This window comes from Pseudomonas sp. TH39(2020) (assembly GCF_016650715.1).
GTDB classification, from domain to species: domain Bacteria; phylum Pseudomonadota; class Gammaproteobacteria; order Pseudomonadales; family Pseudomonadaceae; genus Aquipseudomonas; species Aquipseudomonas mandelii_C.
This window is the reverse complement of the sequence record NZ_JAEKFF010000003.1, coordinates 458,134-515,804: the sequence shown is the minus strand read 5'-3', so window position 1 is coordinate 515,804 and position 57,671 is coordinate 458,134. Positions and strand designations below refer to the sequence as shown.

At 60.0% G+C, this 57,671-nt stretch carries 41 protein-coding genes, 1 tRNA gene and 1 pseudogene (2 of these 43 only partly in view); 23 read left to right on the top strand and 20 right to left on the bottom strand.

Going from position 1 to position 57,671, the window contains the following annotated elements; translation table 11 throughout:
• The 3 genes and pseudogenes from eprS to JFU47_RS04665 all read left to right on the top strand — a co-directional run.
• Nucleotides 1-2,679: the 3' portion of an autotransporter serine peptidase EprS gene (gene eprS, locus JFU47_RS04675; protein WP_201181385.1), read on the top strand. It extends 279 nt beyond the left edge of the window; the window shows 2,679 of its 2,958 coding nt (coding positions 280-2,958); the start codon falls outside the window, past its left edge; it ends in the stop codon at nt 2,677-2,679.
• A 222-nt stretch (nt 2,680-2,901) separates the two neighbouring features.
• Complete coding sequence (locus JFU47_RS04670) at nt 2,902-5,949, top strand: autotransporter serine protease (RefSeq protein WP_201181377.1); 3,048 nt, start codon at nt 2,902-2,904, stop codon at nt 5,947-5,949.
• 184 nt (nt 5,950-6,133) lie between these two features.
• Nucleotides 6,134-7,986: pseudogene (locus JFU47_RS04665) on the top strand (polyurethane esterase).
• Between the two features lie 131 nt (nt 7,987-8,117).
• Here the strand turns inward: JFU47_RS04665 and JFU47_RS04660 are convergent.
• Nucleotides 8,118-8,342 (bottom strand): YgdI/YgdR family lipoprotein, encoded by a 225-nt coding sequence (locus tag JFU47_RS04660; protein ID WP_201181370.1) that lies wholly within the window; start codon nt 8,340-8,342, stop codon nt 8,118-8,120.
• A gap of 207 nt (nt 8,343-8,549) precedes the next feature.
• Here JFU47_RS04660 and JFU47_RS04655 point away from each other — a divergent pair, with 207 nt between their 5' ends.
• The 3 genes from JFU47_RS04655 to JFU47_RS04645 all read left to right on the top strand — a co-directional run bounded on the left by JFU47_RS04655 (nt 8,550) and on the right by JFU47_RS04645 (nt 14,642).
• A complete protein-coding gene (locus tag JFU47_RS04655; protein WP_201181367.1) occupies nt 8,550-10,217 on the top strand; it encodes a VRR-NUC domain-containing protein in 1,668 nt (555 codons plus the stop codon).
• Nucleotides 10,214-12,493 carry an ATP-dependent DNA helicase gene (locus tag JFU47_RS04650; RefSeq protein WP_201181365.1) on the top strand — a complete coding sequence of 760 codons (2,280 nt, stop codon included), beginning with the start codon at nt 10,214-10,216 and terminating at the stop codon, nt 12,491-12,493. The genes JFU47_RS04655 and JFU47_RS04650 overlap by 4 nt, the downstream gene beginning before the upstream one ends.
• 229 nt (nt 12,494-12,722) lie before the next feature.
• Nucleotides 12,723-14,642, top strand: coding sequence for a hybrid sensor histidine kinase/response regulator (locus JFU47_RS04645; protein ID WP_201181363.1), 1,920 nt, complete (start codon nt 12,723-12,725; stop codon nt 14,640-14,642).
• 10 nt (nt 14,643-14,652) lie between these two features.
• On the opposite strand, the gene JFU47_RS04640 is transcribed toward JFU47_RS04645, so the two are convergent.
• From JFU47_RS04640 to JFU47_RS04615, 6 genes are all read right to left on the bottom strand, one after another.
• The gene (locus tag JFU47_RS04640; RefSeq protein WP_201181361.1) at nt 14,653-14,898 is read right to left on the bottom strand and encodes a hypothetical protein; all 246 of its coding nucleotides are present in this window, start codon (nt 14,896-14,898) and stop codon (nt 14,653-14,655) included.
• Nucleotides 14,899-15,847: 949 nt separating this feature from the next.
• Nucleotides 15,848-16,324 carry a hemerythrin domain-containing protein gene (locus JFU47_RS04635; protein ID WP_140682811.1) on the bottom strand — a complete coding sequence of 159 codons (477 nt, stop codon included), beginning with the start codon at nt 16,322-16,324 and terminating at the stop codon, nt 15,848-15,850.
• Nucleotides 16,325-16,581: 257 nt separating this feature from the next.
• Nucleotides 16,582-16,878, bottom strand: coding sequence for a hypothetical protein (locus tag JFU47_RS04630; RefSeq protein ID WP_123364436.1), 297 nt, complete (start codon nt 16,876-16,878; stop codon nt 16,582-16,584).
• Nucleotides 16,879-17,064: 186 nt separating this feature from the next.
• A complete protein-coding gene (locus JFU47_RS04625) occupies nt 17,065-18,408 on the bottom strand; it encodes a cation:proton antiporter (protein WP_201181359.1) in 1,344 nt (447 codons plus the stop codon).
• 129 nt (nt 18,409-18,537) lie between these two features.
• A complete protein-coding gene (locus tag JFU47_RS04620; protein ID WP_140682817.1) occupies nt 18,538-19,395 on the bottom strand; it encodes an SDR family oxidoreductase in 858 nt (285 codons plus the stop codon).
• A gap of 216 nt (nt 19,396-19,611) precedes the next feature.
• Entirely contained in the window at nt 19,612-20,766 is a 1,155-nt protein-coding gene (locus JFU47_RS04615) for a MalY/PatB family protein (protein ID WP_201181357.1), read from the bottom strand.
• Nucleotides 20,767-21,076: 310 nt separating this feature from the next.
• Between JFU47_RS04615 and fdnG the strand changes: the two genes are divergently transcribed.
• The 7 genes from fdnG to JFU47_RS04580 all read left to right on the top strand — a co-directional run bounded on the left by fdnG (nt 21,077) and on the right by JFU47_RS04580 (nt 30,153).
• Nucleotides 21,077-24,142, top strand: coding sequence for a formate dehydrogenase-N subunit alpha (gene fdnG, locus JFU47_RS04610; RefSeq protein WP_201181349.1), 3,066 nt, complete (start codon nt 21,077-21,079; stop codon nt 24,140-24,142).
• Nucleotides 24,143-25,078 (top strand): formate dehydrogenase subunit beta, encoded by a 936-nt coding sequence (gene fdxH / locus JFU47_RS04605; RefSeq protein ID WP_201181340.1) that lies wholly within the window; start codon nt 24,143-24,145, stop codon nt 25,076-25,078. It abuts the gene before it with no gap.
• Nucleotides 25,075-25,728 carry a formate dehydrogenase subunit gamma gene (locus JFU47_RS04600; protein WP_201181338.1) on the top strand — a complete coding sequence of 218 codons (654 nt, stop codon included), beginning with the start codon at nt 25,075-25,077 and terminating at the stop codon, nt 25,726-25,728. The genes fdxH and JFU47_RS04600 overlap by 4 nt, the downstream gene beginning before the upstream one ends.
• A 4-nt stretch (nt 25,729-25,732) precedes the next feature.
• Nucleotides 25,733-26,659, top strand: coding sequence for a formate dehydrogenase accessory protein FdhE (fdhE, locus tag JFU47_RS04595; protein ID WP_201181336.1), 927 nt, complete (start codon nt 25,733-25,735; stop codon nt 26,657-26,659).
• A gap of 63 nt (nt 26,660-26,722) precedes the next feature.
• Nucleotides 26,723-28,147, top strand: a complete 1,425-nt coding sequence (gene selA / locus JFU47_RS04590; protein ID WP_201181328.1) for an L-seryl-tRNA(Sec) selenium transferase — start codon at nt 26,723-26,725, stop codon at nt 28,145-28,147.
• On the top strand, nt 28,144-30,051 hold the full coding sequence (selB, locus tag JFU47_RS04585) for a selenocysteine-specific translation elongation factor (protein ID WP_201181326.1): 1,908 nt from the start codon (nt 28,144-28,146) through the stop codon (nt 30,049-30,051). The genes selA and selB overlap by 4 nt, the downstream gene beginning before the upstream one ends.
• Before the next feature lie 6 nt (nt 30,052-30,057).
• Nucleotides 30,058-30,153, top strand: a tRNA-Sec gene (locus JFU47_RS04580).
• A 6-nt stretch (nt 30,154-30,159) separates the two neighbouring features.
• Here JFU47_RS04580 and JFU47_RS04575 read toward each other — a convergent pair.
• The 5 genes from JFU47_RS04575 to phbB form a co-directional block, all read right to left on the bottom strand.
• The gene (locus tag JFU47_RS04575; protein ID WP_201181318.1) at nt 30,160-31,500 is read right to left on the bottom strand and encodes an OprD family porin; all 1,341 of its coding nucleotides are present in this window, start codon (nt 31,498-31,500) and stop codon (nt 30,160-30,162) included.
• Nucleotides 31,501-31,563: 63 nt separating this feature from the next.
• Complete coding sequence (locus JFU47_RS04570; protein WP_201181316.1) at nt 31,564-32,217, bottom strand: hydrolase; 654 nt, start codon at nt 32,215-32,217, stop codon at nt 31,564-31,566.
• A gap of 144 nt (nt 32,218-32,361) precedes the next feature.
• Complete coding sequence (gene phaC, locus JFU47_RS04565) at nt 32,362-34,065, bottom strand: class I poly(R)-hydroxyalkanoic acid synthase (protein WP_140893981.1); 1,704 nt, start codon at nt 34,063-34,065, stop codon at nt 32,362-32,364.
• 97 nt (nt 34,066-34,162) lie between these two features.
• Nucleotides 34,163-35,341 carry an acetyl-CoA C-acetyltransferase gene (locus JFU47_RS04560; RefSeq protein ID WP_201181314.1) on the bottom strand — a complete coding sequence of 393 codons (1,179 nt, stop codon included), beginning with the start codon at nt 35,339-35,341 and terminating at the stop codon, nt 34,163-34,165.
• Between the two features lie 57 nt (nt 35,342-35,398).
• Nucleotides 35,399-36,145: an acetoacetyl-CoA reductase gene (gene phbB / locus JFU47_RS04555; protein WP_095132795.1), complete on the bottom strand. Its 747-nt coding sequence runs from the start codon at nt 36,143-36,145 to the stop codon at nt 35,399-35,401.
• Nucleotides 36,146-36,609: 464 nt separating this feature from the next.
• On the opposite strand from phbB, the gene JFU47_RS04550 reads away from it, so the two are divergent.
• On the top strand, nt 36,610-37,647 hold the full coding sequence (locus tag JFU47_RS04550; RefSeq protein ID WP_201181312.1) for an AraC family transcriptional regulator ligand-binding domain-containing protein: 1,038 nt from the start codon (nt 36,610-36,612) through the stop codon (nt 37,645-37,647).
• A 24-nt stretch (nt 37,648-37,671) separates the two neighbouring features.
• Here JFU47_RS04550 and JFU47_RS04545 read toward each other — a convergent pair whose 3' ends face one another.
• Nucleotides 37,672-40,281, bottom strand: coding sequence for a DUF3141 domain-containing protein (locus tag JFU47_RS04545; RefSeq protein ID WP_201181310.1), 2,610 nt, complete (start codon nt 40,279-40,281; stop codon nt 37,672-37,674).
• A 255-nt stretch (nt 40,282-40,536) separates the two neighbouring features.
• On the opposite strand from JFU47_RS04545, the gene phaP reads away from it, so the two are divergent.
• Entirely contained in the window at nt 40,537-41,106 is a 570-nt protein-coding gene (gene phaP / locus JFU47_RS04540; protein ID WP_140682861.1) for a TIGR01841 family phasin, read from the top strand.
• 35 nt (nt 41,107-41,141) lie between these two features.
• On the opposite strand, the gene phaR is transcribed toward phaP, so the two are convergent.
• The 6 genes from phaR to JFU47_RS04510 all read right to left on the bottom strand — a co-directional run bounded on the left by phaR (nt 41,142) and on the right by JFU47_RS04510 (nt 48,872).
• Nucleotides 41,142-41,690, bottom strand: coding sequence for a polyhydroxyalkanoate synthesis repressor PhaR (gene phaR / locus JFU47_RS04535; RefSeq protein WP_123363993.1), 549 nt, complete (start codon nt 41,688-41,690; stop codon nt 41,142-41,144).
• A 203-nt stretch (nt 41,691-41,893) separates the two neighbouring features.
• On the bottom strand, nt 41,894-43,162 hold the full coding sequence (locus tag JFU47_RS04530) for an OprD family porin (RefSeq protein WP_201181309.1): 1,269 nt from the start codon (nt 43,160-43,162) through the stop codon (nt 41,894-41,896).
• A gap of 129 nt (nt 43,163-43,291) precedes the next feature.
• The gene (locus JFU47_RS04525) at nt 43,292-45,064 is read right to left on the bottom strand and encodes an acyl-CoA dehydrogenase C-terminal domain-containing protein (protein ID WP_201181307.1); all 1,773 of its coding nucleotides are present in this window, start codon (nt 45,062-45,064) and stop codon (nt 43,292-43,294) included.
• A 64-nt stretch (nt 45,065-45,128) separates the two neighbouring features.
• Nucleotides 45,129-46,799 carry a cation acetate symporter gene (locus JFU47_RS04520; protein WP_201181305.1) on the bottom strand — a complete coding sequence of 557 codons (1,671 nt, stop codon included), beginning with the start codon at nt 46,797-46,799 and terminating at the stop codon, nt 45,129-45,131.
• Complete coding sequence (locus JFU47_RS04515; RefSeq protein WP_008146418.1) at nt 46,799-47,125, bottom strand: DUF485 domain-containing protein; 327 nt, start codon at nt 47,123-47,125, stop codon at nt 46,799-46,801. The genes JFU47_RS04520 and JFU47_RS04515 overlap by 1 nt, the downstream gene beginning before the upstream one ends.
• A gap of 124 nt (nt 47,126-47,249) precedes the next feature.
• On the bottom strand, nt 47,250-48,872 hold the full coding sequence (locus JFU47_RS04510; protein WP_201181303.1) for an acyl-CoA synthetase: 1,623 nt from the start codon (nt 48,870-48,872) through the stop codon (nt 47,250-47,252).
• Between the two features lie 230 nt (nt 48,873-49,102).
• Here JFU47_RS04510 and JFU47_RS04505 point away from each other — a divergent pair, with 230 nt between their 5' ends.
• The 6 genes from JFU47_RS04505 to JFU47_RS04480 all read left to right on the top strand — a co-directional run bounded on the left by JFU47_RS04505 (nt 49,103) and on the right by JFU47_RS04480 (nt 55,759).
• Nucleotides 49,103-51,379 carry a PAS domain-containing sensor histidine kinase gene (locus JFU47_RS04505; protein WP_201181301.1) on the top strand — a complete coding sequence of 759 codons (2,277 nt, stop codon included), beginning with the start codon at nt 49,103-49,105 and terminating at the stop codon, nt 51,377-51,379.
• A 4-nt stretch (nt 51,380-51,383) separates the two neighbouring features.
• Entirely contained in the window at nt 51,384-52,019 is a 636-nt protein-coding gene (locus tag JFU47_RS04500) for a response regulator transcription factor (protein ID WP_201181299.1), read from the top strand.
• A 78-nt stretch (nt 52,020-52,097) separates the two neighbouring features.
• On the top strand, nt 52,098-53,198 hold the full coding sequence (locus JFU47_RS04495) for an AI-2E family transporter (protein ID WP_201181297.1): 1,101 nt from the start codon (nt 52,098-52,100) through the stop codon (nt 53,196-53,198).
• A 66-nt stretch (nt 53,199-53,264) separates the two neighbouring features.
• Nucleotides 53,265-53,996 carry a hypothetical protein gene (locus JFU47_RS04490; protein WP_201181287.1) on the top strand — a complete coding sequence of 244 codons (732 nt, stop codon included), beginning with the start codon at nt 53,265-53,267 and terminating at the stop codon, nt 53,994-53,996.
• A gap of 13 nt (nt 53,997-54,009) precedes the next feature.
• Nucleotides 54,010-54,474 carry a MaoC family dehydratase gene (locus JFU47_RS04485; RefSeq protein WP_140682882.1) on the top strand — a complete coding sequence of 155 codons (465 nt, stop codon included), beginning with the start codon at nt 54,010-54,012 and terminating at the stop codon, nt 54,472-54,474.
• 100 nt (nt 54,475-54,574) lie between these two features.
• Nucleotides 54,575-55,759 (top strand): patatin-like phospholipase family protein, encoded by a 1,185-nt coding sequence (locus JFU47_RS04480; protein WP_140682885.1) that lies wholly within the window; start codon nt 54,575-54,577, stop codon nt 55,757-55,759.
• Between the two features lie 237 nt (nt 55,760-55,996).
• Here the strand turns inward: JFU47_RS04480 and JFU47_RS04475 are convergent, their stop codons facing one another.
• On the bottom strand, nt 55,997-56,644 hold the full coding sequence (locus JFU47_RS04475; protein WP_123364437.1) for an MliC family protein: 648 nt from the start codon (nt 56,642-56,644) through the stop codon (nt 55,997-55,999).
• A 471-nt stretch (nt 56,645-57,115) separates the two neighbouring features.
• Between JFU47_RS04475 and JFU47_RS04470 the strand changes: the two genes are divergently transcribed.
• Together JFU47_RS04470 and ltnD are read left to right on the top strand one after the other, a co-directional pair.
• A complete protein-coding gene (locus JFU47_RS04470; RefSeq protein WP_170206641.1) occupies nt 57,116-57,283 on the top strand; it encodes a hypothetical protein in 168 nt (55 codons plus the stop codon).
• Nucleotides 57,276-57,671: the 5' end (the start) of an L-threonate dehydrogenase gene (ltnD, locus tag JFU47_RS04465; RefSeq protein ID WP_095132767.1), read on the top strand. 510 nt of this gene lie beyond the right edge of the window; only the first 396 of its 906 coding nucleotides appear in the window; its start codon is at nt 57,276-57,278; the stop codon falls past the right edge of the window. Before JFU47_RS04470 ends, ltnD begins: the two co-directional genes overlap by 8 nt.

Below are 57,671 nucleotides of genomic sequence, written 5' to 3'. Positions count from 1 at the left end.
ACAGCCAGCGGCAGTTACGTTGACGGCTCCCAGTTCAATGTCGACGGCACGCTCAACGCCAACAACGACTCCCATGGCACGCACGTCGCCGGCACCATCGGCGCTTCCCGCGATGGCTCGGGCATGCACGGCGTGGCCTACAACGCGCAGGTCTACGTCGGCAACACCAACAAGAACGACAGCTTCCTGTTCGGCCCCAATCCTGATCCACGCTACTTCAAAGCGGTCTATAACGCGTTGGCGGATGCCGGTGTGCGAGCGATCAACAACAGCTGGGGCAGCCAGCCGCCGGATGTCAGCTATCGGACCCTCGACGATCTGCATGCCGCCTACGCCCAGCACTGGAACAAAGGCACCTGGCTCGATGAGGCAGCAGACGTTTCCCGGCGCGGTGTGATCAACGTGTTCAGTGCCGGTAACAGCGGTTACCCCAACGCCAGCGTGCGCTCAGCCTTGCCGTATTTTGAACCGGACCTGGAAGGCCACTGGCTGGCGGTGTCGGGGCTGGATCAAGGCAATCAACAGAAATACAACCAGTGCGGGATCGCCAAGTATTGGTGCATCACCACCCCCGGCGCGAAGATCGACAGCACCATTCCCGGCGCAGGCTATGCGATCAAGTCCGGCACCTCCATGTCCGCGCCGCATGCCACCGGTGCCTTGGCGTTGGTGATGGAGCGCTACCCGTATATGACCAACCAGCAGGCGCTGGAAACCCTGCTGACCACCGCCACCCAACTCGACGGTTCGATCACCGAGGCGCCCAATACCCGCGTTGGCTGGGGCGTGGCCAACCTCGAACGGGCGATGCGCGGGCCGGGGCAATTACTCGGGCGTTTCGACGCCAATCTGGGGGCAGGGCAGAGCGATGTCTGGAGCAACAACATCACCGACAAGGCGCTGATTCAGCGTCAGAGCGAAGACGCGGCGGAACACAGTGCCTGGCAACAGACACTGAAGACCAAAGGTTGGGAGAACGGTGTGCCGGTCGGTGCCAGCCAGCAGGATCAGACCGACTATGCGGTGGGCATGGCACGCAATCTCGCCGCCTCCACTCGGGTCTACGAAGGCAGCCTGATCAAGTCTGGTGCCGGACGCCTGATGCTGACCGGCGACAATACCTGGCGCGGGGCGACCACGGTGAATGGCGGTCTGCTGTCGGTCAACGGGTCGTTGGCATCAACTGTGACCGTCAATGACAGCGGCACGCTGGGTGGGTCGGGACGCATCGGCGCACTGACCGCCAACCGCGGCGCTACGGTTGCACCCGGCAATTCCATTGGCACCTTGCAGGTCAGCGGCGACGTCACGTTTGCGCCGGGTTCGACCTACGCGGTGGAGCTATCGCCGACCGAGAGTGACCGGATCGTCGCGGGCGGCACGGCCACGGTCAGCGGCGCGACTGTCAGCCTGTCACTGGAAAACAGCCCGACCTTGCTCAGCACTCAACAAGTGCAAAGCCTGCTCGGTCATCAGTACAACATCCTGCAAGCGGCCGGCGGCGTTCAAGGTCAGTTCGGCGCGGTGCTGCCCAACTACCTGTTCATCGGCGGCAGCCTCGATTACGCCGCCACCGGTATTCAATTGAGTGTCGAGCGCAACGACACGACCTTCGCCAGCGTCGGCCAAACGGCGAACCAGCGCGCCGTAGCTTCCGTCGTTGAAGGGCAGGGGGCGGGCAATCCGGTTTACGAAAGCCTGCTGCTGTCACCCTCCGCGACGACCGCCCAACAGGCGTTTCAGCAGTTGTCGGGGGAAATCTATCCGGCGCTGGGTTCGGTACTGATCAACGACAGCCGCTACCTGCGTGATGCGGTTGGCGAGCGACTGATTGACGCCCAAGGCACTCAAAGCAATGGCTGGGTCAAGGCGCTGGGCGCCTGGGGCAAGACCGATGAGCGCCATGACACTGCCGGTTACACCACCTCGATTGGCGGCTTGCTCGCCGGTGTCGACGGGGCGCTCGATGAGCAAACCCGGATCGGCCTGGTCACCGGCTATAGCGACAGCTCGGTGAGCATGGGCTCCGGCACTCACTCATCGGCCAAGGTCGACAGCTATCACCTGGGTGCATATGCCGGCCGCGAGCTGGGTGCCTGGCGTCTGAGTGCCGGCGGTGCCTACAGCTGGCATCGGGCCGACGTCAAACGTGACCTGCAATACGGCGACGTCAGCGCCAAACAGAAAGCCAAGGTCGATGCCGGGACCACCCAAGTGTTCGGTGAAGCGGCATATCGCCTGAACCTGCAACCTGTGGCGCTCGAACCCTTCGCGAACCTGGCCTACGTGCACCTCGACACCGAAGGTTTCACCGAGAAAGGTGACGCCGCCGCACTGAAAAGCAGTGGCGACACGCGTGACGCGGTGCTCAGCACGTTGGGCGTGCGCGCATTGAAAACCGTGAACCTGTCTGGCCAGCAGAAACTGGACCTGAGCGGCAGCCTCGGTTGGCAGCACAACCTGAGCCCTACCGATTCCGAAGAGCACCTGGCGTTTGCCGGCGGCAGCACTGCATTTTCCGTGGAGAGTTCGCCAATGGTGCGTGATGCGGCGCTGGTGGGCGCGCATGCCAGCCTGGCCCTGAGCCGGGACATCCGCTTGAACCTCGATTACACCGGCCAACTGGCCAGCCGCGAGAAAAGCCATGGCGTAGGGCTGAGCCTTAACTGGCAGTTTTAACCCGAACCCTTGTAGCAGCTGGCGCAGCCTGCGTCCGGCTGCGAAGCAGTCGCAAAATCAGACTCTGCGGTCCGTCAGATACACCGTGCATGCAGGGTTTACGACTGCTTCGCAGCCGGACGCAGGCTGCGCCAGCTGCTACAGGGGGCGTGCTTCACAAATAGAAATAGGTGCTTTTCAAGGCACCAGGATTTTGGCAACACAACTAAGGACGGTAGCTGGATGAATAACAAGCACAACAACCTTGCCTTGCTCTGCGCATTGGCCACCCTCGGTACCGCGCAAGCGGCGCCTTACGTGGAAAACGGTAGAGCGGGCGATCCCAACAGTTGGCGCAGCACTGAATTCAATGCCGATTGGGGGCTGGGAGCGGTCAACGCACAAGAGGCCTACGCCGCCGGTTACACCGGCAAAGGCGTGAAACTGGGGATCTTCGACCAACCGGTCTACGCCGCGCATCCGGAGTTTTCCGGACCCGACAAAGTGATCACTCTGGTCACCAGCGGCATCCGCGAATACACCGACCCGTACATCCCGGTCAAAGCGGGAGATGCCTTTCGCTACGACGGTTCGCCCTCGATCGGTTCCAACGGCAAGCTGGGTGCCCACGGCACCCACGTTGGCGGGATCGCTGCCGGCACTCGTGATGGCGGCCCGATGCATGGCGTGGCGTTTGGCGCGCAGATCATCAGTGCGGACAACGGCGATCCGGGCCCGGAGGACGGCATCATTCGCGGCAACGACGGCGCGGTCTACAAGGCCGGTTGGGATGCCTTGATCGCCAGCGGCGCGCGGATCATCAACAACAGTTGGGGCATCGGCATCACCGATCGCTTCGACCTCGGCGGACGCAACCCCGACTACCCGCATTTCACCGTGCAAGACGCGCAATTGCAGTTCAACGAGATCCGTCCGTTGCTCGGGACCAAACCGGGCGGAGCCTACGACGGCGCCATCGCGGCGGCCCGCAGCGGTATCGTGACGATCTTCGCGGCCGGCAACGACTACAACCTCAACAACCCGGACGCCATCGCGGGCCTGGGCTATTTCGTCCCGGACATCGCGCCGAACTGGGTGACCGTGGCGGCGTTGCAGAAAAACCCGGACCTCAACAGCCCGGACCTCTACAACATCAGCACCTTCTCATCACGCTGCGGTTACACCGCTAGCTTTTGCGTGTCCGCACCGGGCAGCAAGATCTACAGCTCGATCATCAGCGGTACCAACGCCGACAACCTGACCACCGGTTACGCCAACTACAATGGCACCTCGATGGCGGCGCCGCATGTCGCCGGTTCCATGGCTGTGTTGATGGAACGCTTCCCGTACATGACCGGCGCCCAGGTCGCCAGCGTGTTGCGCACCACGGCCACCGACCTCGGTGCGCCGGGTGTCGATTCGCTGTACGGCTGGGGCATGATCAACCTGCGCAAAGGCATCGATGGCCCGGCGATGTTGGTCACCGAGCAAGACATTCCCGAGGAGTTCCGCATCCAGGGTGCCTACGGTTCGAGCCAGTTTGTCGCGGACTTGCCGGGGATCGGCGCGATTATCGACGCGGGCAAACCGACCGAACGCGTGTGCAATGACGTGCACTGCGGCCTCGACACGTGGCGCAATGACATTTCCGGCCATGGTGGCCTGACCAAGCAGGGCATCGGCACGCTGGTGCTGACCGGCGCCAACACCTACGCCGGCCCGACGCTGGTTAATCAGGGCCGCTTGGCAATTAACGGCTCGCTGCTCTCGGCGGTCACGGTCAACGACAGCGGGATCCTCGGTGGTAATGGCCGCATCGGCGCATTGACCGCGAAAAGCGGTGGCACCGTAGCGCCAGGCAACTCCATTGGCACCTTGCAAGTGGCGGGCGACGTGATCTTTGAGCCTGGCTCGACCTACGCCGTTGAGTTGTCGCCGACCAGCAGCGACCAGATCGTGGCGGGCGGTAAAGCCGTGATCGACGGCGCTACCGTCAGCCTGTCCCTGGAAAACAGTCCGACTTTGCTGACCACCAGCGAAGTGAAATCCTTGCTCGGCAACCAATACAACATTCTGCAAGCGGCCGGCGGGATCGAAGGGCGTTTCGGCGCCGTGCTACCGGATTACCTGTTCATCGGAGGCACACTCGGCTACTCGGCCAATGGCATCCAACTGGCGGTAGAGCGCAACGCAACGTCCTTCGCCAGCGTCGGCCAAACCCCGAATCAACGCGCCGTCGCCGCGGCCGCCGAGCAACTGGGCGCCGGCAATCCGCTCTATGAAACCTTGCTGCTTTCGCCGACCGCCGCCGTCGCGCAACAAGCCTTCCAGCAACTGTCGGGTGAGATTCACCCGGCGATCGGCACGCTGCTGATCAACGACAGCCGTTACCTGCGCGATGCCGTCGGCGAACGCCTGCGCGAGCGTGATCTGTTCAACGCTGCGGCACCCACCGATGACCGTAGCAACGCCTGGGTCAAAGTCCTTGGCGCCTGGGGCAAGAGCGATGGCGGGCATGACAACGCCAGTTCCAATAGCTCCATCGGCGGCTTGCTGGCCGGTGTCGACGGTCTGATCACTGAAGATACGCGGCTGGGTTTCGTGACCGGTTACAGCGACAGTTCGTTGAGCATGGGCGATGGCACGCATTCGTCAGCCTCCGTCGATAGCTACCACTTGGGCGCCTATGTGGGCCATGAAATTGATGCGCTTCGTCTGAGCGTCGGTGGCGCTTACAGCTGGCATCGCATTGACGTGAAGCGTGACCTGCAATTCGGCGACGTCAGCGGCAAACAGAAATCCAAACGCGATGCGACAACTGCACAACTGTTTACCGAAGCGGCGTATCGCCTGGACCTGCAACCGCTGGCGCTGGAACCGTTCGCCAACCTGGCTTACGTGCACCTCAACAGCGACAGCTTTACCGAGAAAGGTGATGCCGCGGCGCTCAAGGGTGGCGAAGACAACCGCGACGCCGTGCTCTCGACCCTCGGCCTGCGGGCGAGCAAAGCGATTGCCCTGTCGGACAAACAGCAGCTGGAACTGTCCGGCACGCTGGGCTGGCAGCACAACCTGAGCAACACCCGTTCCGAAGACCATCTTGCCTTCGCCAACGGCAATACCGCGTTCAGCGTACAGAGCGTTTCCCTGGATCGTAACGCCGCCGTTGTGGGGGCGCGGGCCGGTTTGGCGGTGGCGCAGGACGTTCGTTTGAGCCTGGATTACAACGGACTGCTCGGCTCGCGCGAGAAAGACCACGGTGTGGGTCTGACGCTTGACTGGCAGTTCTGATTTAACGCAAAGGAAACAAGTCACTGCCGACGCCCGGTTGGGCGCCGGACTGGATAACCTGTCGGCTTCAGGCATTACGTTTGCCTAAAGGCTGCATGCACTAAATGCTCCGGGGCGCCTCGTGATCGGGCGTCCTGGTTGTGAGCTATCTCTGACAATTCCAACAAAGAGAGAGGCAATACCAATGGGTGTGTACGACTACAAAAACTTCGGTACAGCCGATTCCAAAGCGTTATTTACCGACGCGATGGCGATCACGCTGTATTCCTACCACAACCTGGATAACGGCTTTGCCACCGGCTATCAGCACAACGGCTTCGGCCTTGGCTTGCCGGCGACACTGGTGAGCGCACTGATCGGTGGCACCGACTCCCAGGGCGTCATTCCCGGAATCCCATGGAACCCCGATTCGGAAAAAGCCGCACTGGACGCGGTGCAGAAAGCCGGCTGGACGCCGATCACCGCCACGCAACTGGGCTATGACGGCAAGGTCGATGCACGCGGAACGTTCTTCGGCGAGAAAGCCGGGTACACCAGCGCTCAGGTGGAAATCCTCGGCAAGTACGACGCGCAGGGTCATCTCAGCGAAATCGGTATCGCCTTTCGCGGCACCAGCGGCCCACGAGAAAGCCAGATCAGCGACTCCATCGGCGATGTGATCAATGATCTGCTGGCGGCGTTGGGGCCCAAGGATTATGCGAAAAACTACGTCGGCGAAGCTTTCGGTAATCTGCTCAACGACGTTGCGGCCTTTGCCCGGGCCAATGGCCTGTCGGGCAAGGACGTGCTGGTCAGCGGTCATAGCCTCGGCGGGCTGGCGGTCAACAGCCTGGCGGATTTGAGCAACGACAAGTGGGCCGGGTTCTACCAGGATTCCAACTACATCGCCTACGCCTCGCCGACCCAAAGCAGCACCGATAAAGTGCTGAACGTCGGTTACGAGAACGACCCGGTGTTCCGCGCCCTCGACGGCTCGTCGTTCAACCTGTCGTCGGTGGGCGTGCACGATGCCGCCAAGGTGTCGGCGACCGATAACATCGTCAGCTTCAACGACCACTACGCTTCGACAGCGTGGAATGTGCTGCCGTTTTCCATCCTTAACATTCCGACCTGGATCTCGCACTTGCCCACCGCCTATGGCGACGGCATGAACCGGGTGATCGAGTCGACGTTCTACGACCTCACCAGCAAAGACTCAACGATCATCGTCGCCAATCTGTCGGACCCGGCGCGCGCCAACACGTGGGTTCAGGATCTGAATCGCAACGCTGAAACCCATAAGGGCAGCACCTTCATCATTGGCAGTGACGGCAACGATCTGATCCAGGGTGGCCGGGGCAACGACTATCTGGAAGGCCGCGATGGCAACGATACCTTCCGCGACAGTGGGGGTTACAACATCCTGTTGGGCGGCAAGGGCAACAACGTGCTGGACATGCAGCAGTCGGTGAAAAACTTCGACTTCGCCAATGACGGCGCGGGTAACCTGTACATCCGCGACGCCAATGGCGGCATCAGCATGACCCGCGACATCGGCAGCCTTGTGACCAAGGAGTCGGGGTTTCTGTGGGGGCTGTTCAAGGATGACGTGACCCACAACGTCACCGCCGACGGCCTTAAGGCGGGCAACAACCTGACCCAGTACGCGTCAACAATGAAGGGCGGGACCGGTGCCGATACGCTCACGGCTCACGCGGGTGGCGATTGGTTGTTTGGACTGGACGGCAACGATCATTTGATCGGCAGCAACGGTAACGACGTGTTTGTTGGCGGGGCGGGCAATGACGTGTTGGAGTCGGGGGCGGGATCGATACGTTCCTGTTTAGCGGCGCGTTTGGTCAGGACCGGGTGGTTGGCTACCAGGCCAGCGACAAACTGGTGTTTCTCGGGGTTCAGGGTGTGACGCCGAACGACGACTATCGGGCGCATGCCACGACGGTAGGGCACGACACTGTACTGACGTTTGGGGGGGATTCGGTGACGTTGGTCGGGGTTGGGCTGGATAGCCTGTCGGGCTCAGGGATTGTTATTGCCTAGTTGATGCAGCGTTTGTAAGGGCCTCATCGCGAGCAGGCTCGCTCCCACAGGGGATTTGTGAACGCCACAGATCCAATGTGGGAGCGAGCAGGCTCCGGGCGGCGTTCCGACGAAGAACGATAACTCGGTACTCAGTCTTCCCGCCGAATCGTGGTTACTTCATCGGCCCTGACCTTCACTTTCGCCCCGGAAATATCTTCGAACTCGAAGAAGCCGTCCTTGGTCTTGGTTTTCGGCATGTCCTTGGTCAAATACTGGGTGCCGTTCTGCAGCGTCACAACCGTTGGCGTCGAGCAACCGGCCAGGGCCAGGAAGGCCGCTAACGCCAGGGGTAAGCCCAGAGTCTTGATATTCATAACCACCTCTCATCCTTCAAAAAAACAGCGCGACTGCCACGAACGAAATCAATCGTCACTGCACCTCTAACGCGGTTAGGTGCGGTGGATCGGCAGAAAGTTCATAAACGCCCGAAAAATTACCGAATAACGCCGCCGCTTATCCTTTTCCGTTTGCCCGGGCAGGGCGTAGCTGGTATCTGTACGCATAACCAGTACTCGCTTGCCATGGCCTTTTTTCCTGTGACTGCAAATCCGCTCGACGATCCTTTCTACTACTTGAACAACTTCATGCAAGTGCTTGATTGGCTTGAGCTTCGCTATGCCGATGTGCTGAGTGTCGAAGAGCAACACTTCATCCGCGAGTTCAAGCGGTTGCCCCGTGAGCCCAGGGCGTTGCTGGTCAGGATGGTGATGCGCAAGGGAATTCACTTCCGGGCGAGCAAGCTGCATTACCTCGAGATCGGCGACATCGCCATTGCCGCCAGCCCGTTACTGGCGCTGGGCTGGATCAATGAGCAATCGCCGCTGTCGATCGAAACGCTGTTCGAGGTGCTGCTCAAGGCGGAAATTCTCCAGTGTTTTGGCGCCACCATCGATCAACCCAAAGGAAAAAAGACCGATTGGCTGCCCGCGCTGAGCGAACAGTTTCCTCAGGCTCATAGCTTCGGCCAATGGTGCCCGTCGCTGGATGATCGATTGTTCAGCCTGACCATCATGGGCCTGTGCGATCGGCTGCGCTTGATGTTTTTCGGCAATCTTTACCAGGACTGGTCCGAGTTCGTACTGGCTGACCTGGGCATCTTTACCTATGAAAAAGTCGAGTTCTGCGCCGATTCCCGAGGCCTGCGCAGCCGCGACGACGTGGACGCCTGCCTCTTTCTCCATGAGTGTCAGCAGCATTTCGAGGCCGGCGAAGCAGTGGAAGACATTGTCGTGCAGATCAAAGGGCTGGCGCTGAGCAATCCCTGGCTGCAAAGACGTCGCGGCAAACTGTTGTTCCAGATTGGTCAGCACTGCGAGCGCATAGCGGATTTCTCTACCGCACTGACGATCTACCGCGAGTGTGCCTATCCCGGCGCGCGCCTGCGGTTGATTCGCGTGTTGGAGCGCTGCGGTGAATACCAGCTGGCCATGGACCTCGCCGTTGCGGTGGAGCAATCGCCGGAAAATGCCGCCGAGCAGCAACAATTGCTGCGTGTACTGCCCAGGCTGCGGCGCAAGCTGGGCGGTCCGGTGATAAAGCGCTCGTCCCCACGGGAGATGCTGCGCCTGGACCTGCAACTGCCCAGAACCGACCCGGCATTGTCCGTGGAGTCTTACGTTCAGGCGCATTTGGCGGAAGATTCGGCGCCGGTGCATTACGTCGAAAACAGCCTGATCAACTCACTGTTCGGTCTGCTGTGCTGGCCGGCGATTTTCGCGCCGTTGCCGGGGGCGTTTTTCCACCCGTTCCAGCGAGGGCCGGTGGATCTGCTCAATGAGGACTTTCACGCACGCCGCGCGGAGCTGTTCCAGGGTTGCCTGTCTGAACTCGATGACGGGCGTTACCGCCAGACGATTCTTGAACGCTATGCCAGCAAGTGGGGTGTGCAGTCGCCCTTCGTGTTCTGGGGTGTGCTGAGCGAAGAATTGCTGGATCAGGCACTTGATTGCCTGCCGGCCGAACACCTCAAGCACTGGTTCAATCGACTGCTGTTGGACATCAAGGCCAATCGCGCCGGCATGCCGGACCTGATCCAGTTTTGGCCGCAGGACAAAACCTACCGGATGATCGAAGTCAAAGGTCCCGGTGATCGCCTGCAAGACAATCAATTGCGCTGGCTCGAGTTCTGCCATGAGCACCAGATGCCGATTGCCGTCTGCTATGTGCAATGGGCGGAGCAAAGCGCTTGAGTTACAGCATCGCGGTGCGGGCGCTGTGTGAATTCACCGCCAAGGTCGGTGACCTCGACCTGCGCTTTACACCTTCGCCGACGGCGCTGGAAGGGATTGTCGGGCACCGTACGGTGGCGTCCCGGCGCAGCGAGGGCTACCAGAGTGAAGTCGCGCTTGAAGGCTTGTATCAAACGTTGAAGGTAAAGGGCCGGGCCGACGGCTATGACCCCGCGCAAAATTGCCTGGAAGAAGTCAAAACCTATCGCGGCGACTTGAGCAAGCAACCGGCCAACCACCGTCAGTTGCACTGGGCGCAGGCGAAGATTTACGGCTGGTTGATGTGCCAGAAACTGGAGTTGGCGCAGATCAATCTGGCCCTGGTGTACTTCAACATCGTCAATGAAAAGGAAACCTGCCTGGTCGAGGCTTTCAGCGCCGCGCAACTTCGGCTGTTCTTCGAAGAACATTGCGCCTTGTTCCTGCATTGGGCCGAACAGGAAATGGCTCATCGCGAAGGGCGTAATCGGGCGGCGCAACAACTGGCGTTTCCCCATGCTGACTTTCGACCCGGGCAACGCCATCTGGCGGAATCGGTGTTCAAGGCGGTCAGCACCGGTCGTTGCTTGATGGCCCAAGCACCCACGGGGATCGGCAAGACCGTCGGCACGCTGTTCCCGATGCTCAAGGCACTGGCGCCGCAGCAACTGGACAAGGTGTTCTTCCTCACGGCGAAAACCCCGGGGCGCAAACTGGCGCTGGACGCCGCGCAAGTGATCCTCGACAGCGCCGACGCGCCACCCTTGCGGGTGCTCGAAATGATCGCCCGGGACAAGGCTTGCGAGCATCCGGACAAAGCCTGTCACGGTGAATCCTGCCCGCTGGCCCAGGGGTTTTATGATCGTTTGCCCGCCGCTCGCCAGGCAGCCAGCAAATTGTCCCTGCTGAACCAGAACGCTTTGCGCGAGGTTGCCCTGCAACACGACGTCTGTCCCTACTACCTGAGCCAGGAAATGGCCCGCTGGGCAGACGTGGTGGTCGCCGATTACAACTACTATTTCGATTTCAGCGCGCTGCTGTTCGGGCTGGCCCAGGCCAATAACTGGAAAGTCGCGGTGCTGGTGGACGAAGCGCACAACCTGGTGGAGCGTGGCCGGCAGATGTACAGCGCCAGCCTCGACCAATCGACCCTCAACGGTGTACGAAAAACCGCGCCAGAGGCGTTGAAAAAATCCTTGCAACGGGTCAACCGTGAGTGGAATGCCTTGCATAACCTGCAACTCGGCGCCTATCAGGCCTATGACAAGGCGCCGGAAAAACTGCTCCAGGCGTTGTCATCGTGCAGCGCGAGCATCGGCGATTACCTGAACGATCATCCGCAAGGCCTGGACGGGGCGTTACAGAACTTCTATTTCGACATGCTGCAATTTTGCCGGGTGGCCGAGCTCTTTGATGAACAGTTCCTGTTCGACATCAGCAAGCGCGACCTCGACCGCCAACGCAACCTGTCGCAGCTGTGCCTGCGCAATGTGGTGCCCGCCGGCTTCATCCGCCCACGCTTGACGGCTGCACGCAGCACCGTGCTGTTTTCCGCGACCCTGAGCCCTCGCCACTACTATGCCGATCTGTTGGGCACGCCGGCGAACACGGTGTGGATAGACGTTGAATCGCCATTTCACGCCGATCAGCTGCAAGTGCACATCGTCAGCCAGATCTCCACGCGGTTCGTCCATCGCCAGTCATCCCTCGCTCCAATCGTCGAGCTGATCGCCCAGCAGTTCAGCCAACGTCCCGGCAACTACCTGGCGTTTTTCAGCAGCTTTGATTATTTGCAGCAAGTGGCGCAGTTGCTGGCCCAGAGGCATCCCGACATCAATCTGTGGTCGCAGTCCCGGGGCATGGGGGAAGGGCAGCGACAGGACTTTCTCGATCAGTTCACCGCCGAGAGTCAGGGCGTCGGTTTTGCGGTGTTGGGCGGGGCTTTTGGCGAAGGCATCGACTTGCCGGGCGCGCGGCTGATCGGAGCGTTTATCGCCACCCTCGGACTGGCGCAACTCAACCCGGTCAACGAGCAGTTGAAACAGCGCATGGCAGCAATATTCGGCGCCGGTTATGACTACACCTACCTGTTTCCCGGTGTGCAGAAAGTGGTGCAGGCAGCGGGGAGGGTGATCCGCACCCAGCAGGATCAAGGGGTGGTGATGTTGATTGATGACCGGTTTGGCGACAGCAAGGTCAAGCAGTTGCTGCCGCGCTGGTGGTCAATTGCTCCGAGGATTTTGCACGCTATCGAGTAGGATTTGCGGACCTTGATTGCCCAGAGCACCTACTCCAAAGGTGCCACCTGGCACTGCTCAAGACGGCGACTCATGCCTCGCCTGTTCCGAAATTCGTCTACAACGATCTGTACGCCTACATCGTCAAACACGTGAATCGATAACACGTACGACGAGAGTCGTTTATCTGGCTTTCCAATTTTGTGGTTTGCCGCATACTCCAGAAAAACTACAGTGCCGTGAGGAATCAATGAGCGAGGGTCGAGGCAAAGCCAGCGCCATCGACGACAGCCGTTTTCGACTATTGATCGATGCTGTCGTGGATTACGCGATCTACATGATTGATCCCGATGGAATCATCACCAGCTGGAACGCTGGCGCCAGGCGTTTCAAGGGCTATGAAGAAGCGGAAATACTCGGCCAGCACTTTTCGCGTTTCTATACCGAAGCAGATCGCCTTGCCGGGTTGCCCCAGCGAGCGCTGGACACGGCGATTCGGGAAGGGCGTTTCGAGGGCGAAGGCTGGCGGGTTCGCAAGGACGGTACGCATTTCTGGTCCCACGTAGTGATCGATCCTATTCTCGACCCGTCGGGCAAGTTGCTCGGGTTTGCCAAGATTACCCGCGACCTGACCGACCGGAAGATGGCCGAAGAAGTCCTCAAGCAAAGCGAACAACAGTTCCGCTTGCTGGTTCAAAGCGTCACTGACTACGCCATCTACATGCTCGCCTCGGATGGCCGCGTGACCAACTGGAATCCCGGGGCTCAGCGCATCAAGGGCTATTTGCCCGAAGAAGTCATCGGCAAGCACTTTTCGATGTTTTACACCCCGGAAGACCGCGAGGCCGGCGAACCGCAACGGACCCTGGACATTGCGGTACGTGAAGGGCGATTCGAAAACAAAGGCTGGCGCGTGCGCAAGGACGGTACGCGGTTCCTTGCCAATGTCGTGGTCGATCCGATTTGGGGCGAAACCGGCACCTTGCTCGGTTTCGCCAAGATCACCCGTGATATCACCGAAGCCACACGAGCCCAGCAAACGCTGGAGCAAACCCGCGAAGCGCTGTTTCAGGCGCAGAAGATGCAGGCCATCGGCCAACTCAGCGGTGGCATTGCTCACGACTTCAACAATTTGCTGACTGTCATCCTCGGCAATCTGGAAATCGTCCGCAAACGCGTGGGGGACGATCCGAAAATTACCCGATTGGTGGACAACGCCACTCAGGGCGCCTTGCGGGGCGTCTCTCTGACCCAGCGCATGCTGGCTTTTGCCAGACGTCAGGAACTCAAAGCCGAACCCGTCGAGATCCCGACGCTGGTGCAAGGCATCATCGGGCTGTTGCGCAGCTCGCTCGGGCCTTCTGTGGTACTCGAAACCCGCTTTTCACCAGAGCTCGAGCCGGTCATGGCGGATGTCAATCAGCTTGAGCTGGCGGTGTTGAACCTGGTGACCAACGCCCGTGATGCAATGCCCCATGGCGGGAAAATTGTCATCAGTGCCAAGACCGAAGAAACCTGGGATCAACCGCAGTTATCCCTGCTGTCAGGCCGGTATGTCTGCCTGAGTGTCAGCGATACGGGGGAGGGTATGGATGAAACCACGCTCGGTTCGGCAATGGACCCGTTCTTCACCACAAAAGGCGTTGGCAAAGGCACGGGGCTGGGACTTTCGATGGTGCATGGTTACATCGAGCAGTTGGGCGGACGATTCGTCCTCAAGAGCCAGAAGGACATAGGCACCATCGCCGAACTGTGGATACCCATCGCCACGACCGGTTTGGTTACCAAGCCCGTTACCGAGGAGGCCGCACCGCCGGTGCACCGTCTATGCGTGTTGGTGGTGGACGACGACAGCCTGGTATTGACCAGTACCTGCCTGTTACTCGAGGACCTGGGGCATCGGGTGATCAGTGCGACGTCCGGGGCGCAAGCGCTGGAGGTATTCGACACTGAATCAGCGATTGACCTGGTCATCACTGACATGGCCATGCCACAGATGAATGGCGCGCAACTGGCGCAGGCTATCCGAACCATGAAGCCGGACCTGCCTATCATCCTTGCCACCGGTTACGCCGAGCGCCTGGAAGGTTTCGCAACCAGACTTCCGCGCCTGTCCAAACCCTTTACCCAACTCAATCTGGTGGAAATCATCGCCTCGACCATGAAATGAGAAAGCGAGCTCAATGTTCGGCCGCTGCTCCCGCGTTCTTCTTGAAACCACGCACGTTCATGGCGCACAGGCAAAACTGCAACACGATCAGTGCATAGGCCTGGGTGTGGTAACCCCACGTCACCCATAAAACATTGCTGACGATAAAACAGACAAAGCCCGAGACCCTGCGCCTGGGGCTTTGCGAACCGATCAACCACGCCGCCAGCACCGTAACCAGCATCGCTGGCCATTGCACCCAATCGAGATAGTCCATCGCAGACCCTCCCTTGTATTGTCATTCCAGCTTTACGAGTGGCGTGAACCGAACAACCAAAAAGGCCCGGCATATGCCGTAATACTGTTCACTTTAGCTCCGTGTTTCCAGGCACACACATGCGTAGCGAGGGGGCGGTGGATCAAGAGCGTGGCGGCCGACCTGTGTTTTGTTTTTTGTGTACATATCCGTTTCTGCGGTGATGGCTGCTGGCGGTTTCGCTCTTACAGCGAGTCACTTGGAAGAGCCCCAAGTAACCAAGGGCTTTTGCCCCGTTCGTTCGGTGCCTCGCCCAGGCTCGGCATGCCCTCGCTCCGGTCCTGCTCCGTGGGCCCGCCGCCATCGGCCATCCATGGCCGGGGGCGGCTAACCCGGCATCCATGCCGGGTTGCCCACTGCGCAGAACCTCCACTCGGCCTCTCGAGGGGGCGTACACCGCAAAAGCAACAGCGAGGCGGCCTACCGGCCGGCCTGTTTCCTCAACGCCTGCGCGTATTGATCGTTCCCACACGCAGCAAAGGAATGCTTCCCGTGACGCTCCGCGTCACCCCTGCGCAGGGCTTGAGCCTTGTGTCGACAGCGGAACGCGGAGCGTCCCCGGCGGCATTCCTTTGCTGCGTGTGGGAACGATCAGTGGGTACCGGGAGCTGTTGATCTTGCTTTGGCTTTTGATTTTGATCTGCCTGCCCCTTTCCCAGAGGCCGAACGCAGGTATTGCGCAGGGGGCACCGCGGCAAGGATGCCGCGGTAGCCGCCCCCGGCCATGGATGGCCGATGGCGGCGGGCCCCCGGAGCAATGCCGGAGTGAGGGCATGCCGAGCCTGGGCGAGGCACCGAATGGCGGGGTAAGAGCCCTTGGTTACTTGGGGCTTTTCCAAGTGACTCGCTGTAAAAGCGAAACCGCCAGCAGCCATCACCGCAGAAACGGATATGTACCCCCGACCTTACATCAAGCCGCCAGATTGGCTGCACTCATTTCTTTCTTGTACTGGGCTTTCAAGCTTTCCATTTGCGCCCCCAGCTCTTCCAGCGTGGCTTTGCCCAACAGCTTCTTGGCCTGAGGGAACATCTCGGTTTCCTCTTCTTCAATGTGATGTTCCAGCAGTTCCTTGACCACTTTCACCCGACCGGCAAATTCCGGGGTGGACGGGTCGGTGACTTTCAGGTCCGGCAGCACTAGCGAATCAACGGTGCGATGTTCTTCCTTGGCTTCGTAATACATGACGTCCTGCTCCTTGCCCCCGGCTTTCTTGTACGCCGGGTACAAGACTTCCTCTTCGAGACGGGTGTGGATGGCGATCTCCATTTCCAGTTTGGCCAGCAACTCGCCGCGTTTTTTAATCCCACGCTCGGTGGATTCGCTTAGCTGGGTCAGGATACCTTTTACGCGTCCATGGTCGGCTTTCAACAGGTCTATGGCGTTCATGGTTGAGTCTCTCCAACGAGTCAGGGGTGAGCGCGAACGGTCTCAAGGCCGAAAGTCGCTCATTGTCCTTGAGCATTTGTCGTGCCGGATTGCCGGTGCGATAACGTGCTTATAAAACAATAAGTTGAAGAGATTGATGGCGAACTGAGGTCATGCAGCCTGCATGAGTCCGGAAATGGACTCATGCAGTTCGCAGTGGAGCATTGATGTTCCAGAAATAAAAAGCCCGGCGACTGTGCCGGGCTTCAGGTTCAGGTTCAGGCTCTGGGTTCGGTCTGCTGGAGCAAACGATGGGCGTTTTGCGTGGATGTCGAGACAGGTGGGAAATCTTCGTTGAGCAGCCGCAAGTGCTCGATCGCTTCCTCGAACTTCAAATCGGCCTTCCTGCGCATGGCTTGATAGCGATCAAACAGTTCCACATCCATGTCGGTAACCTCGAGTAACGCCCAAGCGCTACGGCTAAGCGCCTGGGCCTCTTCAAACATCTGATGATTACGTTCCAGGGCGAATGCCCGGCAGGCTTTGATTTCATCGGAGGTGGAATAGTGAATCATGACCAGCACCTGATTTTCTCGAGGTTCTTTGATAGGTATCGACGCCGCAGGGGAACCGAACCCGGCATGTCCCACCGTGCAAAAGCCGGGCGGGGTTAGAGTTGTGACTGATCGGATCGCAAAAGAATTTCAAATTTATGAATGTGAAAATTCGATAATTCCGACCCTGAACGCGCAGACCTCAAATCAAATATCCTGTTTTTTATGCTGTTCATATCGCGCCAGGATCGGTTGAGTACTGATCCCGTGGATAAGGATGCTGAGCGCGACCACGGACAGGGTCAAATCCATACAGAGTGTTGTGATCGACTCGCCCAACCCATGGTTCAGGGCATAAAACAGGTAATACAGACTGCCGATGCCGCGTATGCCGAACCAGCCGATCAACATTCGCTGGCGCCCGTTGAGCAAACCACCCCAAGGCATGGCGACGACGCTCAGGGGGCGTATCAGGCAAAACAACACGCCGGCGATCGGCAACGCACGCCAGTCCCAGTGCGCCATCAGCACCACGCCGAGCAGCGTCACCAGAAAGACTTCCATGGCCCGTTCCACCAGACTGCCGAAGGCGAGCATGTCACCCATCATGATGCCTGCGGCGACCTGAGTGTCTTCAAGGCTTGCGGTATCACCGTGAACCGCATGTTCCGGCTCGACGTTCTGATGTCCCACGACAGGCTGAACCAGATGCTCGGCGGGAAGTTCGTCGTCGCCCGTAGATTTGACTTCTTCGTGGCGCAAACCCAGGCCGGCAGCGAACACCGACAGAAAGCCGTAACCGTGAATCGACTCGGCCCCGACGTACGCCAGGGCAATCAAGGCGAGAGCGAGGTAATCATTTGGGGAAAGGGTGCTGTCGTCATTTTTGATGCGCATTAACAAGGTCAGGCGACCAATGCCGCGTCCCATCCAGTAGCCGGTGAGCAAACCGGCCGGGACTGCCCACAACAAGCTGCGCAGCACCCAGTCGCTCAGCCAACCGGGGTTGCCATCGTGTTGCACCAGCAACAGGCCCAGGATGACAAACGGGAAGGCGACCCCGTCATTGAGCCCGGCTTCACCCGACAGCCCGAAGCGCACGCTGTCGTCATCCCGGGCGTCGTTGACTTGCACCAGGGCGGCGAGCACCGGGTCGGTGGGCGCCAGAATCGAGCCGATCAACACGGACGCGCCCCAGGACAATTCGAAGCCGTAATGCAGCAACAGGCTGACACCGGCAATGGTCAACACCATGACCGGACCGGCCAGGCCGAACGCGATCCGCCAGTTTTTATCCTTGAGTGGCAAGCGCAACTTCAAACCACAGACAAACAACGAAAACAGCACCGCGACTTCCGTCAGATGCTCCATCCAGATAGACGCATCTTCGGTGTCCAGTTTCAACAGCCCGAACCCCGCCGGCCCGATGGCTACACCCAGCACCAGGCACACCGCCGACGTGGTCACCGGCATCCAGCGCAGGTACGACGACGTCAGTGCCAGCGTCAGCAGCACGGCACCCAGCACCGCCACCCATAAAATGAAACTCATGCTCGGTACTCGTCGGGTGCGTGCCGCGATGTAGAGCCTTTGGCAATCAACCGACGGTGGCGCGCAGGTATTCAGGTGTCAGTACGTTGAACCATAGCAGGATGCTCTGGAAATGGCGGCGGGTTCAACTTAAAGCATCGGCTTGCCGCCAGTAATTCCATAGCGCTGCCCTGTGATGTAACTGGCCTCATCCGACGCCAGCAACACATAAATCGGCGCCACTTCCACCGGTTGACCCGGCCGGCCGAGGGGCGTCTGCCCACCAAAGTTCTGCACTTCTTCATCGGGCATGGTCGAGACAATCAGCGGCGTCCAGATCGGCCCCGGTGCCACGCAGTTCACCCGAATGTTTTTGGGTCCCAGCATCTGCCCCAGGCCAGCGGTGAAGTTGGCAATCGCGCCTTTGGTCGTGGCGTAAGGCAGGAGGGTAGGTTTGGGCATGTCCGAATTGACCGAGCTGGTGTTGATGATCGAACTGCCGGGTTTCATGTGCTTCAACGCGGCCTGACAGAGCCTGAAAATGGCGGTGATGTTGACGTCGAAGGTCATCACCCATTCTTCGTCCGGGATGTCCTCGAAGTGTTCGTGGGTCATCTGGAACGCCGCGTTGTTGACCAGCACATCGATCCGGCCGAAGCGTTCGACGGTCTTGTCCACCAGGGCCTGGCAGTGTGCTTTCTGTGCGAGGTCACCGGGCAGCAACAGGCACTGCCGGCCGGCCTGTTCGACCCAGCGTGCGGTTTCCTGTGCGTCTTCATCTTCATTGAGGTAGGCGACGGCGACATCCGCGCCTTCACGGGCGAAGGCGATCGCTACGGCGCGACCGATGCCACTGTCGGCGCCGGTGATCAGGGCGATCTTGCCGTCCAGTCGGCCTGAACCCTTGTAGCTTTGTTCGCCACAGTCGGGATACGGGTCCATTTTCTTTTGGGAACCGGGGACGGGCTGGGCCTGTTTCGGGAAGGGTGGTTTGGGATAGGCAGTCATTGGGAAATCTCCGTTCGCAAGGCAGAAGAGTCAAAGGGTTGACCCTGGTGTTTTGCCTTGAGTTCGGTTGGATTTCAGTGATCGTCACCCTGATCGTTCCCACGCTCCGCGTGGGAATGCCTCAATGGACGCTCTGCGTCCGCTCTTGGGACGCGGAGCGTCCCGGGCTGCATTCCCACGCGGAGCGTGGGAACGATCATCATCACAGGGGATATGTCAGGCCTTGCGATTGAGCAAACTGCGCTCCATCCGCGCAATGCCTTCTTCCAGCAACGACCGTGGGCAGCCGAAATTCAGGCGCACGAATTGTTTGCTGTCATCGCCGAAATCCAGGCCAGGGCTCAGCCCGACCTTGGCCTGCTCAAGGAAAAACTGCTGAGGGTTATCCAGTCCCAGCGCCGAGCAATCGAGCCACGCCAGATAGGTGCCTTGCGGGATATTCATGGTCACACCCGGCAGTCGCGTATTGACTGCCTCCACCAGATAATCCCGATTGCTTTGCAGGTAAGCCTTCAACCCGGCCAGCCAAGGGCCGCCTTCACTGTAGGCAATGCGCGTCGCTTCCATGCCCAACGGGTTGACGCTGTCGACCATGCCGCAGCGGGCGTGGTTGACCCGCGCACGCAACGCCGAGTCCTGAATAATCATGAACGATGTTTTCAGCCCGGCAATGTTGTAGGCCTTGCTCGCCGACATCAGCGTAATGGTGCGCTTGGCGATTTCCGGGCTCAGGGAAGCCGTCGGAATGTGCACGCGCCCGTCGAAACACAGCTCGGCATGAATCTCGTCAGAGATGATCCAGGCATCCTGCTCCAGGCAGATGTCGGCGACCGCTTGCAGTTCTTCTCGCGGGAAGACTTTGCCCACCGGGTTATGCGGGTTGCTCAGCAGCAGCGCACCGCCACCGGTCAGCGCCCGATTCAAGGCATCGAGTGGCGTGGCGTATGTGCCGTCCGCCAACGCGTCGAATTCGAGTTCAACCTTGTTCAAACCCCAGTGACCCGGCGCATGACGCAGTGGCGGGTAGTTCGGAACCTGGACCACAACGTTCTGCTGCGGCTGGACCAGCGCATTCAGCGCCATGTTGAACCCCGACTCCACGCCGGGCAGGAAGATCAGTTCCTCAGGCAATACGCGCCAGGCGTACTTGTTCCAGAGGTCGGCGACGATGGCATCGCGCAAGTCATCCTGGGCCACGCTGTAGCCGAGCATCGGGTGTTCCAGACGTTTTTGCAGGGCCTGGAGGATCACCGGCGGTGCGGAGAAGTCCATGTCGGCCACCCACATCGGCAACACGTCGGCCGGGTAACGGCTCCATTTGGTACTGCCAGTGTTGTGGCGGTCGAACACCTGATCAAAATCGAAAGTCATGCTCATCTCATAAAGGCCGGGATTAATTCGGTAGCCATAATAAGCGCCAAGCCCTGTGGGAGCGAGCCTGCTCGCGAAGGCAGCCTTTCAGTCGATATTAATGTCGTCTGATACACCGCATTCGCGAGCCGGCTCGCTCCCACAAATTCTGTGCCTGATTGGCCTCAGGGGATTGCCCGATGGTCGGTTTTCATGCAGTCAGTTCTAACATTGTCTACAGTTTTAAGTGTCGGCAGCCAGACTGCCACAACCGTGATCGTCCAGAAAAACCCGGCAAAAATACCGGGTCTTCACCTGACAGGAGTGCACGATGGACCTCAACCGTCGTCAGTTCTTCAAGGTCGCTGGTATCGGCCTTGCAGGCTCGAGCCTCGGCGCGCTGGGCATGGCCCCCGCGACTGCCTTCGCCGAGCAGGTGCGCCACTTCAAGCTTGCCCACACCCATGAAACCCGCAACACCTGCCCGTACTGCTCGGTCGGCTGCGGCGTGATCATGTACAGCCAGGGCGATGCCGCCAAGAACGTCGCGCAAAACATCATCCACATCGAAGGCGATGCCGACCACCCGGTCAACCGCGGCACCCTGTGCCCCAAAGGTGCCGGCCTGCTGGACTTCATTCACAGCCCCGGTCGCCTGCAATATCCACAGGTGCGCAAACCCGGCACCACCGAGTGGACGCGCATCTCCTGGGATGAAGCGCTCGATCGCGTCGCCGACCTGATGAAGGCCGACCGCGACGCCAACTTCATCGAGAAGAACGCTCAAGGCCAAATGGTGAACCGCTGGCTGACCACCGGTTTCCTCGCGGCCTCGGCGGCTTCCAACGAAGCGGGTTACATCACCCACAAGGTCATTCGCAGTCTCGGCATGCTGGGGTTCGATAACCAGGCGCGTGTCTGACACGGCCCGACGGTGGCAAGTCTTGCCCCGACGTACGGCCGTGGTGCCATGACCAATACCTGGACCGATATCGGTAACGCGAATCTGATCCTGGTAATGGGCGGCAACGCAGCAGAAGCGCACCCGTGCGGCTTCAAATGGGTGACCGAAGCCAAGGCGCACAACAAGGCCCGCTTGATCGTGGTCGATCCGCGTTTTACCCGGACCGCCTCGGTGGCCGACTATTACGCGCCGATTCGCACCGGCACCGACATCGCTTTCATGGGCGGGCTGATCAATTACCTGCTGACTGAGGACAAAATCCAGCACGAGTACGTGCGCGCCTATACCGACGTGTCCTTCATCGTTAAAGCCGGTTATGGCTTCGAGGACGGGATCTTTAGCGGTTATGACGCGGCCAAACGCAGCTACACGGACAAGTCCGGCTGGGGTTATGAACTCGGTGAAGACGGCTTCGTCAAGGTCGACCCGACCCTGCAAGACCCGCACTGCGTCTATCAATTGATGAAAACGCATTACAGCCGCTACAACATCGAACTGGCGAGCCAGATTTGCGGCATGCCGGTGGATGCCATGCAGAAGATCTGGGAAGAAATCGCCACGTGCTCGCAACCGGGCAAGACCATGACGATTCTCTACGCGCTGGGCTGGACGCAGCACTCGATCGGTTCACAGATCATTCGCAGCGCGGCCATGGTGCAATTGCTGCTGGGCAACGTCGGCATGCCGGGCGGGGGCGTCAATGCCTTGCGCGGACACTCCAACATCCAGGGGCTGACCGACCTCGGCCTGCTGTCCAACTCGCTGCCGGGCTACCTGACCCTGCCGGGCGACGCCGAGCAGGATTACACCGCCTACATCACCAAGCGCACGCAAATGCCGTTGCGTCCGGGGCAGCTGTCCTACTGGCAGAACTACGGCAAGTTCCACGTCAGCCTGATGAAAGCCTGGTACGGCGCGAATGCCACGCTCGAAAACCGCTGGGCGTATGACTATTTGCCGAAACTGGACATCCCGAACTACGACATCCTCAAAGTGTTCGACCTGATGGGCCAGGGCAAGGTCAACGGCTACATGTGCCAGGGCTTCAACCCCATCGCCGCGTTGCCTGACAAAAACCGGGTGATGGCGGCGCTGGCCAAGCTCAAGTGGCTGGTGGTGATGGACCCGCTGTCCACCGAGACCTCGGAGTTCTGGCGCAATGTCGGGCCGTACAACGATGTCGAAACTGCCGGCATCCAGACCGAAGTGATTCGCCTGCCCACCACCTGTTTCGCCGAAGAAGACGGCTCGCTGGTCAACAGCAGCCGCTGGCTGCAATGGCATTGGAAAGGCGCCGATGGCCCTGGCGAAGCGCGCACCGATGTGCGGATCATGAGCGAGCTGTTTATCCGTCTGCGTCAGCGTTACCAGGCCAACGGCGGCGCTTATGCCGAGCCGATCCTCAAACTGTCCTGGCCGTACAAAATTGCGGAGGAGCCTTCGCCGGAAGAACTGGCCAAGGAAATCAACGGCTATGCCACCACCGACTTCACCGACGCTACCGGCTCGGCAATCAAGGGCAACGCGCAACTGGCCGGTTTCGGCCAGCTCAAGGACGACGGCAGTACGGCTTCCGGTTGCTGGATTTTCTGTGGCAGCTGGACTGAGGCGGGCAACCAGATGGCCCGGCGCGACAACAGCGATCCGTATGGCATGAAGCAACACCAGGGCTGGGCCTGGGCCTGGCCGGCGAACCGGCGGATTCTCTACAACCGCGCTTCGTGCGACCCACAAGGCAAGCCGTGGGACGAGAAAAAACGTCTGGTGTGGTGGAACGGCAAAGTCTGGGCTGGCACCGATGTGCCGGACTTCAAGGCCGACTCGCCACCGGAAGCCGGGATGAATCCGTTCATCATGAACCCCGAAGGCGTGGCGCGGTTCTTTGCCGTCGACAAGATGAACGAAGGACCTTTCCCCGAGCACTATGAACCGTTCGAAACGCCGATCGGCATCAACCCGCTGCACCCGCAAAACAAGAAAGCCACCAGCAACCCGGCGGCGCGGATCTTCGATTCGGTATGGGATTCCTTAGGCGTGGCCAAGGACTATCCGTATGCCGCGACCAGCTACCGGCTGACCGAGCATTTCCACTTCTGGAGCAAGCATTGCAAGCTCAACGCGATTACCCAACCCGAGCAGTTCGTCGAGATCGGTGAAGTGCTGGCCAAGGAAAAAGGCATCGTGGCCGGCGACCGGGTCCGTGTCAGTTCCAAGCGCGGACATATAGAAGCGGTGGCGGTAGTGACCAAGCGGATTCGTCCGCTGCAGGTCAACAATCAGGTGGTGCACCAGATCGGTATCCCGCTGCACTGGGGCTTTACCGGGCTCACGCGCCACGGTTACCTGACCAACACCCTGGTGCCGTTCCTCGGCGATGGCAACACTCAGACCCCGGAATCCAAGTCATTCCTGGTCAACGTGGAGAAAGTCTAAATGGCCAGCCAAGACATCATTGCCCGTTCGGCCACCACGACCGTCCCGTCCTCGGTACGCAATCAAGAGGAAGTGGCCAAGCTGATCGACACCACCAAGTGCATCGGCTGCAAGGCTTGTCAGGTCGCCTGCTCGGAATGGAACGAGCTGCGCGACGATGTCGGCCACAACCTCGGCACCTACGACAACCCACAGGACCTGACCGCAGAAACCTGGACCTTGATGCGCTTCACCGAGCATGAAACCGACGCCGGCAATCTGGAGTGGCTGATTCGCAAGGACGGCTGCATGCACTGCGCCGAGCCCGGTTGCCTGGCAGCGTGCCCGAGTCCGGGAGCGATCATCAAGCATGCCAATGGCATCGTCGATTTCGACCAGGACCATTGCATCGGCTGCGGGTATTGCATCACCGGATGCCCGTTCAATATCCCGCGAATCTCGCAGAAGGATCACAAGGCCTACAAATGCACACTGTGTTCGGACCGAGTGGCGGTGGGGCTGGAGCCGGCCTGCGTCAAAACCTGCCCGACCGGCGCCATCGTGTTCGGCACCAAGGAAGACATGAAGGAACATGCAGCGGAGCGCATCGTCGACCTCAAGAGTCGTGGCTTCGACAACGCTGGCCTGTATGACCCCGAAGGTGTCGGCGGCACCCACGTGATGTACGTGCTGCACCACGCCGACACGCCGAAGTTGTATGCCGGCCTGCCGAACGCTCCGACCATCAGCCCGCTGGTGGAGTTGTGGAAAGGCGTGAGTAAACCGTTGGGCTTGCTGGCCATGGGCTTGGCCGTGCTGGCCGGGTTCTTCCACTATGTGCGGGTCGGGCCGCAACTGGTCGAGGAGGATGAACTCCCGTCCACTGTCGATCCTGCAGTGCATGAAGTCGATCCGTCGGTACACACCTTTGATCCGCGCGGGGAGGACAGACCATGATCCGCAGACAGATCCTGCGCTACACCTCGAACCAGCGCACCAATCACTGGCTGGTGGCGATCTTTTTCTTCATGGCGGCACTGTCGGGGCTGGCGTTGTTCCACCCGGCACTGTTCTGGCTCAGCAACCTGTTCGGCGGCGGCCCGTGGACGCGCATCCTGCATCCGTTCATGGGCGTGGTGATGTTCGTCCTGTTTCTGGGATTGGTGATTCAGTTCTTCCGGGCGAACTTCTTCATCACCAACGACCGGCTGTGGCTGCGGCGAGTCGGGCGGGTGATCAAGAATGAGGAGGAGGGCGTGCCGCCCATCGGCAAATACAACCCGGGGCAGAAGCTGCTGTTCTGGACATTGCTGCTGTGCATGCTGGTATTGCTGTTCAGCGGGTTGGTGATCTGGCGTGCGTACTTCAGCGATTACTTCGGCATCACCAGCATCCGCTGGGCCATGCTGCTGCATGCGTTGGCCGGTTTTGTGCTGGTGCTGAGCATCATCGTGCACATCTACGCCGGCATCTGGATCAAGGGTTCGGTCAGCGCCATGACGCATGGCTGGGTCAGCCGCGCCTGGGCGAAAAAACACCATGAACTCTGGTACCGCGAAGTGACCCGCGACGAGCACCCCGAACGGCCGATCAGCAAAAAAGGATAACCCCTTGGCGACGATTCTTGAGCCTGGCGAGATCGAAGCGGCGGCGAGTTCTCCGCCGTTTCTGCACCTGCCACCGAAAAACCTGTTCACCTTGCGCGCCTTGCGCCTGGAGCGTCTGGTCGACGGCCATCCACTGGCCGATTACCTGCGGCTGATGACCGGGCTTTGCCACGTGCAGCAGGGTCTGATGGACGATCCCCCCGTGGCCGCCATGCCCGATCCCGAACACCTGCGAGTGTGCCAGCAACACGGCTTGCCGCCGTTCGCCGCTGACAGTCTGGTGCGCGAAGGCCATTGGCTGCCGTACCTCGAAGCCCTGTTGCAGCGTTACCAGCCACCGCCGCAACCTGCCGTGGAAAAAGCCGTGGCGACCTTGCGCAGCGCCAACGTCGGGCAACTCAAAGCCTGGGCGATTGCGCTGGTCAGCGGCCAGTTCACTTTGCTGCCCGCCGCCGTGGTGCCGTTTCTCGGCGCGGCGTTACAGGTGGCCTGGAGTCATTGGTTGCTGAGTACAGCGGACCTTGCGCTGAAACCCGGCGACAGTCTCAGCCAGTGCCCGGCCTGCGGTTCGCCGGCCATGGCCGGTGTGATTCGCCATCGCGGCAAGTACAACGGCTTGCGGTATCTGGTGTGCTCGCTGTGTGCCTGCGAATGGCATGTGGTGCGGGTCAAATGCGTGTATTGCGAACAAAGCAAAGGCCTTGAATACGTCAGCCTCGATGACGACCGCCACGCCGCCAATCAGGCCCCCATACGCGCGGAGGTCTGCCTTGGCTGCCGCAGCTACCTGAAACTGCTTTACCTGGAAAACGACGCCGAGGCCGAAGCACTTTCGACGGACCTGACCAGCCTGCTGCTGGACATGCGTCTGGAGCAGGAAGGCTACCAGCGTCCGGCGCCTAATCTGTTGCTGGCACCGGGAGGTGACTGAGCTCCCCCATTGAGCTCAGCGGCTACACTCAGGCGCGACGGTCAACGTTTGCGGGAGCGCCTGATGTCTTCCAGATCCGCCAGCCCAACCCTGCGGCTGCCCTCCATCGACAGTCTGTTGCGCCATCCCGCCTGCCAACCACTGGCCGAGCGTTATGGGCGTGACGCATTGTTGGCCAATCTGCGCCAATTGCTCGATGACTTGCGTGAACCGGTGCTTTCAGGGCAACTCGACGCCATTGAAATCGCGCCTGAAGCGTTAGCGGGCAGGGCGGGTGAACGCTTGGCCACTCAGCATCGCAGTCACGTGCGCCGGGTGTTCAATCTCACTGGCACGGTGCTGCACACCAATCTGGGGCGAGCGTTGTTGCCGGAGGAAGCGATCGAAGCGGTGCAGAGGGCGGCCCGTTATCCGCTGAATCTGGAATTCGACCTGCACAGCGGCAAGCGCGGCGACCGTGATGACCTGATCGAAGGCCTGATCCGCGAGTTGACCGGCGCCGAGGCGGTGACGGTGGTCAACAACAACGCCGCTGCGGTGTTGCTGACGCTCAACAGTCTGGGCGCGCGCAAGGAAGGCATCATTTCCCGGGGCGAATTGATCGAGATTGGCGGCGCCTTCCGCATTCCCGACATCATGGCCAGAGCCGGGGTCAGGCTCCACGAAGTCGGCACCACCAATCGCACCCATGCCCGCGATTACGAGGCGGCCATCGGCCCCCGTAGCGGCTTGGTGATGCGCGTACATGCGAGCAACTACAACATCGAAGGCTTCACCGCGCGGGTGCCGACCGCCGAGTTGGCGCAACTTGCACATAAACACGGTTTGCCATTGCTTGAAGACCTCGGCAGCGGCAGCCTGCTGGACCTGACGCGCTGGGGCTTGCCCGCCGAACCGACGGTGCGCCAGGCGCTGAGCGATGGCGCGGACATCGTCACCTTCAGTGGCGACAAACTACTGGGTGGCCCCCAGGCCGGGTTGATTGTCGGCCGCAAAGACCTGATCGCGAAGATCAAGAAGAATCCACTCAAACGCGCCTTGCGGGTCGACAAACTGACCCTGGCCGCCCTCGAAGCGGTGTTGGGTCTGTACCGCGATCCTGATCGACTGGCCGAGCGGCTGCCGAGTTTGCGCCTGCTGACCCGACCCCAGGCGGATATCCTCGCCCAGGCTGAGCGCCTGCAACCCTCGCTGGCCAAAGTCCTGGGCGATGGCTGGAGCGTCAGCGCAGTACCGGCGCTGGGCATGATCGGCAGCGGCAGCCAACCGGTGGCGCGCTTGCCGAGTGCGGCTTTGTGCCTGCGACCGCACGCGTCCAAACGTCTTCGCGGACGGCAGCTGCACGATCTGGAAGCGGCCCTGCGTGCATTGCCGATACCGGTGCTCGGGCGCATTGATGACGATGCGTTGTGGCTGGATCTGCGGCAACTGGACGATGAGCCAGCGTGGCTGGCGCAACTCGATCAAATTGCAGGAGCCATAGAGTGATCGTCGGCACCGCAGGGCACATCGACCACGGCAAGACTTCCTTGCTCCAGGCACTGACCGGCCAGGCCGGCGACCGTCGCCGGGAAGAACGTGAACGCGGCATGACCATCGACCTCGGCTACCTTTACGCGGCGCTGGAACCGCAAGCGCCCCTGACCGGTTTTATCGACGTGCCCGGTCATGAGCGCTTCACCCACAACATGCTGGCGGGCGCTCAGGGCATTGATCTGGTGTTGCTGGTGGTCGCGGCCGACGATGGCGTCATGCCCCAGACCCGCGAACACCTGGCCATCGTTGAACTGCTGGGCATCCCTCGGGCGCTGGTGGCGATCACCAAATGCGACCGCGTCGAACCGTCCAGAGTGCAAGTCGTTCGCGAACAGATCCAGACATTGCTGGCCCCGGGGCCTTATGCAACCGCGCCGCAGATCGCGCTGTCGAGTGTGACCGGGGAAGGCATCGAGACGCTGCGACAGGCCTTGCTCACGGCGCAACGTGAAGTCCTTCAACGCAACACCACCGGCGGTTTTCGCCTGGCGATTGATCGTGCCTTCAGCGTGGCCGGCGTCGGCATCGTGGTGACCGGCACTGCGTTGTCCGGTCTGGTGGCGGTGGGCGATACGCTGGCACTCGGCCCGCAGGGCAAACCCGTGCGTGTGCGCGGCCTGCATGCGCAGAATCAGGTTGCCGAGATTGCAATGGCCGGACAGCGAGTCGCATTGAACCTGAGCGCCGAACGCTTGGCCCTGGAGCAGATTCATCGCGGCCATTGGTTGCTGGCCGAGTGGCTGTACGCGCCGACCCAGCGAGTGGATGTCGACCTGCAATTGTTAGCCAGCGAAGCCAAAGCCTTCGAGCACTTTCAACCCGTGCACGTTCACGTGGGTACTCAGGACGTGACCGGGCGGGTGGCATTGCTGGAAGGCTCCAGCCTGGCGCCGGGTGAACGGATGTTCGCGCAACTGTTGTTGAATGCGCCGGTGCAGGCCGTTAAGGGCGATCCGATGATCCTGCGTGATCAGAGCGCCCAACGCACCCTCGGCGGTGCGCGGGTGCTCGACCCGTTTGCACCGACCCGACAACGCCGAAGCCCCCAGCGCCTGGCGCAGCTCCACGCCCTCGCCACATGCAATCAGTTGGAAGACAGCCTGCCGGCATTATTGGCCAGCAGCGACACCGGGCTCGACCCACAGCGTCTGGAACGTCAGTTCAACCGCCCCCGCAACACGTGGGTTTTGCCCGATGACGTGCGTCTGATCGACACCCGCCAAGGCCCATTGCTGTTCAGTGCCGCCCGCTGGGAAGCACTGAAAGTACCGTTGCTGGAACACCTCGCACATTTTCACCAGCTGGAACCGGATCAAATGGGCCCGGACCGGGATCGCCTGCGGCGGTTCACCGGCACAGCGCTGGATCGTGCGACGTTCATCAGTCTGCTCGACGAATTACTCGCCAGCGGTGCCATTGCCGCGAGCGGGCCATGGCTGCATTTGCCCGATCATCAAGTGCGTTTGAGCGAAGACGACGAAGCCCTGTGGCAACACTTGCAACCGTTGTTCGAACAGGCTGGTTTTGATCCGCCGTGGGTGCGCGACCTGGGCCATGACGAGGCGGCCGTGCGCTTGCTGCTGTGCAAAATGGCGAGGTTGGGACTGGTGCATCAAGTCGTCCGTGACCTGTTCTACACCGACACGATGATCCGCCGATTGGCGGCTATGCTTGTGCAACTGGCCGCGCAAAACCCGGTGATTCAGGTCACGGCGTTTCGTGATGCAGTGGGCCTGGGGCGCAAGCGCAGCATCCAGATTCTCGAATACTTCGACCGGATCGGCCTGACGCGACGGTTTGGCGACAAGCGCCATATCCGCCTCGACAATGCCTTGGCCCAACGCACCGATCACTGATTTCAAGGAAGGCAATCGCGCCCGGTGGCGCGGCCGGGCTTCAAACCCGGTTGGGGACGGCATCCGTTCCCGGGCAGGTTCGACTCCGGCTGCCTTCCGCCATTTTTGTCAAAAGTGCCCGAAGGTCAACGGGTACTGGATAACGACGTAAATCCTGTCGATATCATCGCCGGCCTGTGCGCTGTTGGCGCGATGCGACACATGGGACAGTTGCAGGGACAAGCCCTTCGCCGATCCTGATTGCACGATGTAGCGCAGGTCTATGTCCCGCTCCCAATGCCGTCCGCCGTCCCCTTGTTGAGGGACGTACTCACCGAGCGTCTCGTCGAACGGGTTGTAGGCTCCACCCTTGGGCGCATGGGTGCCGTCGATCTGGCTGCCTTTCACATAACGGGTCATGAAGTTCAGCCCGGGAATCCCGTAGGGGCCCAGGTCAAGGTCATAGCGTGCTTGCCAGGAACGTTCATGGGCGCCGTTGAAGTCCGCGTACTTGATCGAGTTGGCGAGGTAGATGGAGTCGCCACCGACGAAATCGAAGGGCGTGTCGCCATTGATTTTTTGATAAGCCAGCGTAAACGCGTGGGCGTCGTGAGTGTATTTGCCCGACAGGCTGAATGCCGTGTTGTCGATGGCGCCGGCCAACGCCTGGCCGGTGTCCTGCGTGTGATAGACATTGGCATCGAGGAACATGCCGGATTGTTTCAGGTGCAGGTTGCCGTAGTACTGATGCCAGGTGTCGGTCAGCTCGGAAGCGTAGAGCGCTCCGCCAACGGGACTCTGGGTGAACAGGTCAGCGCCGAGAAACGAGATACCACCCGCCTCGGTGTTGGCGCCGTAGCCGTAAAAGTCGTCCTTGCCCGAAGAACTGTCCTGGTTCTTGAACGCGGTGAAGTGACCGGCCACCAGATTCATACCGTCGATTTCACGGCTGTTGAGCAAAAAACCTGTGGCGTACTCCGGTTGCAGGCGTTTGTCTGCGGTGTCGAACACCGGGGTTTCCACCATCATTTCACCGAAGGCCACTGTGGTTCGGGAGGCCTTGATCTTCAACGCCGCGCCGCCGCTGGAGTAGTCGTCTTCACTGCGGCCATCAGCATCCACGGGCAGCAGTCCTGTCCCGGAATGGCCCTTGCCGCCATCGAGCTTGAGCCCCAGAAACCCATGGGCATCCAGGCCAAATCCAAATGTACCGGGTGTGAATCCGGATTCAAAAGCACCGATAAAGCCTTGAGCCCACTCCTGTTTATAGTTTTTTCCCGCAGGCGAGGGTGACCGATAGTCACTGTTGAGGTAGAAATTTCGACTGAGCACCGACAACGATGCACCGTCCAGAAAGCCCTGGGGGGGGTGCGTCGATTCGTCAGCCAGAGCTGCCCCGGCCGAGCTCGCGAACAGCACCGACACCCAGAACGGCAGCGCGAGTTTCAGGTCTTGCGCGCAAAGCTTCATGGCTTATTCATCACGTGGACAGCGACTCCAGAATGTCTGGAGTCGCTTGTTTTTAGACGGCGCTTAATGGCCTTCCGAGGCACCGAACATGGTCTTGGCATAGATCAGGCCCAGACCGTAGGCACCGCCATTGGCAATCGAGGTTTTCACGGTTTCTTCGTAAGTCTCGCTGCGAGCCCAGTCACGCTGCAGCTCAAGCAGGTATTGCAGGGATGTCATGGGGCGGGCACCGAGCTGGATCATGCGCTGCATCGCCATTTCATGGGCTTCGGTGGTGACGTCGCCGCAGGCATCGGCAATCACGTAAACCTCGAAACCCTGGTCGATGGCCGACAGTGCCGGACCCACGATGCACACAGAGGTCCACAGACCGGCCAGGACGATTTTCTGTTTGCCGGCAGCGTTGACTTCGACGGCAATGCGCTCGTCTTCCCAGGTGTTCATGCTGGTACGGTCGATGACGTTGTGTTCCGGGAACACTGACTTGATTTCGTCGAAGATCGGCCCGGAAAAGCTCTTCTCGGCGACGGTAGTCAGGATGGTCGAAACCTTGAAGCCCCGCGCGGCCTTGGCCACCAGTGCAGCGTTGTTGCGCAGGGTAACGGCGTCAATTGACTTGGTCGCAAAGGACATCTGCGACTGGTGATCGATCATGATCAGGGTGTGGTCGGACGGGGTCAGCAGGGTTTTGCCGGGAACAGCTTTTGCGAGGGCCATGGCGATGTCCTTACGGGTGAGTGAGGAGGCCATGGTTGCGTAGATTCGGGCGGGAATATTGAGCCGATGTGCTGTGTTTGGGTTTTTCGCGAGGACCCTGAAGGGCGGCCCCGCGCGCTGTCGGTCAAGGCGCGGGGCTGTTTGTCACTGCATCACATAACGGCCAGGCGCCGACTCAATGGCCGGATATTGCGCGTTACCGGTATGCAGCACCGAGGGCTGGCGTTCGCCGGACTGTTCAGCCAGCCAGACGAACCAGTCATTCCACCAGCTACCGGAATGTTGCTGGGCGTTCTTGAACCAGGTTTCCGGGTTCTTGGTGACCCGATTGTTGGTCCAGTAGTGGCGTTTTTCCTTGGCCGGCGGGTTGATCACCCCGGCGATATGCCCCGAAGCGCCCAAGACAAAACGCTTGGTCCCGGAGAGCAACTCGGTGCTGGCGTAAGCGCTTCTCCACGGCACGATGTGATCGTCATGGGTGGCGAGGATGTACGCCGGAGCATCGATGGCGCGCAGGTCAAGCTTGACCCCGCAACAATCCAGCTCACCGGATTTCAGGTCGTTCTGCAGATAGGTGTGGCGCAAATACCAGCAGTACATCGGGCCCGGGAGGTTGGTGCTGTCGTTATTCCAGAACAGCAGGTCAAGGGGGATCGGTTTCTGGCCCTTGAGGTATTTGTCGACGTTGTAGTTCCACCACAAATCGTTGGGGCGCAGCAGCGAGAAGGTATTGCCCATGTCCTCGCCCTTGAACAGGCCGATGGGGCCATCCAGGCCGCCGATGGTGCGCTCGCGGTAGGCCACCAATTGTTCGTCGACGAAGATATCGATGGGGCCGGTATCGAGGTAATCGAGGAAGGTGGTCAACAGGCTCACGCTGCCAATCTCGCGGTCGCCGCGCGCCGCGAGGACGGCCAGCGCCGAACTCAACAAGGTGCCGCCGATGCAGAAGCCGACGCAATTGGGCCGCTGCTCGCCGCTGATCTCGCGGGTCACTTGCAGGCCTTTGATGATGCCGGTTTCGATCAGGTCATCCCAGGTGGTGCCAGCGTGTTCCTGGTCGAAGTTGCGCCACGACATCAGAAACACCGGGTGCCCTTGTTTCAACAGATGGGCAACCATCGAGTTGTCCGGGCGCAGGTCGAGAATGTAGTACTTGTTGATGGACGGCGGCACGACAAACACCGGGCGCCGGTACTGGGTTTCGCTTTGCGGGTAATACTGAATCAGCTGGAAGAGTTCGTTCTCGAACACCACTTCGCCGGGGGTGTTGGCGAGGTCGACACCGACTTTGAAGGCACCGGCGTCGCACTGGCGCATCTTGCCTTCTTGCAGGTCGCTGGCCAGGTGCAACAGGCCGGTGAGGAGGCTGCTTCCCTGGGTATCGACGACACGTTGCAGTGCATCGGGATTACTCGCCAGAAAGTTGCTGGGCGCGCCAGCGGCGATGGCTTGTTCCACCAGATAGAGCAGGCGCTGGCGCGGTTTTTTGTCCGGGATCGCCAACTTGTCCAGCAGCTTCAGCAGAAACCCTGCGTTGAGCAGATAAAAGGCGGCGAGGGAGCCGAACAGGGGCTGGCTCCAGTTGCCGCTGGCAAAACGTCGATCGTCGAAGCTGAATGGCTGACCGGTCAGCAGTTGCTGGCCGAGTTCGCCCCATTGCTGTTGGTAGTCCGATTGAAGGCTGTCCAGGGTGCCGCGCGGCAGGTCAAACCACTCGTTGTATTCCTGGCCGGTAAACCATGGATTGCTACTGACCCACATACGTAGTTGTTGCACTGCAAAGGAGGCAATGAACGGAACCTGGCCTGACCAGAAGGTGTTGAAGGTATGCGCGTTATTGTCCATGGAACTCCTCGCCCACATCAGTAAACCGGGCAGAAAAAAAACCGCGGCGCCGGACTTCGGCGCCGCGTCAGCAACTTAAGCAAACACTCCTGTGTTTCTAGCGCTCGATGACCAGGCTGACGCCCTGGCCGCCACCGATGCACAACGTAGCCAAGCCTTTTTTGCCGTCGCGACGAATCAGTTCGTGCAACAGCGACACCAGAATCCGCGCGCCCGATGCACCGATCGGATGACCCAGGGCAATCGCGCCACCGTTAACGTTGACTTTGCTGGTGTCCCAACCCAGTTCCTTACCGACGGCCAGTGATTGCGCGGCGAACGCTTCATTGGCTTCGATCAGGTCAAGGTCGTCCAGGCTCCAGCCGGCTTTGGTCAATGCCAGACGGGTGGCTGGCACCGGGCCGATGCCCATGATCGACGGGTCCACGCCAGCACTGGCGTAAGCCTTGATGCGTGCCAGAACCGGCAAGCCGAGGGCCTGGGCCTTGGCGGCGCTGGCCAGCAACAGTACGGCGGCGCCGTCGTTGAGGGTCGACGAGTTACCGGCGGTCACGCTGCCGTTTTTCTGGAACGCGGGTTTGAGGTTGCCCAGCGCCTGTAGTGTGCTATCCGGACGTGGCTGTTCATCGGTGTCGAAGACCAGCGGCTCACCCTTGCGCTGAGGGATCAGGATCGGGGTGATTTCACGCTTGAAGTAACCGGCTTCGATGGCAGCAGCGGCTTTCTGTTGCGAGGCCGCGGCGAAAGCGTCCTGGTCTTCGCGACTCAGTTCGTACTTCTGAGCCAGGTTCTCTGCGGTGATGCCCATGTGGTAGTCGTTGAAGGCGTCCCACAAACCGTCCTGAATTACGCTGTCTTGCAGTTGCGCATGACCCAGACGCAAACCGGTGCGGGCCTTGGGCAGAACATACGGCGCCAGGCTCATGTTTTCCTGACCGCCGGCAATGATGAGTTCGGCGTCGCCGCAACGAATGGCCTGGACCGCCAGCTGGACAGCCTTGAGGCCCGAGCCGCAGACCTTGTTCAGGGTCAGGGCAGGGGTGGTATGGGGCAGGCCGGCCTTGATCGCCGTCTGGCGTGCCGGGTTTTGCCCCGAGCCTGCGGTGAGTACCTGGCCGAGGATCACTTCATCGATCTGCGAGCCGTCCAGACCGGTCTCTTCCAGCAGGCGGCGAATGACTGCGGCGCCCAGCTCGGTGGCTGGAATCGCGGACAAGGCACCTTGAAAACTGCCAATGGCGGTACGAGTAGCGGCAACGATTACGACTTCGTTCATGCGTGACCTCATTAAAATTTTGTCGAGCGAAAGCAGGGCATCCATGCCCTGACAGGTCTACTGCATGTTCATGCCGCCGTTGACCGAGAAGTCGGCCCCGGTGCTATAGGCCGATTCATCGGAAGCCAGCCAGGCCACGATGGAGGCGATTTCTTCAGGTTGGCCGAGACGCCCGACCGGTGTGGCCGCGATCATGGTGTCGAGAATGTCCGGGCGGATGGCCGCGGTCATGCTGGTCTGGATGTAGCCTGGGGAAACGGTGTTGACGGTCACGCCCTTGCCGGACACTTCCCGGGCCAGTGCCATGGTGAAACCATGGATGCCGGCTTTGGCCGCGCTGTAGTTGGTCTGGCCGAACTGGCCGCGCTGACCGTTGATCGAGGAGATGTTGATCACCCGTCCCCAACCCTTGGCCAGCATCCCTTCAATCACCTGTTTAGTGGTGTTGAACAGACCGCTCAGGTTGGTGCCGATGACCGCGTTCCAGTCTTCGGGCGTCAGTTTGCGAAAGGACGCATCACGCGTGATCCCGGCGTTGTTGACCAATACATCGATCGGGCCGAATTGCTCACGTGCCATCTCGAACGCTTTGCGCGTTGATTCCCAATCGGTGATGTCGCCGTAGATGCATTCGAATTGATAACCCGCCTCCAGTTGGCTCGCCATCCATTCTTTCTTGCGGGCGGAGTCTGAGCTGCAGCCCACGATGACCTTGAATCCTTCCTTGTACAGGCGTTGGCTTATCGCAGTGCCAATCCCACCCATACCACCCGTGACCAACGCAATACGACCAAGCGACTTCATATGCTTTCTTCCTTTTTGTATTTTGCGTTGCAAGATGGGGGATTGTTCGGCATTGACGGGGTGTGCGGAAGTGTTGAGAGGTGACGGTCTGGTGTCCAACGGTGCCATGCCTGAAATGAAACTGAACTTTCTGTCGTCGCCTCGACGCGTTCTTGTAGCAGCTGCCGAGCCTGCGAGGCTGCGTTCGGCTGCGAAGCAGTCGTAAAACCGGACACCGTGGTCTTTCAGCCAAACCGCGTATGCAGGATTGCGAGGACTCCGTCCTCGGACGCAGCCTCGCGGGCTCGGCAGCTGCTACAGGTGAGCGGCGAGGCGACGACTGGCCTGAAATAGTGGCTAAAAGTGAGGATTACCTATACTGGGATCAATATTGGCAACGAAACAACCCGTTAGAATTTTGATTTATCGCAGATCAGTCATGGCTCCGGACAGGATGTTCGGCTCCACAGGTAATTGAGGACGCCATGTATAGAATGAGTTCAGGCTATGCCAGCGTGCTGGTAAATACGCTCTCGGCTCAAGGACTGGATGTTGCCAGTCTGTGCCAGGAGGCTGAACTAGACATGAAACTCGCGAACAAACCAGGAGCGTTTTGCGAGCGAAGGGCTATCTATCGACTATGGGATCTGGCCGCTCAGGCCTCGGGGGATCTGGACATTGGCTTGAGGGCCTATGGAAGTTTCCACCCTGGCAGCTTTCAGATCGTCGGCTACACCATGATGTCCAGCCTGAATCTGAAAAAAGCCCTTGAACGACTGGTCCGTTTCAGTCCGTTGATTGGCACCGGATTCAGCCTTTTCTTTACATCGGAACAGCAGAATTACCGACTTTCCGGCTTCGATCATCAACAAAAAGGCTCGGTCAAACCTCGCCAATACACCGATGCAGCGCTGGCTTCATTGCTGGGTTTCTGCCGCAAGCTGGCGGGCGGCAACGCACCGCAACCCTTGAGCGTGGGATTCACCTATCCCGAACCTGAAGACACCTCCGAGCATCGTCGGCTGTTTGGCTGCGACCTGCATTTCGACGCGCCTTACGACAGCATTTTGTTTGACGGTCAGGAACTGATGCGTCCGTTGAGCATGGCCAATGAAGCGTTGGCCGTGCTGCATGACAGTTTTGCGGAGGCTCAACTGGACCTGCTGTTTGGTTTTTGCATCGTCAGCAGAATTCGCGCGCTGATTACCGAGCGTTTGAGTCAGGACCATGGACAGTGCGACATGGAGTCGATCGCGGCAGCATTGAACATCAGCAAGCGGACGCTGCAACGCGCGCTGGAAAAGGAAGGGACGCAATTCAAGGACGTGCAGAACGCGGTGCGCCGGCAATTGGCCGATTTCTACCTGCGCCATTCTCACTTCAACATGAAGCATGTCGCGTACCTCCTTGGTTTTCATGATCACAGCAGTTTCAACAAAGCCTGCAGCCGCTGGTTTGGCATGACGCCCGGCCAGTATCGGGCCGATGAATCGTTTGAAATCAAGGAGGCCGCGTCGTTCTGACGCGGTCCTCGTCGGCGTTCAACGTTATTTCACCGGAGGTTTTTTCACGCCTTTCTTGCCCTTGGCAGGTTTGCGCACCGGACTCGCAACCTTGGCGATGGGGTCTGGGGTCACTGCGGGTATTTTCTGCTTGATTGGCTCAGGGGGTACCGCTGGAGCTTGCTGTTTGATCGGTTCTGGGGTTACCACCGGGGCTTTTTGCTTGATTGGCTCTGGGGCTACCACCGGGGCTTTTTGCTTGATCGGCTCAGGGGTTACCACCGGGGCTTTTTGCTTGATTGGCTCTGGGGTTACCGCCGGGATTTTTTGCTTGATTGGCTCTGGGGCTACCGCCGGGACTTTCTCTTCGATGGCATCGGCTTCACCGGGTGGCTGGGTCAGGCTGAAACCTGGCAGCGGCACGTCAAGCAGCGTGTGCAGCTCACGCCAGAAGAGGTTGTCTGCGCCGCTGGTCAGCAATTCCGGCAGCAAATTGGCGACGGCCGCCAACACTTGCTGGCGTTCTTCGACCTCGACAAGCATCAAGGGCAGGCTGTGCAGGCTTTCTTGCGGATGGGTAGCGACCAGCAGTTTTTGCAGGCGCAGGGTTTCGCGCAAATCAAGCGGCTCGGCACTGTAGTCCTGAAGCAACACTTGCAGTTGCAGGATCAATTTTTCGACACTTTCCTTGCCCTGCTCGTCGCTGTCGCGGCCCAGCAGGAACAGGATCCGTATCAAGGCTTCCATCAGGCCGCCAAGGGGCAGGGCATCCTGCAAGCGCTCGATCAAAACCTTGTCGTGCTGCTCGGCATGTTCCTGCAGATTTCGCCCGGGTGCATTGCCGGTAAGGCTGTTGAGTACACCATACACGCCGTAGAAACACATTTCCTGAGCCGCATCGCGCAGATCCCGATAGCCGTTCAAAGTGTCCTGCACCTGGTTGGAAAACAGTTCCTGCCAGACCAGCAACGGGTTGTTCTGGCTGGCGGGGTGACGATCCTTGCTCACTTGGGCGGCACTGCCTGCCAGCCACCAGAGCGCCGGGTTCAAACTGCTCCAGGCCACTTGCTGCTGATGGAAAGGGTGCGCCCGGCGCAGCATTTCGGCGCTCGGTTCGTTGATCAGCTGACGCAACCACGGACGTATGAATTCGTCGTAAACACTGTTGTTGATATCGGACGCGCGCTGGACCAGCGCAAATTCGCGATCGTCATCACGGGGCGGCTGCACCTGGCCATGGATGTCGGCGATACGCCGGCGTTCGAAACGCACGGCATACGGCGTCGCCGAATGCTCCGGCAGGTCTTCGATCAGCATTTCATACAGCCCGGCTGACAGCGCATTGATCGCATCGACCGCACCGAGCAACTCACGGTGCTCGCGACGCGCCACGTCACCGGACACGAAGATGCCCAGGTGACCGATGCTCGCGTGTCGCAGGTAAACGATAGTGCGTCCGGCGTTTTGCAACGCGAGATCGCTGGGATAAACGTCGGAGATCCAGTCCAGTGCCTGTTGCGGGGGGGTGATGTTGTCACCGTACGAGCAGAACACCACCACCGGCACTTCGATCAGCTTGAGGTCAAGCCCGCTGCTCTTGCGGCCCAGGCCACCGGACAGCCGATTGCCGATGAACAGGTCGTCGACAATCATCTCGATCTCTTCGCCATTGAGCAGGGTCGGGCTGCCCCACCAGCGTTCGAAATCCAGAAAACGTGCGGCCTCGCTGTCGACTTCGCTGAACAGGTGGTAGTACTTGCCCCAATAGGTGTTGGCCGGGTCCAGGTTTTCGAAATTGCTGACCAGCCAGGTGCCGTCGAAACGGTCATTGCCCAGGTCGCTTCCCAGGCGTGCCATCCAGCCACCGCCCAGCAAACCGCCGGTGTAGCGCATCGGATTGCGACCATTGACGCCGGCCCAGTACGACAACGGCGCACCATTGACGATGATCAGCCCCGGCAGCTCCGGACGGGTGGCCGCGAGGCCCATTAACGCCCAGCCCGCCTGGCAGTTGCCGATGACCACGGGTTTGCTGCTGTTGGGATGTCGGGCGCTTACGACTTCGATGAACCGCGCCTGGGCTTCGGTGATATCGGCGAGGGTTTGCCCAGGGCGGGGCGAATGACTGAAGGAGATGAAGTAGGTGGGGTGGCCGGCTCTCAGGCTTTCACCGATAACAGAATCCTGTTTGAAACCGCCGATGCCCGAGCCGTGACCGCCGCGGGGATCGATGATGATCACCGGCTGTTTTTTGCTGTCGATCTGTTGACCGGGGCCGCCGAGGATTTGCAACAACGAATAGTTGACCGGGCGGGGCAGGTCTTCACCGGCGACCAGCGTTTCATGATTGAACTTGAGCAGCAGCGGATACCCGGCGCGTTCGTGGGCCAGGGTGTTGTCGCCGCGCTGACGCAAGGTGTCCCAGAACAACACGCTGCGTTGGCTGAGGTCCGTGAAGTATTCCTGCCAGTCAGCAGGCGTTGGCTGTCGGAGTTGCCCAAGGCTTAAAGGCGCGAAGGTTTTTGCCTGGCGCTTCTGCACGGCGTCGAGGACGTTGCGGGTATTGAGGCGTTGCAGATGATTCAGGTGTTCGAACAAGCCGGCGGGTTCGGAGAACTCTTCATCTTGCAGCGCAATATTTAATTCCTGACCCATCGTGATCTCCTGACGCTGTGCATGGGAACCGGCCCATCAGACCCCTTTAGTTAAAGAGGGCTAGCCTGGCCGTTCGACAGACTGGAGTTTATAGCGAATAGGGAGGGCATGAGCAAAGTTTATTTTGCACCGCACAAAAATAGACGTTGCCAAATAGTTTTGTGCACTGCAATATCAAGGCTAACGCGATGACTGGCCGGATCGCTATCGCGTCCTCAGCCCCATCAGGGCCTTCCAGTACCAGGAGATTCAAGCATGTCTTTTTTCAATTCGGAAAAACTGCAAGCCGCCCAGAAAGCCAACCTCGACCTTTTGCAGCAAATCAGCGGCAAAGTCTTCGCCAGCGTTGAACAGCTCAGCCAGCTGCAGTTTAAGGCCCTGCGTGACACCTCCGAAGAGCAGTTCGAAGGTGTTCGCAAACTGCTGGCCGTCCGTGATCCACAAGGTTTCGCCGAGCTGCAGGCTTCTTTCACCCAGCCGAGCGCGCAGACCGAACGTCTGGCCGAATTCAATCGTCAGGTTCAAGCACTGATCGTCGGTACCCAGTCGGACATCGCCAAATTGACCTCGAGCCAGGTCGAAGCGGGCACCCAACAGGTGCAAGAGTTCGTTGAAACCATCAGCAAGAATGCACCAGCCGGCTCCGAGCCTGTTGTGGCAGCGTTCAAGTCGGGTCTGGCAAATGTCGGTACAGCATTTGAAAGCGCACAGAAAGCCGTGAAACAGGCTTCCGAAGCCGCTCAAAGCAATTTCGAAGCAGCCACTGCCGCAGCCGCAAAAGCTGCGCCGCAAGCAAGCGCCAAGGCTACCAGCGGTAACAAGTAAGTCACATTAGATCAGCGGCACCAATGGCGATGGGTTCATTCCCCATCGCCATTTTTTTTCGGCCCGTTTTTGGTATCCGGCTTGCCGCCGAACATGCCAAACAGGTTCTGGGTGTTCAGGTACAGCGCTTTCGACTGGTCGACATACTGACGCATCAGGTCCTGCATCACCGGGGCCTGTTGATGCATGAAGTCGCTCCAGGCCTCGGACGACTGCGCGCCGGTCTGGGACTGAACGTCGATCACGGTCTGAATGCTCTTGTCCAGATAGCTGCCGAGTACGCCCTGATAAGGGCCATAGAACTGGATGATCCCCATCAGCATTTCGGTAGTGAAGATGGGCTCACCGCCGCTTTCGGCGTCCAGAATCACTTGCAGCAGGATGCTGCGCGTCAGATCCTCGCCGCTCTTGGCATCGACCACCTGAAAGGCAATTTTATCGACCACCAACTGGCGTATGTCCGCCAGCGTCAAATGACTGCTGGTATGGGTGTCATACAGTCGGCGGTTGGGGTATTTCTTGATCAGGCGGGGGGTGGTATCAGTCATGCGGGGCGTCTCGCGGCGGGCCTGGTTTGCAGGCATCTTAACCTACAATCATCATTGGTGTTTTTGAGGCCGCCTTCGCGAGCAGGCTCGCTCCCACACTTGACCGAGTCTCCCATGAGAATGCGGTTAAATGTGGGAGCGAGCCTGCTCGCGAAGAGGCCCGCCATCACAGCACAAATCCAGCAGCAAAAAGGAGACTGCGCCGTCAAGCGAGTCCCCCTTGTGCTGCCAGAACTGACTTACCAGATCGGCAAGGTGTAGCTGACGATCAGGCGGTTTTCATCCAGGTCGCTGCCGAAGTTGGTCGAGCGCACCGTCGCGTTACGCCATTTCACCCCGACATTCTTCAACGGCCCGCTCTGCACGACATAACCAATGTCGGTATCACGCTCCAATTCCTTGCCTTCCGGACGATTGCCGCCCAAATCGATATTGTCGCCGGTGAGGTAGCGGGTCATGAAGGTCAGGCCCGGAACGCCGATGGCCGCAAAGTTGTAGTCGTAGCGAGCCTGCCAGGATTTTTCGTCTTTGCTGGCGAAGTCGCCGATCTGTACGAAGTTCACCAGGAAGGCATCGGTGCCGTTGATGTAGGCGTAGCCCGTGTCGCCGCTCATGCCTTGATAACCCAGGCCCAACGCATGCCCGCCGAGGTTATAGGTGAACATCGCGCCAATGGCGTTGTTATCGACATTGCTGCCGCCATCATCCGTTGAACGGGCAAAGCGCAGATCCGTCTTCAGCGACTGCCCCGTCGTCACCGGCAACACGTAGGTCAGGTTGACCAGGTGCTGGCTGTAGAAATTGTCGAGGTGACCGTAGCTGTAGCCAGTGGCGAGGTTACTGGTCCATTTATAGTTCAGGCTGGCGAAATCAAAGCTGTCGCTAGTGAGATGACGTGTGGTGATGCCCTTGGCGCCAGTGCGGGTGATGCCCATGTCCTCGTAGTCCGAGGAGTCGCGCTGATTGACCTGCGTCAGTCGCCCGGCATCCAAGGTCAGGCCTTCGACTTCCAGCGACGTCAACTGACCGCCCTCGAAGGTTTGTGGCAACAGCCGTGAATCGTTGGCCAGTACCGTCGGTAGTTTCGGCAGCAGCGTGCCGAGTTTCAGTGTGCTTTTCGAGGCTCGCACTTTGGCGGTCAGGCCCAATTCGCCGTACTCGTCCTGCGCACCTTTGCTCGTGTCTCTGTGACGTTTGAGCAGGCCAGAGCCCGCGCGATCAGGGCTGGAATCGAGCTTGACGCCGACCAGGCCGATGGCATCGAAACCGACACCGATCAAACCTTCGGTGAATCCCGATTCATAGCGCAGCAGGAAACCCTGGGCCCATTCCTCTTGTTTGGATTGGGCGGCGTTGTCCTGGCGATAGTCACGGTTGAAATAGAAGTTGCGCAACTCAAGGCTGGCCTTGCTGTCTTTGACAAAGTCCGCAGCGGCGGGGGCCGAGAGGCTGATGACGCCGCCGGCCAGCAACAGTCGGGTAGCGAGGGTGCGGGTGTTGCGGTCCATGGTGAAGCCCCTTTGTTTTTATTATGGAAAGACAGGTCCCACGGCCCTCGCCAGGAGGGCGAGGGCTTATCAATAAAAAAACGCGGACGCCCAAAAGATAGGAGCGTGGCGCCGCGTGCGGTTCAATCGTTAGAACTGTTCGGCACTTAGGCCAAACAACGAGGCACTGCCCGCGCGGATGGATTGCTCCAGGCTCAAAATGCGCGGCAACAGGCGGTGGATATAGAAGTCGGCGGTGGCGATTTTCGCGCCATAAAACCCTTCGTCTTCGTGCAGCTTTTGCTTGGCAACCTGTGCCATGCGTGCCCAAAGCCAGGCGTAGGCGACGTAACCGAACAGGTGCAAATACTCCACCGACGCGGCGCCGACTTCGTTGCGATTGGTCGCGGCCTGGTCCTGCAGCCAGTCGCTCAGGTCTTCCAGACGCTGCACGGCATCGAACAGTTGAGCGGAGTAGGGTGCGTCAGGCTGATGGGCGAAATGGCGGATCTCGCCGGTGAACTGGCGCAGCGCGAAGCCCTTATCGGCGAGCACTTTGCGTCCGAGCAGGTCCAGGGCCTGAATGCCGTTGGTGCCTTCGTAGATCTGCGCGATGCGCACGTCACGGACCAATTGTTCCTGGCCCCATTCACGGATGTAGCCATGACCGCCGAACACTTGCTGGCCGTTGATGCAGCTTTCGAGGCCGGTGTCGGTGAAAAACGCCTTGGCCACCGGCGTCAGCAGCGCGACCAGGGTTTGCGCGCTGTCGCGTTCCTTGGCGTCATCGGAAAACTTCGCGAGGTCCAGTTGCTGCCCGACATAACTGGCGAACGCACGGCCACCCTCGGTCATGGCTTTCATGCTCAGCAGCATGCGACGCACGTCGGGGTGAACGATGATCGGGTCGGCCACTTTGTCTGGAGCAGTAGCGCCGGTCGGCGCGCGGCTCTGAACACGTTCACGTGCATAGGCGACGGCGCTCTGATAGGACGCCTCGGCGCAGCCAATGCCCTGAATGCCGATGGACAGGCGTTCGTAATTCATCATGGTGAACATCGCCGCCAAACCTTTGTTGGCTTCGCCGACCAGCCAGCCGCTGGCGCCGTCGAAGTTCATCACGCAGGTGGCCGAGGCCTTGATGCCCATCTTGTGTTCGATCGAACCGCAACTCACGGCGTTGGCATCGCCGAGGGAACCGTCGGCATTGACCAGCACTTTGGGCACGACGAACAGTGAGATGCCTTTCGGTCCCGCCGGTGCGTCCGGCAGTTTGGCCAGCACCAGATGGACAATGTTTTCGGTCAGGTCCTGATCGCCACCGGTGATGAAGATCTTGCTGCCGGTGATGCTGAAACTGCCGTCGGCCTGAGGTTCTGCGCGGGTGCGGATGATCCCCAGATCAGTCCCGGCGTGGGCTTCGGTCAGGCACATCGAACCGGCCCAGCGGCCTTCGTACATCGGCGGCAGGTAGAGGTTTTTCAGGGTGTCGCTGGCGTGGGCATCCAGCGCCAGACAGGCACCGGAACTCAACGCCGAATACAGCGCGAAGCTGGAGTTGGCGCCGTAGAGCATTTCTTCGAACTGCACGGCGAGCATCTTCGGCATGCCCATGCCGCCGAAATCGGCGTTACCGGAAAGGCCCACCCAGCCGCCTTCGATGTAGGTGGCATAAGCCTGTTTGAAACCGATTGGCGTGCTGACCTGGCCATCGACCCACTGGGCGCCTTCCTCGTCACCGCTGCGATTCAATGGCGCAATCAGGTGCGAGGTGACTTTGGCCGCCTCCTCAAGAATGGCGTCAGCGGTGGCGGCGTCGACATTGTCGGCCAGGGCTGGCAGGCGTGCCCACAGGGCCGGGGCGTCGAACACTTCATGCAGCACAAAGCGCATGTCGCGCAGCGGGGCGTTGAATTCGGGCATAACGTAAACCTCAAAAGGTTGTGCGATGGGCACGGCGCCGCTGGAGCAGGCCGTGCCCTTTCTATCAATGGGCGGAAGCGCTGGCAGCACCGAGGCCGGTCTGGGCGCGAACGAACTGGTCGGCGTAAGCGTCACGCTCCTTGTCGGCCCGCACGCTGCGGTCGAGTTTCGACACCACGACGATCACCAGGAACGCCAGCGGCATGGAGAACAGCGCCGGGTGGTCGTACGGGAAGATCGCGTGAGCATGGCCGAGCACGGTGACCCAGACGGCTGGCGAGAGAATCACCAGCACCAGCGCACAGATCAGGCCGGCGAAACCGCCGATGATCGCGCCTTTGGTGGTCAGGCCTTTCCAGTACATGGCCATGATCAGCACCGGGAAGTTGGTCGATGCGGCGATGCCGAAGGTCAGGCCCACCAGGAACGCGACGTTCATCTTCTCGAACAGAATGCCCAGCAGAATCGCGATGATGCCCAGGCCGACAGTGGCCATGCGGGTCACGCGCATTTCCTGTTTCTGGCTGGCTTTGCCCTTCTTGAACACCGTGGCGTAGAGATCGTGGGATATCGCCGAGGCACCGGCCAGGGCCAGCCCGGAAACCACCGCAAGAATGGTGGCGAAGGCCACGGCCGAGAGGAAACCGAAGAACAGGTTGCCACCGACCGCTTTGGCCAGGTGCATGGCGACCATGTTGCCGCCGCCAATCAAGGCGCCGCCGACTTCACCATTGACGTAGTACTGCGGGTCGGTGCCGATGATGACCATTGCGGCAAAGCCCAGGGTGCAGACAACAAGGAAGAAGAAACCGATGAAACCCGTGGCGTAGAACACCGACTTACGCGCTTCCTTGGCGTTAGGCACGGTGAAGAAGCGCATCAGAATGTGCGGCAGACCGGCAATTCCGAACACCAGTCCCAGTGACATCGAAGCAGTGTTGATCGGGTCGGCGAGCATTGAACCGGGGCCCATGATGTTCCAGCCGCTGGCATGGGCTTCGACGGCTTTGGTGGCCAGGGTTTCGTAGCTGAAGCCGAACTGCGACATGGCCATGAACGCCAGGGTCGTGCCGCCAGCAAGCAGCAACACAGCCTTGATGATCTGCACCCAGGTGGTGGCGATCATCCCGCCGAAGATCACGTAAACCAGCATCAGTGCGCCGACGATTACTACCGCAACCGGGTAGTCGAGACCAAACAGCAATTTGATCAACTGACCGGCACCGACCATCTGCACGATCAGGTAGCAGCACACCACCGTCAACGAGCCAAACGCGGCGAATATCCGCACTTTGTTCTGGTCCAGACGATAGGACACGATGTCGGCAAACGTGTAGCGCCCCAGGTTGCGCAGACGCTCGGCCATCAGGAAGGTGATGATCGGCCAGCCGACGAAGAAGCCGATGGTATAGATGAAGCCGTCGTAGCCCTTGGCGAACACCAGGCTGGACAGCCCCAGCAGCGTGGCGGCGGACATGTAGTCACCGGCAATTGCCAAGCCGTTCTGGAACCCGGTGATGCCACCGCCCGCGGTGTAGAAGTCAGACGTGGATTTGGTTTGCCGAGCGGCCCACCAAGTGATGGCCAATGTGCCCAGCACAAAGACGAAGAACATGCCGATCGCATGCAGGTTGAGCGGCTGTTTTTCCACCACACCCAGCGCGGGCGCAGCCAGCACAACGGAGGCCGGCAATAGCCCGGCAGCGGCGAGGAGAAGTTTACGGAGGAGAGTCATCACTTGCTCTCCTCGAGAATGGCGGCGCCCAGTGCATCGAAGCGGGTGTTGGCGCTGTAGACGTACCAACCGGTCAGTAGCCAGGAAAAAATGATGATCGCCGCGCCAACCGGCATGCCCAGGGTCAACATCCGATGCTCGGCGAGCGGTGCATGCAACCATTGCGGCGCAAACGCCACCACCAGCATGAACGCGTAGTAAGTGCCCAGCACGGCAGCACTTAGCGACCAGGCCAGGCGCGAACGGCTGCTGACCAATTGAAGGAATTTCGGGTTGGACCGAATGCGTTCACAGCGTTGGGTATCGGTTGAATGGATGTCGATCATGGGTGGCTCCACATTGTTTTTGTTATCAGTGTGTGGGGGCAGGGCAGCGCCGAATCCGGCCTGCACGAGCCCGAAGCGGCCGGTAAAAACACCGGCCGCTTGACGGGTACAACGTTGGTTCGGGTTAGAGCGCCTTGGCCCTGTCGCGCAGAACGTACTTCTGGATCTTGCCGGTTGAAGTCTTCGGCAGCAGGGTGAAAACCACAGTGCGCGGGACTTTGAAACCGGCCAGATGCTCGCGGCAGAAACTGATGATGTCGGCCTCGCGAACGTCCTGGTGATCGGCCTTCAACGTGATAAAGGCGCAGGGCGTTTCGCCCCACTTCTCATCGGGACGGGCGACGACGGCCGCTTCCATCACACCCGGATGGCGATAGAGCACACCTTCCAGTTCGATGGTGGAAATGTTCTCGCCGCCGGAAATGATGATGTCCTTGAGTCGGTCCTTGATCTCGACATAACCGTTCGGATGACACACCGCCAGGTCGCCGGTGTGGAACCAGCCGCCTTCGAATGCTTCGGCCGTAGCGGTCGGGTTCTTCAGGTAGCCCTTCATCACGGTGTTGCCGCGCATGAAGATCTCACCGATGGTCTGACCATCTCGCGGGGTCGGCTCCAGCGTCTTCGAATCGCCGACCATCACGCCTTCGAGCGTCGGGTAGCGCACGCCCTGGCGGGATTTGATTTGCGCCCGTTCGTCCAGCGGCAACTCATCCCATTCGGCATGCCAGGCGCAGAGCGTCACCGGACCATAGGTTTCGGTCAGGCCATACACGTGGGTGACTTTGATGCCCATTTCTTCCACGGCACCGATCACTTTGGCCGGTGGCGCGGCACCGGCGACCATCGCGTTGACCGGGTGATCGATCGCCGCTTTCGCCGATTCCGGCATGTTGACCAAGGCATTGAGCACGATCGGCGCGGCGCACAGATGGGTGACCTGATGCTCGCGGATCAGCGTGAGGATTTTCTGCGGATCGACACGGCGCAGGAACACATGCACACCGGCCATGGCCGTGATAATCCACGGGTAGCACCAACCGTTGCAATGGAACATCGGCAGGGTCCAGAGGTACACCGGGTGGTTGCCCATGGCCCAGGTCATCTGGTTGCCCAACGAGTTCAGGTAAGCACCGCGATGGTGGTAAACCACGCCTTTGGGGTTGCCCGTGGTACCTGAGGTGTAATTCAGCGAGATGGCTTGCCACTCATCATCGGGCCACTGCCAGGCGAAGGCCGGGTCGCCTTCGGCCAACAGCGCTTCATAGTCCAGATCGCTGACAGCCTGGCCTTCGCCGTATTCCGGGTCATTGACGTCAATGACCAGCGGCGGGTGATCCAGCATGCCGATTGCCGCGTGAATCACATCATGGAACTCGCGGTCGGTAATCAGCACCTTGGCTTCGCCATGTTGCAGCATGAAGGCAATGGCTTCGGCATCCAGGCGCACGTTGAGCGGGTTGAGCACCGCGCCGATCATCGGCACGCCGAAGTGCACTTCAAGCATCTCGGGAATGTTGGGCAGCATCACCGCCACCGTGTCGTTCTTGCCGATGCCGCGACCGGCCAGCGCCGAAGCCAGACGGCGGCAGCGGGTGTAGGTCTGCGCCCAGGTGCGGCGGATAGAGCCATGGATGACGGCGGGGTAGTCTGGATAAACGCTGGCGGTGCGCTCGATGAAACTGAGCGGAGACAAGGCAATATGATTGACAGCCGCAGGGCCTAGCCCTTGTTCATAGATCGACATGTGCGGGTACTCGGTGGCTGATTGTTAGCTCTATAGATGACCTCGCAGCGTCGCCGCTGAGGGCACCTTTTATGTCCGGTTTGCTTTATATAACATTCAGCTACCGATATGGAAGTACAACCTACGTCATATAGGACATGTACTATATTTGATTCTGGCTGGTCTAAATCAATACAGTCACACCGCCAAGGCCGGTATATCCTTGGCTCCCCCAACGAAGCGGACCTGTGATGACCCTGACTCCCGTTCGATTGCACAGCTGGTTGCGCCTGCAGCGCGAGGGTGTGCCTCTGGCCGCCCGGGCCGATGCATTGTGCCGTGCGTTGCAGGATTGCCCCGAGGTGCGCCGCGCGGTTTATCTGAGTTGGCAGGCCAATGCGCGGATTTACAGCCACGAGGGCGCTGCCCAGCATTTTCCACCGGGGCTGGGCGACCCTTCGCTGGCCAGCGATCAGCTGCTGTTCAATCGGCTGGTCGAAGCGGGGCGGCTGGATCTGGCGCAAGTACGGCAACTCGATTGCTGGTTGGCCGGGCGACTGCGCCGGGCCGCTATCAGCCATGGCCAGGTGTTTGATCTGGCCTTGCAACCGGGGCAGCCGGGGTTGTTGCTGGTGGAAGTGTGCGAGGGCGTGAGTCTTGATTGGCTGGGTTGGGTGCAGGACTTGCTCACAACTTTGCTGAGCAGCGTCAACGGCATGCTACGCGGCTCGCCGCTGTTGGGCCACGACCCGCAACCGAGTCTGTTGCTCGATGCCCAGGGCCGACCACTGGAATTCAATGCCGCGCTGTTGGCATTGCTCGCCGAAAAACCGCTGACCGATGTGCTGGGCTTTTTGCCGGTGAATCACCGGGTGCTGGTACGCGCCTGCCTGGACCAGCAACGCGCCATCGAAGGGGTCGAAGCCCAGTTTGAAGCGCAGATCCTGATCTGGACGTTTATCCCCGATCCCCAGGACAACCGCGTGCTCGCCCGTTGCCGCGATGCCACGGCGCAAGTGCTGGCCGAGCGTGAAGCAGCCACGGCACGCCGGTTGTACCGGCTGATCATCGAGAACACCACCGACCTGATTTCCCGACACACACCGGACGGGCGCTTTCTCGATGCCTCGCCGGCGTCCTGGACATTGCTCGGCTACTGGCCGGAGGAGTTGCGCGGGCAAATGGCCCAGGGCCTGTTCCATGGTCAGGACCTGGCCAGCCTGGTGCAGCGCGCGCGGGATGCCCTGGAGCAGGACGGTTATCACACGATGACCTATCGCATTCGCCATCGCGACGGGCATTACCTGTGGTTTGAAACCGCGAGCCGGGCGATTCGTGAAACCTACACCGGGGCGGTGGTCGAAGTGGTCAGTGTCTCCCGGGACATTACCGCCCGCGTGCAGGCCGAGGAGAACAAGCGGCGCCTGGCGGAAGTCGTCGAGGCCAACACCGATCCCGTGTTGTTCATCGACCCCGAGGGGCAGGTCACTTACCTCAATCCAGCGGCGCGGCGCATCCTCGGGATCGACGAGCAACAACCGATGCCAGCCCTGGCGGCGTTGTTCGGCAGCGCCGACCTGGCACGTCTGCAGCGTGATGGCTGGAACAGCGCCGAACGCGACGGTGTCTGGAGCACCGATGCGCGATTGCAGCCACCAGGAGGCGGCACTTCAGTGCCGGTGTCGCTGGTGCTGCTGGCGCACCGTTCGGCCGGCGGTGAACGCTATTACTCCCTGGTTGCGCGGGACATGACCGAGCGTGAACTGCGTGAGGTGCAACAGCGTCGCCATCAGGACGAACTGGCGCACACCGCGCGGTTGGTCACCCTGGGTGAGTTGGCCTCGGGCATTGCACACGAAATCAACCAGCCGTTGGCGGCGGTGGTCAATTACGCCAATGCCAGCCAGCGCTATTTACAGACGCTGGATTCCAATCCCCAAGCCGCCGCCCGAGTGGCGCAAGGGCTGGAGCGCATTACCCATCACGCCACGCATGCTTCAGAAGTGATCAGACGTTTGCGCGCGTTTCTGCGCAAGGGACAACGCCGGATGCAAGCCCTGAATTTCACCGACGTCGCCCGCGAGGCTGTGCGTTTATGTGCCTGGGAAGCGAGCAATTGCCAAGTGACAATCGAGGATCGCCTGCCGGATAATCTGCCGCCGATTTATGCCGACCGGGTGCTGCTGGAGCAGGTCCTGCTCAATCTGTTACGCAATGCCATCGACGCCAACCGCGAACAACATCCGGGGCAACCTTCACTGATCGTGATGGCTGCGGGGCAGGGCGGTGGTGCAACCGTGGAAATCAGTGTGCAAGACCAGGGACCGGGCGTCAGCGAGCCCGAACTGGAGCAGATATTTACCCCGTTCTATACCAGCAAGGCCGATGGCCTGGGACTTGGCTTGTCCATGAGCCGCAGCATCATCGAAGGTTTCGGTGGCGAATTGCAGGCCCGACGCCAACCTGTCGGGCTGCTCATGTGCTGCCGCTTGCCGCTGGCCGGCCCAACAAAACAACAACAGGAATAACGTAATGGCAGGTGTGACGGAGCACGTGGTGTATGTGGTCGACGACGATCAAGGCATGCTCGACTCAACGGTCTGGTTATTGGAATCGGTAGGGCTCAAAGCCTTGCCGTTTACCAGTGGCGTGGAGTTTCTCAATGCTTGTGATGCCACGCTCGATGCCTGCGTGCTGCTCGATGTTCGCATGCCCGGCATGGGCGGTTTGAACGTGCAGGAAGAAATGCGCGCACGTGAACTGAACCTGCCGATCATTTTCGTCAGCGGGCATGCGGATGTGCCGATCGTGGTCCGCGCCTTCAAGGCGGGCGCCCATGACTTCATCGAGAAGCCCTATAACGAGCAATTGCTGCTGGACAGCGTGCAACAGGCGCTCAGTAACTGCGCAGCAAACCGTTCAGGCAATCAGGGGCACGATGCCTTGCAGGCACGCTTGCTGACACTGACCCCACGGGAGCGCGATGTCTTGCTGCCGCTGGTCCAGGGTTACACCACCCGTGAAATCGCTGAACAACTGGGCGTGAGCGCAAAAACCGTCGATCTGTATCGCTCTCGGGTGATGAAACGCATGCAGGCCAATACCTTGCCGGACCTGGTGGGCATGGCCATCGCCGCTGAACTGGTTGATCCGCTGAAGCTGCGGTGATTTCTCACGTTTTCCATTGAGCGTCTATGCTGGGCTAACCGATCTCATCCCTCTGCAGCGATCTGCAAGGAGGCAGCAATGGTGCCCACATCCAGCTCCGAGAAGGCGTTCACACGCAATCTGCTCGATGTTTTGATCCGTGCGGGGTTGATTACCGTACTGGTGCTGTTCTGCTTTCAGATCTTCAGCCCGTTCCGCGACCTCATGCTGTGGTCGCTGATTATGGCGATCACCCTTTACCCGCTGCAACAGCGGCTCCGGGGGCCGCTGGGCCACAAAGACGGGCTCATTGCGACGCTGATCGTGCTTTTCTCCATCGTTGTTCTCATGGTGCCGGTCTATCTGTTGGGCACCTCCCTGGTCGATTCGATCGATCAGGCCAGGACCATCGTCAAGGACGGCAACTTCCATATTCCGCCCCCCGTCGATTCAGTCGCTGCCTGGCCTTTAGTGGGCAAGCCTATCTCTGCCATATGGCTGCAGGCCTCAACCGATCTTCCCGAGTTGACAGCGAAGTACCTGCCGCAGATCAAGCAATTCAGCATCGGCTTTCTGGGCAAACTCGCCGGCGTCGGCATGGGGTTCCTCACCTTTATCTTTGCGTTGATCATCGCCGGCATTTTCATGGCTTATGGCGAGAGCGGCACGCGCAGTGCGATACAGATCGCGTCCCGCATCAGCGGTCCGGGCAAAGGACCGAAAATTGCCGAACTGTGTACCGCTACGATTCGTGCGGTGGCGCTGGGGGTCGTCGGCATCGCCTTCATCCAGATGCTGCTGGTCGGCCTCGGTTTCGTGGTCAAGGGCGTTCCCGGCGCCGGCCTGCTTGCCTTGGCGGTGCTGCTGCTCGGCATCATGCAATTACCGGCGACGCTGATTACAGTGCCCGTGATTGCGTATGTGTTCGCCACCGAAGGGGCCAGTACGGCGAGCATTGTTTTTGCCATCTATGTGTTCGTTGCCGGCCTGGTGGATAACGTACTCAAGCCTTTGCTGCTGGGGCGCGGTGTCGATGTGCCGATGCCGGTGGTGTTGATCGGTGCCCTGGGCGGCATGGTCACCAGCGGTATCCTCGGTCTGTTCATCGGCCCGGTGGTGCTTGCGGTCGGCTATCAGTTGTTCTGGCAATGGGTGGAGGATCAGCCGCAGAACAGACCGGACGTCCCGCCGACGTTATGACTGCCCGGGCTTGCGCTAGCATAAAAGGTGTTCAGGCCACTCGTCCTGACGAGCAGGGCTGCCGCCATGACTGCACAGAATCATCAACTGCTGGACCAGGTGCTGATCGCCCATGGTGGTCTGGAACGCTGGAACCACTTCGGTAAAGTTCGCGCCACGATCGTGACCGGCGGCTCGCTATGGGGCATGAAAGGGCTGACGCAGGACAACGCACCCCGGCAGATGACCGTTTGGCTGGATGAACAGCGCGCTTCGGTGATGCCATTCGGTGGGCCTGATCAACGGACGGCCTACACGCCAGACCGCATCGCCATCGAAACCACCGAGGGCAAGGTGATTGCCGAGCGATCAGCGCCCCGGGAATCCTTTCGCGGTCACGGGGAAACAACCCCTTGGGATCCACTTCAGCGAGCGTACTTCAACGGTTACGCGCTCTGGTCCTACCTGACCATGCCTTTCCTGTTCACCTTGCCGGGTGTCCTGACCGAGGAAGTCGAGCCCTGGCAAGAGGGAACACAGCGCTGGCGACGATTGCAGGTGACCTTTCCCGAGAACATCGCCACCCACTGCCCGGTGCAGGATTTCTATTTCGGCGAGGACTTCCTGCTTCGTCGACATGACTACAACGTGGACGTGAGTGGTGGCCTGCCTGCCGCGCAGTATGTTCATGACTACGTTGAAGCAGACGGGCTGCGCATGCCCGGCAAACGGCGTGCCTATCGACGCGGGGATGACGGCCAGGCCGACAGGAATGACGTGCTGGTGGCTATCGACCTCAGCGACATCAGCTACGCCTGAAGAGGGTTGAATCATGACCATCCATTCCTGGGAAAAGCTCTACCTCGATGACCTGAGCCTGGGTCAGCAGTTCGAAAGCGACAGCCTGCGTGTCCATCGAGCGTCGATGCTGGCCTTTGCTCAGGAGTTCGACCCGCAACCGTTTCACCTCGATCCTGAAGCCGCCGAGCTGAGCCTGTTCCGTGGTCTGGCAGCCAGTGGCTGGAACACCGCCGCCCTGACCATGAAGCTGTTGGTGGAAAGCGTGCCATTGGCTGACGGGATCATAGGCCTGGGCATCGAGTTGAGCTGGCCGACGCCGACCTACCCAGACGATCTGTTGCGTCTGCAATGCACCGTGCAGGCCATCGAGCCGTCCAGCTCCAAGCCGGAGCGGGGCGTGGTGACCTTGTTCATGGAAACACTCAATCAAAACGATAAGGTCGTGCAGCGAGCCACCGGCAAACTGCTGGTCTTCAGAAGACCGGCGCCTGATTGAGAAAGTAGTCATGGGTGTGTGGAACGTGCGTGATCGGCAAGGCGTCTTGCCGTTGCATTGAGCGCGTTCTTTGTCGATTGCAGGGGGCGGAGGAGGCGTTTTGAAAACATTCCTGCTCAGGCCTAGCGCCTCAACGCTGAACATGTTGCGTCAAGCGTGCCTGCAACGCCGTGATGCGGTGCCGCCAACGTTAACGGAAAAAGCGCTCATCCCTGGCATTCCAGATGCTCGCTACTGGCTGGACCAGGATCTGACGCCGTTCATTCGGGATGTGAGTCAGGCCAACCTTCGAGAAGCCGAGGCGCTCACCAGCGCAGGGCTGCCCAACGACACCCTGCCGCTGGCAAGCATGTTGGCCGTTTCGGGGGGCGGCGATGCAGGCACATTCGCGGGGGGCATCATTGCGGGATGGACCCTGCATGGGACTCGACCCGTGTTCAAAGTCGTCACCGGCATTAGCGCTGGCGCCCTGGTCGCCCCGTTTGCCTACCTGGGGCCTCAGTACGACGGTGTCATTCTGGGTATCTGCAATGCAGTCGGTCCAAAAGACATTTTCCATCCGCGCAACATGCTGACCCGTCTTGCCAGCGATGGTATGGCGCATAGCAAGCCACTGTCGCGGCTCATTGCACAGCACATCACTACCGAGGTCCTTGCGGCAATCGCGTCGGAATACGCCAAAGGACGTCTTCTGATGATCGGCACCACTGACCTTGATTCAGGACGCCCGGTCACCTGGAACATGGGCGCTATTGCCTCCAGCCAGGCATCCGGCGCGCTCGACCTGTTTCGCAACATCATGATCGCCTCGATGAGTATTCCCGGCGCCGTCTCACCCGTCATGATCGACGTGGAGGTTGACGGACAACAGTTTCAGGAAATGCACGTGGACGGAGGCGTCCTGACTCAGGTGTTCCTTTACCCTCCCGGCACTGTGATGGCGCTGAACCGCGTGACCGGGGCGCGTATGCGTGATGAACGGCATTTTTATGTCATTCGCAACGGCAAACTGGAGTTGCAGTGGTCGGGAACGAAGCGCCGCACCTTGAGCATCGGCGGTCGCGCCATCAGCGCATTGATCCAGACTCAGGGGATCAGCGATCTGGATCGCATTTACCGAATTGCACAGCAGGATGGCGCGGACTTCAATCTGGCGTACATCGGCTCCGACTTTGATATTTCTCGCAATCACAGATTCGATGGCGAGTACATGAAGCGCTTGTTCGATTACGCCTTTGAACTCAGTGCGAAAGGCTATCCGTGGCATAAATCGCCGAGTACGTGAAAGAGGGCCGGCCAGCCGCGACACTTTTGTAGCAGCTGCCGAGCCCGCGAGGCTGCGTTCGGCTGCGTAGCAGTCGTGAATCCGGCTGACGCGGTATGCCTGACGTACCGCAATGACTGATTTTACGACTGCTTCGCAGCCGAACGCAGCCTCGCAAGCTCGGCAGCTGCTACAGAAGTGTCGCGGCTGAAATATCGGAATAGCGACGCTTGATTTTCCGGACGTGCCCCAGAGAAATCAGCTCACCGGCTCAGCCGTACAACTCATTGCCCCTGAGCCTGGCTTCTGGAAAATCACCCCGTTGCCGTCTTGCCAGAAGCGGTAGTTTCCCTGGGAATCCTTGCCGGTGTATTGGGTGCCCGAATCACTCGGCACCTGGCTCAGGGTGATCGAGGTGCTCGCCCATTTCAGGTACACGACACCTGGCTGCGTGTTAAAGAAGGTGGCGGCAATCAGTGCGTTAAACCCAGTACAACGAAAAACCAATGGGCCTTCGGTGAGCCGGTCTGGATCCTTGGTTCTCACAATGGCCGAGCCTTGGCGTAGCTGGTGCGCGCGCTCGGCATAACTTCGGATCGTGCATGCCTTGGGCTCAGACGTGGACGCACACCGATTACGGGAGTCGATCCAGAACTGCTGGTCGATCACGATTTTGTCTGGCCGCGGTACTGAACGTTCATCGGTGAGCGCCAGGCGATAAAGACGCGTCAATTCGATATCCATCTGTGCCAGTTGCGAATCGCGGCAGATCAGCTTTTCGACGGATGCCCTTGCCGTGGCGCAGTCGAAGCTGGTCTTGAACGACGCAGCATTTGCGCAGGTGCTCGTCGCCGCGCAAACGCTGGCAGCGAGCAGACAGGTGAAAAGGGTCGTGACCGTTTTCATGTTGGCTTCACCCAGATCATTACGTGATCCCCGGATTGCCATGGAACCTATCGATCTGTTGAACATTGATTCGTTCGCATTGGGTGTATCGCAGTGTAAGTCAGTGCTCAAAACTTGCCACACCGCCGGGCGCAGAAACGCATGCCTTGTAGCAGCTGTCGAAGCCTGCGTCCGGCTCTGTAGCAGCTGTCGAGCTTGCGAGGCTGCGTCCGGCTGCGCAGCAGTCGTGAAATCAGGCAATGCGGTGTATCAGGAAAACCGCGCGCTCAGGGTTTACGACTGCTGCGCAGCCGGACGCAGCCTCGCAAGCTTGACAGCTGCTACAGATCACGTATGGGATTACCGAGGACCCGCAGGGCATGTTAAAAAATGTTATATCGAAAAAATACTTCACATAATCTGATCATTGGTAGATGATCTCCACCAGCCGGTATGACAACCTGATAACACGACAAAAACAGGATTGCCTTGATGTTCGATGAGATCCCGACTCATGTGCTGAATGACAGTGCCCTTCAGCGGGTTTATCCGCTCGGCGCTGATCCTGTCTACCGCAGCCCTCTCTACAACGCGGCCAATGTCTGCGCCTTGCAGGCGCGCAAGCAGTCGCTGCTTTCCTCTGGAGTACCCCATGAATAACAAGAATGTCGGTGTTGTCGGTCTGGGCGCGATGGGGTTGGGCATTGCCCGCTCGTTGTTGCGCAGCGGTTTCAATGTGCATGCCTGTGATGTGCGGGCTGCGGTGACTGAACAGTTTGCCGGGGAGGGTGGTGTGGCTTGCTCTTCGCCGTCGCACATGGCAGCTGAGTGCGACGTGATAGTGACCGTGGTGGTCAACGCCGAGCAGACCGAAACCGTACTGTTTGGTGAGGGTGGTGCCGTGGCCGCACTGCGGCCGGGCAGTCTGGTGATCGGCTGCGCCACCGTAGCCCCGACTTATGCGGTGGATCTGGGCCAGCGCCTGGCCGCGTTGGGCCTGCTTTATCTGGATGCACCGATTTCCGGTGGCGCCGCCAAGGCTGCCGCT

What these genes read in the sequence shown, in the direction of transcription:
- JFU47_RS04670 (WP_201181377.1), top strand. Translation starts at nt 2,902, where the DNA reads ATGAATAACAAGCACAACAACCTTGCCTTGCTCTGCGCATTGGCCACC.
- JFU47_RS04660 (WP_201181370.1), bottom strand. Translation starts at nt 8,342, where the DNA reads ATGAATATCAAGACTCTGGGCTTACCCCTGGCGTTAGCGGCCTTCCTG.
- JFU47_RS04655 (WP_201181367.1), top strand. Translation starts at nt 8,550, where the DNA reads ATGGCCTTTTTTCCTGTGACTGCAAATCCGCTCGACGATCCTTTCTAC.
- JFU47_RS04645 (WP_201181363.1), top strand. Translation starts at nt 12,723, where the DNA reads ATGAGCGAGGGTCGAGGCAAAGCCAGCGCCATCGACGACAGCCGTTTT.
- JFU47_RS04640 (WP_201181361.1), bottom strand. Translation starts at nt 14,898, where the DNA reads ATGGACTATCTCGATTGGGTGCAATGGCCAGCGATGCTGGTTACGGTG.
- JFU47_RS04635 (WP_140682811.1), bottom strand. Translation starts at nt 16,324, where the DNA reads ATGAACGCCATAGACCTGTTGAAAGCCGACCATGGACGCGTAAAAGGT.
- JFU47_RS04630 (WP_123364436.1), bottom strand. Translation starts at nt 16,878, where the DNA reads ATGATTCACTATTCCACCTCCGATGAAATCAAAGCCTGCCGGGCATTC.
- JFU47_RS04625 (WP_201181359.1), bottom strand. Translation starts at nt 18,408, where the DNA reads ATGAGTTTCATTTTATGGGTGGCGGTGCTGGGTGCCGTGCTGCTGACG.
- JFU47_RS04620 (WP_140682817.1), bottom strand. Translation starts at nt 19,395, where the DNA reads ATGACTGCCTATCCCAAACCACCCTTCCCGAAACAGGCCCAGCCCGTC.
- JFU47_RS04615 (WP_201181357.1), bottom strand. Translation starts at nt 20,766, where the DNA reads ATGACTTTCGATTTTGATCAGGTGTTCGACCGCCACAACACTGGCAGT.
- fdxH (WP_201181340.1), top strand. Translation starts at nt 24,143, where the DNA reads ATGGCCAGCCAAGACATCATTGCCCGTTCGGCCACCACGACCGTCCCG.
- JFU47_RS04600 (WP_201181338.1), top strand. Translation starts at nt 25,075, where the DNA reads ATGATCCGCAGACAGATCCTGCGCTACACCTCGAACCAGCGCACCAAT.
- selA (WP_201181328.1), top strand. Translation starts at nt 26,723, where the DNA reads ATGTCTTCCAGATCCGCCAGCCCAACCCTGCGGCTGCCCTCCATCGAC.
- JFU47_RS04575 (WP_201181318.1), bottom strand. Translation starts at nt 31,500, where the DNA reads ATGAAGCTTTGCGCGCAAGACCTGAAACTCGCGCTGCCGTTCTGGGTG.
- JFU47_RS04570 (WP_201181316.1), bottom strand. Translation starts at nt 32,217, where the DNA reads ATGGCCCTCGCAAAAGCTGTTCCCGGCAAAACCCTGCTGACCCCGTCC.
- phaC (WP_140893981.1), bottom strand. Translation starts at nt 34,065, where the DNA reads ATGGACAATAACGCGCATACCTTCAACACCTTCTGGTCAGGCCAGGTT.
- JFU47_RS04560 (WP_201181314.1), bottom strand. Translation starts at nt 35,341, where the DNA reads ATGAACGAAGTCGTAATCGTTGCCGCTACTCGTACCGCCATTGGCAGT.
- phbB (WP_095132795.1), bottom strand. Translation starts at nt 36,145, where the DNA reads ATGAAGTCGCTTGGTCGTATTGCGTTGGTCACGGGTGGTATGGGTGGG.
- JFU47_RS04550 (WP_201181312.1), top strand. Translation starts at nt 36,610, where the DNA reads ATGTATAGAATGAGTTCAGGCTATGCCAGCGTGCTGGTAAATACGCTC.
- JFU47_RS04545 (WP_201181310.1), bottom strand. Translation starts at nt 40,281, where the DNA reads ATGGGTCAGGAATTAAATATTGCGCTGCAAGATGAAGAGTTCTCCGAA.
- phaP (WP_140682861.1), top strand. Translation starts at nt 40,537, where the DNA reads ATGTCTTTTTTCAATTCGGAAAAACTGCAAGCCGCCCAGAAAGCCAAC.
- phaR (WP_123363993.1), bottom strand. Translation starts at nt 41,690, where the DNA reads ATGCCTGCAAACCAGGCCCGCCGCGAGACGCCCCGCATGACTGATACC.
- JFU47_RS04530 (WP_201181309.1), bottom strand. Translation starts at nt 43,162, where the DNA reads ATGGACCGCAACACCCGCACCCTCGCTACCCGACTGTTGCTGGCCGGC.
- JFU47_RS04525 (WP_201181307.1), bottom strand. Translation starts at nt 45,064, where the DNA reads ATGCCCGAATTCAACGCCCCGCTGCGCGACATGCGCTTTGTGCTGCAT.
- JFU47_RS04520 (WP_201181305.1), bottom strand. Translation starts at nt 46,799, where the DNA reads ATGACTCTCCTCCGTAAACTTCTCCTCGCCGCTGCCGGGCTATTGCCG.
- JFU47_RS04515 (WP_008146418.1), bottom strand. Translation starts at nt 47,125, where the DNA reads ATGATCGACATCCATTCAACCGATACCCAACGCTGTGAACGCATTCGG.
- JFU47_RS04510 (WP_201181303.1), bottom strand. Translation starts at nt 48,872, where the DNA reads ATGTCGATCTATGAACAAGGGCTAGGCCCTGCGGCTGTCAATCATATT.
- JFU47_RS04505 (WP_201181301.1), top strand. Translation starts at nt 49,103, where the DNA reads ATGACCCTGACTCCCGTTCGATTGCACAGCTGGTTGCGCCTGCAGCGC.
- JFU47_RS04500 (WP_201181299.1), top strand. Translation starts at nt 51,384, where the DNA reads ATGGCAGGTGTGACGGAGCACGTGGTGTATGTGGTCGACGACGATCAA.
- JFU47_RS04495 (WP_201181297.1), top strand. Translation starts at nt 52,098, where the DNA reads ATGGTGCCCACATCCAGCTCCGAGAAGGCGTTCACACGCAATCTGCTC.
- JFU47_RS04490 (WP_201181287.1), top strand. Translation starts at nt 53,265, where the DNA reads ATGACTGCACAGAATCATCAACTGCTGGACCAGGTGCTGATCGCCCAT.
- JFU47_RS04485 (WP_140682882.1), top strand. Translation starts at nt 54,010, where the DNA reads ATGACCATCCATTCCTGGGAAAAGCTCTACCTCGATGACCTGAGCCTG.
- JFU47_RS04475 (WP_123364437.1), bottom strand. Translation starts at nt 56,644, where the DNA reads ATGAAAACGGTCACGACCCTTTTCACCTGTCTGCTCGCTGCCAGCGTT.
- JFU47_RS04470 (WP_170206641.1), top strand. Translation starts at nt 57,116, where the DNA reads ATGTTCGATGAGATCCCGACTCATGTGCTGAATGACAGTGCCCTTCAG.